Annotated in this window: 54 protein-coding genes (1 of these 54 running past the window's edge); 28 read left to right on the top strand and 26 right to left on the bottom strand. The window is 46.0% G+C overall.

The genetic code is table 11. From position 1 onward, the window contains the following. The 10 genes from C7460_RS07325 to C7460_RS07295 form a co-directional block, all read right to left on the bottom strand. On the bottom strand, window positions 1-1,933 hold the 5' portion of the coding sequence (locus tag C7460_RS07325) for a TonB-dependent receptor (protein ID WP_115867446.1). The gene continues 428 nt to the left of window position 1, outside the view; the window shows 1,933 of its 2,361 coding nt (coding positions 1-1,933); the start codon lies at window positions 1,931-1,933; its stop codon lies beyond the left edge, outside the window. Window positions 1,934-2,074: 141 nt separating this feature from the next. Continuing rightward, a complete protein-coding gene (locus C7460_RS07320; RefSeq protein WP_115867445.1) occupies window positions 2,075-2,419 on the bottom strand; it encodes a DUF6686 family protein in 345 nt (114 codons plus the stop codon). 79 nt (window positions 2,420-2,498) lie between these two features. Further along, window positions 2,499-2,657, bottom strand: coding sequence for a hypothetical protein (locus tag C7460_RS23680; RefSeq protein WP_170147922.1), 159 nt, complete (start codon window positions 2,655-2,657; stop codon window positions 2,499-2,501). 231 nt (window positions 2,658-2,888) lie between these two features. Then, entirely contained in the window at window positions 2,889-3,422 is a 534-nt protein-coding gene (locus C7460_RS07315; RefSeq protein ID WP_115867444.1) for a ferritin, read from the bottom strand. Between the two features lie 136 nt (window positions 3,423-3,558). Next, complete coding sequence (locus C7460_RS07310; RefSeq protein WP_115867443.1) at window positions 3,559-3,909, bottom strand: hypothetical protein; 351 nt, start codon at window positions 3,907-3,909, stop codon at window positions 3,559-3,561. Beyond that, window positions 3,906-4,055, bottom strand: coding sequence for a hypothetical protein (locus C7460_RS24030; RefSeq protein WP_221409475.1), 150 nt, complete (start codon window positions 4,053-4,055; stop codon window positions 3,906-3,908). Before C7460_RS24030 ends, C7460_RS07310 begins: the two co-directional genes overlap by 4 nt. 104 nt (window positions 4,056-4,159) lie before the next feature. Beyond that, window positions 4,160-4,303, bottom strand: a complete 144-nt coding sequence (locus C7460_RS23675) for a hypothetical protein (RefSeq protein ID WP_170147921.1) — start codon at window positions 4,301-4,303, stop codon at window positions 4,160-4,162. Then, window positions 4,303-6,267 (bottom strand): ferrous iron transport protein B, encoded by a 1,965-nt coding sequence (feoB, locus tag C7460_RS07305; protein WP_115867442.1) that lies wholly within the window; start codon window positions 6,265-6,267, stop codon window positions 4,303-4,305. The genes C7460_RS23675 and feoB overlap by 1 nt, the downstream gene beginning before the upstream one ends. A 29-nt stretch (window positions 6,268-6,296) precedes the next feature. Further along, on the bottom strand, window positions 6,297-6,518 hold the full coding sequence (locus tag C7460_RS07300) for a FeoA family protein (RefSeq protein ID WP_115867441.1): 222 nt from the start codon (window positions 6,516-6,518) through the stop codon (window positions 6,297-6,299). Window positions 6,519-6,583: 65 nt separating this feature from the next. Next, a complete protein-coding gene (locus C7460_RS07295; protein ID WP_115867440.1) occupies window positions 6,584-7,222 on the bottom strand; it encodes a response regulator transcription factor in 639 nt (212 codons plus the stop codon). Window positions 7,223-7,398: 176 nt separating this feature from the next. On the opposite strand from C7460_RS07295, the gene fumC reads away from it, so the two are divergent. From fumC to map, 3 genes are all read left to right on the top strand, one after another. Continuing rightward, entirely contained in the window at window positions 7,399-8,802 is a 1,404-nt protein-coding gene (fumC, locus tag C7460_RS07290; protein ID WP_115867439.1) for a class II fumarate hydratase, read from the top strand. A 76-nt stretch (window positions 8,803-8,878) separates the two neighbouring features. Next, the gene (locus C7460_RS07285) at window positions 8,879-9,487 is read left to right on the top strand and encodes an Ezrin/radixin/moesin family protein (protein WP_115867438.1); all 609 of its coding nucleotides are present in this window, start codon (window positions 8,879-8,881) and stop codon (window positions 9,485-9,487) included. Window positions 9,488-9,577: 90 nt separating this feature from the next. Continuing rightward, a complete protein-coding gene (gene map / locus C7460_RS07280) occupies window positions 9,578-10,369 on the top strand; it encodes a type I methionyl aminopeptidase (RefSeq protein WP_115867437.1) in 792 nt (263 codons plus the stop codon). Here the strand turns inward: map and C7460_RS07275 are convergent, their stop codons facing one another. Continuing rightward, window positions 10,370-10,759 carry a VOC family protein gene (locus C7460_RS07275; RefSeq protein ID WP_115867436.1) on the bottom strand — a complete coding sequence of 130 codons (390 nt, stop codon included), beginning with the start codon at window positions 10,757-10,759 and terminating at the stop codon, window positions 10,370-10,372. Between the two features lie 60 nt (window positions 10,760-10,819). Here C7460_RS07275 and C7460_RS07270 point away from each other — a divergent pair, with 60 nt between their 5' ends. The 3 genes from C7460_RS07270 (at window position 10,820) to C7460_RS07260 (ending at window position 14,138) form a co-directional block, all read left to right on the top strand. After that, window positions 10,820-12,613 carry a chloride channel protein gene (locus tag C7460_RS07270; protein WP_317127691.1) on the top strand — a complete coding sequence of 598 codons (1,794 nt, stop codon included), beginning with the start codon at window positions 10,820-10,822 and terminating at the stop codon, window positions 12,611-12,613. Window positions 12,614-13,029: 416 nt separating this feature from the next. Further along, on the top strand, window positions 13,030-13,503 hold the full coding sequence (locus C7460_RS07265; protein ID WP_115867434.1) for a TlpA family protein disulfide reductase: 474 nt from the start codon (window positions 13,030-13,032) through the stop codon (window positions 13,501-13,503). 8 nt (window positions 13,504-13,511) lie between these two features. Further along, window positions 13,512-14,138 carry a thioredoxin family protein gene (locus C7460_RS07260; RefSeq protein ID WP_115867588.1) on the top strand — a complete coding sequence of 209 codons (627 nt, stop codon included), beginning with the start codon at window positions 13,512-13,514 and terminating at the stop codon, window positions 14,136-14,138. A gap of 52 nt (window positions 14,139-14,190) precedes the next feature. Here C7460_RS07260 and C7460_RS07255 read toward each other — a convergent pair whose 3' ends face one another. From C7460_RS07255 to mazG, 3 genes are all read right to left on the bottom strand, one after another. Then, on the bottom strand, window positions 14,191-14,628 hold the full coding sequence (locus tag C7460_RS07255) for an SRPBCC family protein (protein WP_115867587.1): 438 nt from the start codon (window positions 14,626-14,628) through the stop codon (window positions 14,191-14,193). Window positions 14,629-14,736: 108 nt separating this feature from the next. After that, a complete protein-coding gene (locus C7460_RS07250) occupies window positions 14,737-15,156 on the bottom strand; it encodes a DUF1761 domain-containing protein (RefSeq protein WP_115867433.1) in 420 nt (139 codons plus the stop codon). Window positions 15,157-15,222: 66 nt separating this feature from the next. Next, complete coding sequence (gene mazG, locus C7460_RS07245; protein WP_115867432.1) at window positions 15,223-16,041, bottom strand: nucleoside triphosphate pyrophosphohydrolase; 819 nt, start codon at window positions 16,039-16,041, stop codon at window positions 15,223-15,225. 79 nt (window positions 16,042-16,120) lie between these two features. Between mazG and C7460_RS07240 the strand changes: the two genes are divergently transcribed. Together C7460_RS07240 and glmM are read left to right on the top strand one after the other, a co-directional pair. Continuing rightward, a complete protein-coding gene (locus C7460_RS07240; protein ID WP_115867431.1) occupies window positions 16,121-16,351 on the top strand; it encodes a hypothetical protein in 231 nt (76 codons plus the stop codon). Window positions 16,352-16,455: 104 nt separating this feature from the next. After that, entirely contained in the window at window positions 16,456-17,838 is a 1,383-nt protein-coding gene (gene glmM, locus C7460_RS07235) for a phosphoglucosamine mutase (RefSeq protein WP_115867430.1), read from the top strand. 63 nt (window positions 17,839-17,901) lie between these two features. Here the strand turns inward: glmM and C7460_RS07230 are convergent, their stop codons facing one another. Continuing rightward, on the bottom strand, window positions 17,902-18,516 hold the full coding sequence (locus C7460_RS07230) for an NUDIX hydrolase (protein WP_115867429.1): 615 nt from the start codon (window positions 18,514-18,516) through the stop codon (window positions 17,902-17,904). Window positions 18,517-18,607: 91 nt separating this feature from the next. On the opposite strand from C7460_RS07230, the gene C7460_RS07225 reads away from it, so the two are divergent. The 3 genes from C7460_RS07225 to C7460_RS07215 all read left to right on the top strand — a co-directional run bounded on the left by C7460_RS07225 (window position 18,608) and on the right by C7460_RS07215 (window position 23,413). Then, the gene (locus tag C7460_RS07225; protein ID WP_115867428.1) at window positions 18,608-19,744 is read left to right on the top strand and encodes a cysteine desulfurase family protein; all 1,137 of its coding nucleotides are present in this window, start codon (window positions 18,608-18,610) and stop codon (window positions 19,742-19,744) included. Further along, entirely contained in the window at window positions 19,737-21,896 is a 2,160-nt protein-coding gene (locus C7460_RS07220; RefSeq protein ID WP_115867427.1) for an N-acetylmuramoyl-L-alanine amidase, read from the top strand. The genes C7460_RS07225 and C7460_RS07220 overlap by 8 nt, the downstream gene beginning before the upstream one ends. A 302-nt stretch (window positions 21,897-22,198) precedes the next feature. Next, window positions 22,199-23,413, top strand: coding sequence for a serpin family protein (locus C7460_RS07215; protein ID WP_115867426.1), 1,215 nt, complete (start codon window positions 22,199-22,201; stop codon window positions 23,411-23,413). Between the two features lie 108 nt (window positions 23,414-23,521). Here C7460_RS07215 and hemH read toward each other — a convergent pair whose 3' ends face one another. The 3 genes from hemH to C7460_RS07200 form a co-directional block, all read right to left on the bottom strand. Then, entirely contained in the window at window positions 23,522-24,532 is a 1,011-nt protein-coding gene (hemH, locus tag C7460_RS07210; RefSeq protein WP_115867425.1) for a ferrochelatase, read from the bottom strand. Window positions 24,533-24,559: 27 nt separating this feature from the next. Next, entirely contained in the window at window positions 24,560-25,153 is a 594-nt protein-coding gene (locus C7460_RS07205; protein WP_115867424.1) for a YqaA family protein, read from the bottom strand. 79 nt (window positions 25,154-25,232) lie between these two features. Then, complete coding sequence (locus tag C7460_RS07200) at window positions 25,233-25,859, bottom strand: hypothetical protein (RefSeq protein WP_115867423.1); 627 nt, start codon at window positions 25,857-25,859, stop codon at window positions 25,233-25,235. A 171-nt stretch (window positions 25,860-26,030) separates the two neighbouring features. Here C7460_RS07200 and C7460_RS07195 point away from each other — a divergent pair, with 171 nt between their 5' ends. From C7460_RS07195 to C7460_RS07180, 4 genes are all read left to right on the top strand, one after another. Continuing rightward, entirely contained in the window at window positions 26,031-26,252 is a 222-nt protein-coding gene (locus C7460_RS07195) for a hypothetical protein (protein WP_115867422.1), read from the top strand. Between the two features lie 78 nt (window positions 26,253-26,330). Continuing rightward, window positions 26,331-28,034 (top strand): single-stranded-DNA-specific exonuclease RecJ, encoded by a 1,704-nt coding sequence (recJ, locus tag C7460_RS07190; protein ID WP_115867421.1) that lies wholly within the window; start codon window positions 26,331-26,333, stop codon window positions 28,032-28,034. A gap of 23 nt (window positions 28,035-28,057) precedes the next feature. Further along, a complete protein-coding gene (gene lptB, locus C7460_RS07185; protein WP_115867420.1) occupies window positions 28,058-28,801 on the top strand; it encodes an LPS export ABC transporter ATP-binding protein in 744 nt (247 codons plus the stop codon). A gap of 33 nt (window positions 28,802-28,834) precedes the next feature. Next, on the top strand, window positions 28,835-30,325 hold the full coding sequence (locus C7460_RS07180; protein WP_245986230.1) for a GH3 auxin-responsive promoter family protein: 1,491 nt from the start codon (window positions 28,835-28,837) through the stop codon (window positions 30,323-30,325). Between the two features lie 385 nt (window positions 30,326-30,710). On the opposite strand, the gene C7460_RS07175 is transcribed toward C7460_RS07180, so the two are convergent. Together C7460_RS07175 and C7460_RS07170 are read right to left on the bottom strand one after the other, a co-directional pair. After that, window positions 30,711-31,898, bottom strand: coding sequence for a PD40 domain-containing protein (locus tag C7460_RS07175; RefSeq protein WP_115867418.1), 1,188 nt, complete (start codon window positions 31,896-31,898; stop codon window positions 30,711-30,713). A gap of 228 nt (window positions 31,899-32,126) precedes the next feature. Beyond that, complete coding sequence (locus tag C7460_RS07170) at window positions 32,127-33,170, bottom strand: RluA family pseudouridine synthase (protein ID WP_115867417.1); 1,044 nt, start codon at window positions 33,168-33,170, stop codon at window positions 32,127-32,129. Between the two features lie 27 nt (window positions 33,171-33,197). Here C7460_RS07170 and C7460_RS07165 point away from each other — a divergent pair, with 27 nt between their 5' ends. The 3 genes from C7460_RS07165 to C7460_RS07155 are packed head-to-tail and all read left to right on the top strand — an operon-like array spanning window position 33,198 to window position 37,307. Beyond that, entirely contained in the window at window positions 33,198-34,100 is a 903-nt protein-coding gene (locus tag C7460_RS07165) for a 1-aminocyclopropane-1-carboxylate deaminase/D-cysteine desulfhydrase (protein WP_115867416.1), read from the top strand. A 23-nt stretch (window positions 34,101-34,123) separates the two neighbouring features. After that, a complete protein-coding gene (locus tag C7460_RS07160) occupies window positions 34,124-35,716 on the top strand; it encodes a hypothetical protein (RefSeq protein WP_115867415.1) in 1,593 nt (530 codons plus the stop codon). A gap of 34 nt (window positions 35,717-35,750) precedes the next feature. Next, entirely contained in the window at window positions 35,751-37,307 is a 1,557-nt protein-coding gene (locus C7460_RS07155) for a DUF5723 family protein (protein WP_115867414.1), read from the top strand. A gap of 5 nt (window positions 37,308-37,312) precedes the next feature. Here C7460_RS07155 and radA read toward each other — a convergent pair whose 3' ends face one another. The 3 genes from radA to C7460_RS23670 form a co-directional block, all read right to left on the bottom strand. Further along, window positions 37,313-38,686: a DNA repair protein RadA gene (gene radA / locus C7460_RS07150; protein ID WP_115867413.1), complete on the bottom strand. Its 1,374-nt coding sequence runs from the start codon at window positions 38,684-38,686 to the stop codon at window positions 37,313-37,315. Between the two features lie 32 nt (window positions 38,687-38,718). Beyond that, on the bottom strand, window positions 38,719-39,780 hold the full coding sequence (gene pheA / locus C7460_RS07145; RefSeq protein ID WP_115867412.1) for a prephenate dehydratase: 1,062 nt from the start codon (window positions 39,778-39,780) through the stop codon (window positions 38,719-38,721). Between the two features lie 185 nt (window positions 39,781-39,965). After that, window positions 39,966-40,136, bottom strand: a complete 171-nt coding sequence (locus C7460_RS23670; RefSeq protein ID WP_170147920.1) for a hypothetical protein — start codon at window positions 40,134-40,136, stop codon at window positions 39,966-39,968. Between the two features lie 85 nt (window positions 40,137-40,221). Between C7460_RS23670 and glyA the strand changes: the two genes are divergently transcribed. The 3 genes from glyA to rpiB are packed head-to-tail and all read left to right on the top strand — an operon-like array spanning window position 40,222 to window position 42,768. Beyond that, on the top strand, window positions 40,222-41,493 hold the full coding sequence (glyA, locus tag C7460_RS07140; RefSeq protein WP_115867411.1) for a serine hydroxymethyltransferase: 1,272 nt from the start codon (window positions 40,222-40,224) through the stop codon (window positions 41,491-41,493). Between the two features lie 5 nt (window positions 41,494-41,498). Continuing rightward, a complete protein-coding gene (gene tatC, locus C7460_RS07135) occupies window positions 41,499-42,341 on the top strand; it encodes a twin-arginine translocase subunit TatC (protein ID WP_115867410.1) in 843 nt (280 codons plus the stop codon). After that, complete coding sequence (gene rpiB, locus C7460_RS07130) at window positions 42,334-42,768, top strand: ribose 5-phosphate isomerase B (protein WP_115867409.1); 435 nt, start codon at window positions 42,334-42,336, stop codon at window positions 42,766-42,768. The genes tatC and rpiB overlap by 8 nt, the downstream gene beginning before the upstream one ends. Here the strand turns inward: rpiB and C7460_RS07125 are convergent. Beyond that, the gene (locus tag C7460_RS07125) at window positions 42,758-44,137 is read right to left on the bottom strand and encodes a DUF6427 family protein (protein WP_115867408.1); all 1,380 of its coding nucleotides are present in this window, start codon (window positions 44,135-44,137) and stop codon (window positions 42,758-42,760) included. The genes rpiB and C7460_RS07125 overlap by 11 nt on opposite strands. Before the next feature lie 173 nt (window positions 44,138-44,310). On the opposite strand from C7460_RS07125, the gene rbfA reads away from it, so the two are divergent. From rbfA to C7460_RS07100, 5 genes are all read left to right on the top strand, one after another. After that, window positions 44,311-44,691, top strand: a complete 381-nt coding sequence (rbfA, locus tag C7460_RS07120; protein WP_115867407.1) for a 30S ribosome-binding factor RbfA — start codon at window positions 44,311-44,313, stop codon at window positions 44,689-44,691. Further along, the gene (locus C7460_RS07115; protein WP_115867406.1) at window positions 44,688-45,914 is read left to right on the top strand and encodes an ABC transporter permease; all 1,227 of its coding nucleotides are present in this window, start codon (window positions 44,688-44,690) and stop codon (window positions 45,912-45,914) included. Before rbfA ends, C7460_RS07115 begins: the two co-directional genes overlap by 4 nt. Before the next feature lie 116 nt (window positions 45,915-46,030). Then, complete coding sequence (locus tag C7460_RS07110; RefSeq protein ID WP_115867405.1) at window positions 46,031-48,967, top strand: DEAD/DEAH box helicase; 2,937 nt, start codon at window positions 46,031-46,033, stop codon at window positions 48,965-48,967. A 103-nt stretch (window positions 48,968-49,070) separates the two neighbouring features. After that, a complete protein-coding gene (locus tag C7460_RS07105) occupies window positions 49,071-50,321 on the top strand; it encodes an aspartyl protease family protein (protein WP_115867404.1) in 1,251 nt (416 codons plus the stop codon). A 23-nt stretch (window positions 50,322-50,344) separates the two neighbouring features. Beyond that, window positions 50,345-51,472, top strand: a complete 1,128-nt coding sequence (locus C7460_RS07100) for an NAD(P)/FAD-dependent oxidoreductase (RefSeq protein WP_115867403.1) — start codon at window positions 50,345-50,347, stop codon at window positions 51,470-51,472. On the opposite strand, the gene C7460_RS07095 is transcribed toward C7460_RS07100, so the two are convergent. Continuing rightward, window positions 51,465-52,328: a UbiA family prenyltransferase gene (locus tag C7460_RS07095; protein ID WP_115867402.1), complete on the bottom strand. Its 864-nt coding sequence runs from the start codon at window positions 52,326-52,328 to the stop codon at window positions 51,465-51,467. The genes C7460_RS07100 and C7460_RS07095 overlap by 8 nt on opposite strands. A gap of 55 nt (window positions 52,329-52,383) precedes the next feature. On the opposite strand from C7460_RS07095, the gene C7460_RS07090 reads away from it, so the two are divergent. Further along, window positions 52,384-53,484 (top strand): type III polyketide synthase, encoded by a 1,101-nt coding sequence (locus tag C7460_RS07090; protein WP_115867401.1) that lies wholly within the window; start codon window positions 52,384-52,386, stop codon window positions 53,482-53,484. Next, window positions 53,481-54,176, top strand: a complete 696-nt coding sequence (locus C7460_RS07085) for a methyltransferase domain-containing protein (RefSeq protein WP_245986227.1) — start codon at window positions 53,481-53,483, stop codon at window positions 54,174-54,176. Before C7460_RS07090 ends, C7460_RS07085 begins: the two co-directional genes overlap by 4 nt. 54 nt (window positions 54,177-54,230) lie before the next feature. Here C7460_RS07085 and C7460_RS07080 read toward each other — a convergent pair. After that, window positions 54,231-57,671, bottom strand: a 3,441-nt coding sequence (locus C7460_RS07080) for a T9SS type A sorting domain-containing protein (protein WP_115867400.1), incomplete at its 5' end; no start/stop codon positions are given.

Genomic DNA, 57,671 nt, shown 5'->3' with positions numbered 1-57,671 from the left:
CACTTTTTAGCTGATAGCTCATACCCAGGTCTACTCCGGCAGAGCGCACTATACCATTGTTGATATGGCTGGCTTTGATCCCTTTTACCAGGGGTAAAATAAAGTCCTGCGCATCTCTTACGAATCCATTGACAGACAACATAAAGGGATTGGCTCCGGCACGAGAATAGATAAACCCAAGGTTGTAGTTGTTGCTTTGCTCGGGTAGCAACGAAGGGTTAGGGGTATAATTGAGCCCATCACCAAACAGCTCTATCAACTCAGGAAAGCGTGTGGCATTTTCGTAGCTGGCCTTTAGCTGCCACTCACGTAGCTGCAGAGTGGAGGTGACTCCATAGCCCATATACTGCTTAGTGGCTTCAAATGGCAACACCTCAGAGCCCTGATAGTTGGTTTCGAGGGAGGTTACCCGATACCGGTAATACTTGCTAAAAAAAGTGTTTTTTAGCTTCTGACTAAAAAAACTTTGGGTATAGCTAAAGCCAAATACCTGCTTGGCAACTGTGCTGGGATTGCTAAACTGGGTGTTGTTTTCTGCCTTAAAGCGATCACTTCCTTTCACATTGAGGTGGTTGAGGCTATAGTTGACCGCCACGTTATGATTGGCAGCCAGCGTATATTCAGTATTGAAATTGGCCAGGTAATTGTCCAGGTTTAGATTGAGTAAGGTTTTCCGATTTTCTACCTCACCTATGGCTGTGTTTTCGCGGAGTGTGCGCTCACCAAACCAGTCATACCTGTAGCTGCTGGTATCTATAGAAAGGCTATTTGATGCTACTTTGACCAGGTAGGCCCTAAGACTAAGCCGGTCATTTAGCAAGCCTGATTTTTTATAAGAAAGGTTGGTGATGATTTTTTCCTCCTGAGCGGCCACTTCACCATAGGGGATTTTGGCCTGACCTACGGCATTGGCAGGTTGCTGCAGTTCTTTGTAATTGTCCGAATACATAAGCCCCACCATCAGCTGGTCCGCAAATGATGTGCCTACAAATCCTACCTCAGCCCAGGCCATTTTGGAGGTATAGCCATCATGAAAGCGCTCCACCCACGTGGGTTCACCTTCCTCCTTGCCTGTTTCAAAATTCACCAGGTTTACGGGGACTTCATAGTTGTTGTCAGCCGTATTATAAAAGGACTTTAGTCGTACAGTAAATCCATTTTTGGCATTTCTATGCTGTCCATTTAGTGAAGCGATGTGCGTATTGAATGACCCTACCGAGTAGGAAGCGTCCAAAAATGAATTGACATTTTTGCTCGTTACTACATTGATAGCCCCACCAAGTGCATCAGAAGAAAGGTGGATAGGCACCACACCTTTGTAGACTTCTATTCGGTCTATCAGGTTTGCCGAAAAGTTGTTGAGAGACAGGGAAGAACCGAAGTAATCCATGGGCACTCCATCTAAAAATAAGCGCAGTTGATTGCCTGAAAGGCCATTAAGTGAAAGGGAAAAATTGGACCCAAGTCCCCCTGACTGACGGATGTTTACCCCAGAAATTTTCCCCAGTATGTCATTGGCATTGGTTGACAGGTTTTTAAACCCTTTGGAACTGACTACTTCTACTGCATAGGCTTGCTCTCGAATTTCAGTGGCTGCGGATTTCCCAACAATTTGTACCGCTGCCAGCTCCGTAGTTGATTCTTTGAGTGTAATTGGAGAGAGCTTTGTTGGTTGATCGACATCTACGGTTATCTCTTGACTTTGAAAACCAACTCCCGAAAGTATCAACTGCCACTGTCCTTTTTCTATATCGTCAAGTTGGAACTTGCCTTCATAATCTGATGAGGTGCCCATAGAGGTACCTTTCACCGTAATGGTTACCCCCGGAATCCCTTCTCCTGCTGGGTCCAGCACCTGACCAGTGAGCGAAAATTGAGCCATGGCCTCAGCAGCAACAATGAGCAGACTAATGGTGACAAGTACGTTTTTCATAGGGAATTGAAGTCGTTATTTAGATCATTTCTAAACAGCGATGCAAAAGTGAAACGACCGTGGCGATATGTCAATCGCTAGTTATCAGGGTTTTGGTCATCACTAGTGTTAGGTAGTTTCACTATTTCTAGGGATGGACCCCTAGTTATTCTTAGGGATATCAGGGGTCATGAGCGCCATGGCCTCACGAACCAGTAATGCATTACTAAGCAGTTGTATGATTGCATTTACTTCCTCAGGCAAAAGCAATAGCCCCACGCTGCTGGACTGGTTCTTTAGCAAAACCTTCAACCCATCTGGTGTCTGTCGATTAAAGTCTTCAGGCCTTAATGACTGCAACAAGCTTTGAAAGCTCACCAGCTCACCCGAAGAGAAAACCACCGAAGCTGAACCATGCACGAGTGAGTAGCATGCACAGCTTTTGCACCAATACACGATACTTTTAGAGGTAGATACCAATTCACACTGATCACCGATAGCACACATAATTTGGTAAAGTTTGTGCCTCACGGGGACGCCTATTGCGCCCCCTGAGGGCTTGCGGTTTAACTAAAATGAACTCCAATTAGCGAGCATTGGCCTTTTGAAGGTCTTTGAGTCTGTGGATTAGGTAGGGGCAATTACTCTTTTTTATTGCTTTGGTTAGCTCTAGCTGTTTTTGCTCGGCTGTGCCTTTCTGGTGAAGCTCTGAAAAAAACCGATCGAATGCTGAAATGTCCTGCATGGCCGTTATCAATTATTTACAGTACAAAAGTGAGGAGAATAATGCCTGCTGTCAATCGCCAGTTGTAGGGGAATTTTGATGGCTAAAGGTAGGGAGGGGTGACTAGGAGTAGTGAAAGCCCCGAAAGGGGCTCAGCTAAAAATTGTGTCCTGGTACGCAAAAAAGGAGGCAATAAAAAAAGGAGAACCGTTGCCAGCTCTCCTTTTTCTAAAATCTAATCTTTACTTGTAATCAGCCTTCGGCTGCATCGTATTTCACATCCAGGATGCGCTCTTCGATCATACCAAGCGCAATCTTGTCTTCACCGAGCACGTCAAACAGCTCCAGGCATCTACGCGACACATATTCCTCTTCGATTTGCTCCTGTACAAACCATCTTAGGAATTCTTCTGTAGCCAGATCACCTACCTTGCGGCAAAGGCGCACCATGTCGTGGATCGAATCAGTAACGGCGATTTCCATTTCCAATGCTTTTTCAAATACACTTCTCAGCTTTTCAAACTCATGCTGAGACTCTCCCACTGCAGGTGAGATAGCATCACACTCCATGTCTACCAGATACTTGAAAAACTTCATCTGATGCTCACGCTCCTGATCAGACTGCTTAAAGAAAAACTCCGCACAGTTGTCATAGCCGCGCACATCGCACCAGGCAGCCATTGCCAGGTAAGCCGCAGATGACTGGGCTTCCATTTGTACCTGTTTGTTGATAATATCTACTACCTCGTCTTTGAGTACTGAATGTCTTCTGAGTATGTCTTTCATTACTTTTTGCTTTTCAAATTATAGTGGCATCTCGCCAAAATGGGACTATCCGTCCCTACTTAGTAACCACAAAAGAAAAACAAAAGTTGATCACGGGCAGGATCAAAAGTCAATTTGTAATAAGTCTAAGTAAAGACTAGAAGGGTCTTCGAACCAACTGACGGTGAATCATGCTGTTGAGTTCCAGCATGGTAAAAGCGCCAGCAAACAGCTCTTTGAGCTCCAGCACGTCTTCTATGGTAAAAGCAAAGATGCGATCACAGTGTGGCATGTGTACGATCTCTACATCAGGAGTCTCAGAGTCAAGCAGCTTCACCAGGTCTATCTTCTGGACTTTACGTTTGAACGTAATGAGCTCACAGGCTCTAAAATGAATAGAATCTCCTTTGAATTGAAGGATATAGCGCTCCAGCTCATCGCACTGATGCAGTGAGCTATGACTTGTTTCGAATAAAAGTTGTTGTGAATCGCTAGTTACCTGACTCATATTTTAGGACACTTCTTACAATGACGACCTTTCTTCTTGTACTTTTTACAGCACTTCTTAAAGACGCATTCTCCCTGCTCCATAGCACTTTTACCATCCAATGGATGAAAAAACTGCTGCTCCTGATCTGATGTATCGTGAATCATTTATTTAGAATAATTCTTAATAGCAAAATTCGCTCTTTGCAAGCTAGGGTACAATAGCTACCTATAGGTAAAATTTATATCACTAGAACTAGTGAGTGAAAGCCCTAAGCGCGCTTACGAGCAACTTCGTTGGCCGCACACTTTTCACAGCCCGGCTGGTCAGTGCCGCGCACCAGATTGAAGATTTTGCGTCCTAGAAAAAATGCAGCTCCTATAGCGAGGGCCGCCACAAGAATGAATTGTATCATTAGCTGAGTAATTGATAAGTGATGAGGGCTGCTACATAGGCAAGCCCCGTCATGTATACTAGCTGTATAAATGGATATTTCCAGTTTTTAGTTTCACGCAGCACGATTGCCAGGGTACTCATACACTGCATGGCAAATGCATAGAAAATCATCAGTGACAATCCAGACGCCAGTGTATACACAGGCTCACCTGTCAGCCGGTTGGTTTCATTCCGCATGCGCTGAATGAGGGTTTCTTCTGAGTCAAAATCCTCGCCTATACTATATATAGTCGCCATAGAACCTACGAATACCTCACGTGCCGCAAAGGAGGTGATCAGAGCAATGCCTATCTGCCAGTTATACCCTAAAGGACGGATGGCCGGCTCTATAGCATGCCCTACTATACCTATATAGGAGTTGGCAAGTGCCACAGAGGATACTTCTTTCTCATAATCCGGCACCTCAGCTTCAGTAGTGGGTTTAGGTATTTGGCTGACAGCCTCTTCTATGCGGTCACCAGGACCATACGATGCCAGCACCCATAAGATGATCGAGATGCTAAATATGACTTTTCCTGCATCAAACACAAACAATCTCACCTTTTCCCAAAGGGTAATCACCAGGTTGTTCCAGCGGGGCATCTTGTAGAGTGGGAGCTCCATAACCAAAAAGCTCTTCTGCTGGCTTTTGACTATCCACTTGGATACCAGTGCTGCCAGCAGAGCCGCTACCAGACCGATCAGATATAGGCCCAGCAGTACAAGCCCTTTGAGGTTAAACGGACCAATGTATTGGTCTGGTACTACCAAAGCGATGAGTAGTGTATAGACCGGTAGTCTGGCTGAGCAGCTCATCAGTGGCGTCACCATGATGGTAATGAGTCGCTCTTTCCAATTGTCTATGGTACGTGTAGCCATGATGGCCGGTATGGCACAGGCTACACCTGAGATCAGCGGCACCACACTCCGGCCATTGAGCCCAAAAGGCCTCATAAACCGGTCGAGTATAAACACCACACGGCTCATGTATCCGGTCTCTTCCAGGATGAAGATAAATGCAAAAAGCAGTGTGATCTGTGGAATAAAAATCACCACACCTCCGAGCCCTGGTATAATCCCTTCTGCCAACAAGTCTGTAAAAACACCCGGAGGTAACGCATCCTGCACCCAGGCGCTTGCTGACAAAAACAGTGTGTCGATCAGATCCATAGGCCATTCGGCCCAGGCAAATATCGCCTGAAAGATCACAAGGAGCACTCCCAAAAAAACCAGATAACCAAACACCGGATGTGTCAAAAACTTGTCTACTTTTCGATGACGCTCTACAATGGAGCCACTCACCGGCTTTTGCTTCAGTACAAAAGTCAGCAGCTGACGTATCTTTTTATATCTGTTTTCTACTCGAGCCTTGCGCTCATCAACATTATCGATCAGAAATTGACCTTTGTCAAACTCCCCTCCTAAAAAGGGCTCGCTAGCAACAGGCGGTGCATCATGGATGACTTCTTCCATAAGCACCTCCATACCCTCTCCGGTCCGAGCGATAATCGGCACTATTTTGATACCGCCAAGTACTTCAGATAGCTTTTGTGTATCTATGACTAGTCCCTTTCGGTCTGCCACATCTGTCATATTGAGAGCCATAGTTACGGGCACTCCCAGATCCATTACCTGAGTAAACAGAAGAAGGTTACGCTCCAGGTTGGAGGCATCCACCACCACGAGTATGCGATCCGGATAGTCTGCATGATCAGGATTTCTGAGTATGTCATAAACGACCTCTTCATCCTGGGTTTTGGGGTAGAGCGAGTAGATACCCGGCAGGTCTATCAACTCATGGCTGACATTTTCATGTTTCAAATAGCCCACTTTTTTGTCCACCGTTACTCCGGGGAAATTGCCTACTTTCTGGTTGAGGCCAGTAAGCTGATTGAATACAGATGTCTTTCCTGAGTTGGGGTTGCCAACCAATGCTATCTTCATGGATGTGCGCTTGTATGGAACAAAATAGATCAAAGCTCTACTTCTACAAGGGAAGCTTCTTCACGTCGCAAAGAAAGGGTATAACCATCAAGGTCCACTGCGATTGGCCCACCAAACGGAGCACGAAATGCCACGTGAATGTCTTTACCCGGGTAGATTCCCATGTCCACGAGCTTTGAGGTCAGTCCATTTTGGACCAGACTTTTAACCTTTACCTTTTGATTAATTTCTAGTGAATCGAGCGTTATCATGCAGCTGCAAATGTAAAGAATGACCACCAGCAATGGCAATAGCTACTTCTGGTGAAAAAAATGGACTAGGCTTTGACCAAACCAGTCTCCAGCGCATATACAATGAGTTCCGTAGGAGATTTCAAATTGAGCTTCTTCAATATGTTCTTACGGTGTGAATTGATCGTATGCACACTTACGTTTAGCTCATCGGCTATTTGGGCTGTTTTGTGGCCCTTGGTAATGAGCTGAAGCACTTCATATTCTCGTGGAGAGAGATCTGTAGGCTCACAGTCCTCTGCCTTGTCCTGGCTGTCGTCTATGAGTAGGTCTAGTATGCGATTGCAGTAAAACCTACTATTTTTGGAGACAGATTCTATGGCGTTGAGGATCTCATTTTGGCTACACTTCTTTGTTACAATGCCCTTGATGCCCATGTCTATCAGCGGCTTTATGTGCTCTCGCTTGTCCTCATTGGTGATGATCAGCACATTGGTGGCATTGGCTTTGACTACCTGACCAAGCAAAGACTGTAGCACAGGATCTTTACTCTGATAGTCCATCAATAATACATCGGGGTGATTGGTCAGTACGTTTGTCATCAGCTCTTCCGCGCCATCTACTACACCTACCAACTCAAATTCGTCCCTTTCAGAAATCAGGTGTATCAGGCCCGCACGGGTAAGAAACTGGAAATCTGAAATCAGAACATTTATCTTTTTCATCAAATTTTGTTCGGGAATCCGGAATAATTTAGAATCATTCTAAACAACAAAGCTAAACCTAAAACACCAATTAGACAATTAGGTTTGATTTTGATGACTTTTTCCCCTGCATGTGAGTGTTTGAATTACTTTTGTGTCGTCACATTACATCTCAACATTCAAATATCAAAAGCAATATGGATTTCAGGATCGAGCGCGATACCATGGGGGAAGTAAAAGTACCCGCAGACAAATACTGGGGAGCACAGACTCAGCGATCACGAGAAAACTTTAAAATAGGGGGCAGCACCATGCAGATGCCTCTAGAGATCATCAAGGCCTTTGCCATCCTGAAAAAATCTGCAGCACAGACCAATCAGGAGCTAGGAGTACTTGATAAGCAAAAGTCTGACCTGATCGCTCAGGTGTGCGATGAAATCCTGGAGGGCAAACACGACGACCAATTTCCACTGGTAGTATGGCAAACAGGCTCTGGCACCCAGTCTAACATGAACTGCAATGAGGTAATCGCTAACCGCGCTCATGTACTCAATGGTGGCTCACTGACAGACGAAAAGAAATTTGTGCATCCAAACGATGATGTAAATAAAAGCCAGTCATCCAATGACACCTTCCCAACTGCCATGCACATAGCATCCTATAAGCTGTTGGTGTCCGAGACTATACCGAAAGTAAAAAAGCTTAGAGACACGCTCAAAGCTAAATCCGATGCATTCCAGGACGTAGTAAAAATCGGTCGCACGCACTTTATGGATGCTACGCCGCTCAGCCTGGGACAGGAATTTTCTGGCTACGTATCACAGCTAGACCATGGCCTCAAAGCCCTGGAAAACACCTTTGCTCACCTAAGCGAACTAGCTCTGGGGGGTACGGCAGTAGGTACAGGCCTAAACACACCTGCAGGCTATTCAGAGCTTGTTGCAAAGAAAATTGCAGACAATTCAGGACTTCCATTCATCACCGCTGAAAACAAGTTTGAAGCACTGGCTGCTCATGATGCCATGGTAGAAACCCATGGAGCCTTGAAACAATTGGCCGTAAGTCTGATGAAAATAGGAAATGACATCCGCATGCTGTGCTCAGGGCCGAGAAGTGGTATTGGTGAAATCACCATTCCGGAAAATGAGCCGGGATCATCTATCATGCCAGGAAAAGTAAACCCTACGCAATGTGAAGCATTAACTATGGTTTGTGCTCAGGTAGTGGGTAATGACGTGGCAGTAAGTGCCGGAGGCATGTATGGGCAGTTTGAGCTCAACGTATTTAAGCCAATGATGGTGTATAATGTGCTAACTTCTGCTCGTCTGATTGGCGATGCGTGTGAGTCATTTAATGACAACTGTGCCGTAGGCATAGAGCCTAACTATCCGGTGATCAAAGAAAAGCTGGAAAACTCTCTAATGCTAGTCACGGCCCTCAACACCCACATAGGCTACGAAAACGCAGCCAAAATTGCCAAGAAGGCACACAAAGAAGGCACTACGCTCCGCGAAGCTGCCATCGCCTTGGATTTACTCACAAGTGAGCAATTCGACGAATGGGTAAAACCCGAAGACATGATTGGGAGTTTGAAAAAGTAAATAATTGCTTTTTTTAAAGTTATTTTAGTACTTTAGTCCTGTGTAGTTAAATATTTATGAATCAATAGTTTAAAAAATGAAAAGATTTGTCACAGTAATCGTTCTAATCTTTTTCGCTGCAGTAGGCTTTGAAGCCACCGCGCAGATGTCAAAAAAAGAAAAAAAGGAATGGAAAAAGCGAATCAAAGCGCTTGAACCTGAGCAATATAAGACGCTGATCGAAGAAAATAAGTCACTAAAAAGTCAGGTGGCTAGTCTCAAAAATGAGCTAGCTGGAGTAGATGACAAAATAGCTGACAAGGATGATCAGATCGCTTCTTATCAAACTCAGGTAGCCAAGCTTCGTGATGAGCTTGCAGAAGCAAACTCTAAGCCTGCCGCTAAGCCAGCCGCTGCGCAACAGGGCAATATCAACGAAAACGTTGGGGTTGTTTTCAAAGTGCAGATTGGCGCTTACTCAAACAAAGACCTCAGCAAGTATGGCAAAAACGCCAAAAACTTCGCTCAGGAATCTGATGGCAAACTCAATAAATTCACTGTAGGTGCTTTCCGTGACTACTGGGAGGCAGATACCTTTAAAAAGTACTTGCGCGAAATGGGCGTGAAAGATGCCTTCATCGTTTCTTACAAAGACGGTAAGCGTGTAGACATCAAAGAGGTACTCGAAGGTGTGACAAAATCTTAAATCATATAGCCATATGGCATAAAAAACCCTCCGACTCCTCGGGGGGTTTTTTGTTTGTGTTAGTTTTGCACTTTCTCCAGTTTATAGTTCATGATTCATTACAAGTCCAAAGAAGAAATAGAGATCATGCGCGAAAGTGCGCTGATTGTTTCCAAAACCCTCGGCCTAATGGCGGAGCACATTCAGCCGGGTATCACTCCTCTACAACTCGATAAAATCGCTGAAGAATTTATTCGGGATCAAGGTGCAGAACCGGGATTTTTGGGCTTATATGACTATCCAAATACGATTATCACGTCTGTAAACGAACAGGTAGTTCATGGCTTACCGACCAACCGACCTTTAGAGGAAGGCGACATTGTAGGGTTGGATTGTGGGGCATTGAAAAATGGCTATTACGGAGACCATGCCTACACTTTCGCGGTGGGTGAAATCGCCGATGACATTAAACAACTCCTAAAAGTCACCAAAGAAAGCCTCTACAAGGGCATCGAACAGACAGTAGCTGGAAACCGAATTGGGGACATTGGGTATGCCATCCAGAACTATACCGAGAGCTTTGGATACGGAGTAGTGCGCGAGCTCGTAGGCCATGGCCTGGGCAAGAAAATGCACGAATCTCCAGAAGTACCCAACTATGGCAAACGCGGGCGCGGACCTAAACTGAAAGAAGGGCTCGTAATCGCCATTGAGCCGATGATCAATATGGGCACCCGCCGAGTGGTGCAGCTTTCGGATGGGTGGACCATCGTCACGGCAGATCGCCAGCCATCAGCCCATTTTGAGCATGACGTGGCTATCGTAGACGGCAAACCCGAAATCCTGTCCAGCTTCAAATACATAGAGGAAGCTTTGGAAAAAGTAGGTGGCCTTTTGGTATAGCTATTCCCATATCCCCGGAGGCACTATTTCTAACACGTGCCCATCGGGATCCTCAAAATAAAAGGACTTCAACGCCCCCTTCCAGGATTGCTCATGGGTGATCGCTACCCCGGAGTGTACCAGCTGGGCTTTCACAGCTTCATACTGATCTTGCGGAACTTCCAAAGCAATATGCAGCTTGCCGTGAGCATAGTGTGGGGGCAGATTTTGTTCCTGGCGAGTGACCTCCGCCAAAAAGCACAACAAGACCGAGCTACCACACCTAAAAAACACGTGCCGACCCTGAACCTCGGAAATCACCGGAAGGTTCAGAATACCTTCATAAAAAGTCCTGCTCGCTTTAATATCCGCTACATATAGACATGTCTCTTTGATTTGCGTAAATTCCATGCGTAATTTTTTGCTTTACATAAAGTTATGCTGAATCTGAAATTTTAACTTTGCCGCGTCGTGGCAGAAAAACACCAAAGGTTTTCCCGTTTGCTCATGCGCTTTCTGGTCTGGCGCCTAAAACACATCAGCGATAACAACTTTTTGCTGATCGTAGCCAGCGTGATCGGGCTTACTGCCGGGCTGGCAGCGGTCACCCTCAAAACGACCGTACATTACGTACAGCACCTCCTTCAGCAAAACCTGGACCTCACCAAGATAAACTACCTGTATATCGTATACCCTGCTGTAGGTATCATACTCACCATTATGGTACGGCAGTTTATAGTAAAAGATACTCCGGGCCATGGTATCACACGAATCCTGCGGGCCATTTCCAAAACATCCAGTAGGATCAGAAAGCGATACATGATGTCCAATATGCTGAAAAGTGCCATTACCGTAGGTTTTGGCGGGTCAGTAGGACTAGAGGCTCCCATTGTGGTCACGGGTTCTGCCATTGGCTCCAATTTTGGACAGTTTTTTCACCTGGATTATAAGAAACGAACACTGCTGATAGGCTGTGGGGCAGCAGGAGCCATCTCAGCAATATTCAACTCACCCATTGCAGGAGTTATTTTTGCCATAGAGGTAATACTCACTGAGGTGAAAATCAGCAAATTCATCCCTATCCTTATTGCATCAGTGAGTGGTCAGCTGGTATCCATCATCCTGTTAGGAGAGGATGTCCTGTTTTCATTCAAAATCGTAGACTCTTTCTCAGCCAATGATACACCCTATTACATTTTGCTGGGAATAGTCTCTGGACTCGCTTCATTGTACTTTATACGGGTGACATATTTCACTGAAGACCTGATCCACAAAATACAGCAGCCATATGGCAGGGCAGCCATAGGTGGACTTGCATTGGCATTGATCATATTTGTCTTTCCTCCCATCTATGGCGAAGGGTATGAATCCATCCTCAGTCTGCTCAAAGGCAATGAAGTGAAATTTTTTAGCGGAAGCTTCTTTTACCACATGGCCGAACAGCAATGGGTGATCGTCTCAGTACTGTTTGCCATCATCCTGGCCAAGCCCTTTGCTACCGCCCTTACCATAGGCTCAGGAGGCAGTGGAGGGGTATTTGCTCCATCACTTTTTATGGGTGGGGTCACCGGTTTTCTGTTCACCCGTGTAGTCCAAATCATTCTACCTTCCAGCTCTATCAGTGCCAGCAACTTTACCCTGGTGGGCATGTGTGGAGTGATGAGCGGCGTGCTGCATGCCCCGCTTACGGCCATATTCCTAATTGCAGAAATTACCGGGGGGTATATGCTGTTTGTGCCACTGATGATCGTATCAGCCATCAGCTTTACCACCATATCCTATTTCGAAAAACACAGCATCTACACTAAAAACCTAATAGAAAAGGGAGACCTCATACAGTACGACAGAGACCGTATAGTCCTGAGTCTGATCGACCTGAAAAAAATCATCGAAAAGGACTTGCTCACCATCCACCCGGATGCCACGCTGGGAGAGCTCGTAGATCTCGTAAAGAAGAGTAAGCGCAACATCTTCCCTGTGGTGAATGAGAAAAACGAACTGGAAGGCATCGTGACCCTGGACGATATCCGCGAGATGATGTTTGAGTCTGACAAAAGAGACAAACTCATCATCAAAACACTTATGAGTAAACCTCCGGCATTTGTTAGTCCCCAAGAAAAAATGCAATCGGTGATGAATAAATTTGAGTTAACACAAGCATGGAATCTGCCAGTAATAGATAACGGCAAGTACCTTGGATTTGTCTCTAAATCACGGATTTTCAACGCTTACAGAAAGAAACTAATCCGACAAACCAAAGAGTAACAGCACCATTCACTCGACTACTCAAATAAGCCAGTCTATTCAGCCAATCTAAAAAAATTCTGGCTTATCCACACCTGACACATTTAAGAGCAACGGCGTAAGTGACTGAATATCTGTTTGTTATTATCCTGATTTACACCCCTGTGGATAAAGTGGGTAAAATGTGAATAAATATCAGCAGGGCGATTTGGATCAAATTTATTCTCTTCGTAATATCCCACCCCAGTCAAATCCCAAATGATCATGTCTCAAAAGCTCCAAAAAAGCCATAACCTCTGGAACTATTTTTTGCTACTTTATCAGAATATTACCAACTAGCCTGAGAAAGCCGTGCCACTGCATTAGTTTTTCTTAGAAAAACACAATTTTTATTTTTTGTAAACCTATTCAACGCAATTACGTAAAGCTATTGAGTAATGAAAGCATTTTTTATAGCCATTATCCTGTGCATCGGTTTGTCCAGCCAGGCAGCAGCACAAGACGTAAAAGCCATCAAGCTACCCGAACTGGATAAGCTGATTTCCGAATCCTCTGACGAACTTCGAATCATCAACTTCTGGGCCTCATGGTGTGGACCCTGCATAAAAGAAATGCCACATTTTGATAAGCTGCATACCGAAAACAAAGCAGAGGTGTATTTTATCAGTCTCGACTTTCCACGACAACTCGAGAAAGTAGCAAAGCTCGTAGCAAAAAAAGAAATCAAAGCACCTACATATTTACTAGATGAAAAGGATGCTGACCAATACATTCAAAAGATTGACAACAATTGGAGTGGAGCCATTCCAGCCACCCTGTTTATAACTCCTTCTGGCAAACGCTATTTTTATGAAAGTGCCTTTACGGAAGAAGAGCTTAACGCTACGATCGAAAAGTTATCAACCAAATGACTAATTCTATGAAAAAATCAATGTTACTAATCACCGGCCTGCTTGTCACAGTGGCCGTGCTTTTCGTAAATGCTATGGAAAGTGAAAATGACGGATTGGAAGTAGGTGATGTTGCTACTGGTTTTGAATTACCTAATGTAGATGGCAAAATGGTCTCTCTGGACAGCTACAAAGACGCCAAAGGTTTTGTAGTGATATTTACATGCAATACCTGTCCTTATGCCAAGCTGTATGAGCAGCGAATCATTGAGTTGGACAAAAAATACAGCGGCAAAGGGTTTCCAGTGATCGCTATCAACCCCAATGATATCTCCAAACAACCGGGTGATGCCATGGAGAAAATGAAAGAACGGTCATCAGCTAAAGGATACACATTTCCCTACCTAAGAGATGACGAACAAAACGTAGCCAGAGCCTATGGAGCTACTAAAACTCCTCATGTATACGTACTGAACAAGGAAGGCAACAAACTACGCGTGGAGTACATCGGCGCTATAGACGATAGCCCCAGTGAAGAAGCTGATGTAAGTAAAACCTACGTAGAAGACGCTATCAACGCGCTTTTAGATGGCAAAAAACCTGCTGTGACAAGCAAAAGAGCTATTGGATGCACGATCAAATGGAAAGATGCATAGTATCCTAAAAGGTTGAAAAATTTCAAGAAGCCCGCTATCACCGCGGGCTTTTTTATTGTCGAAAGAAGCGTCTGTATATTGGCCTGCGATAGGCAAACTGCAGCATCAAAGCTGGGTACATCAGCAAATCTGTAAATAGAGTACCTGTTCGGTATTGAATATGATCAATGATCACCGAGCCTGAATCCTCCTGCTCCACGATGTGTTCATGCTCCCACCCACTGAGAAAAAAAGGAAGCTTTACACCTACATCCACAAAATACCAGCGGTCAGCTGTACGGGATTCTTCGGTGATTTCACTCGTCCAAACTTGCTTAAATAAGAGGAAATTGAGCTCCAGCGATACCACATCACCGGTTTCACAGCCATCAAACTGCTTCAGCTTTACCTGGGGAAAGGGAGGGTTCAATGCCAAAAATAGCTTCTGGTCAAAGCCATTGATTACAGCGGATATATTAGAATTGACTTTAGTTTTAAGCGTAAGTCGCATAGATTTAGGATTCCCCATGCAAGAAACCCTCTTGCGAATCAAAAGTTTTAACTCGAAAGAAAGAAAAGCCAGGCCAGCCGATAACCACACGGCTGGCACAGAGAAGAGTTATCTTGTTTTAGTCCACGCTCCCAACACCAGACCAGACACCGTCCAGCCTACTACCTGAAAGCCTCCTTCAATCCAGGCAAGAGGATAGGGATCTTGAGAAAACATGCCTGATGTAAGGTGAGGCAGTAAGTACAGCACAAAGCCCAGCAAAAAACCAAAAGTGAGCCCGGAAACTGCTGATCGTACATTCATGCGAACAAACATGTAGGCGATCAGGTACAATGGCAACAAGCTGGATAATACATTAGAAATCCAAACCCCTGCTCCAGGAGGATTTGCTTCAATAGTTTCCAAATCCAATCCGGTCATGGCCATCCACGGCTCGCCAAATATGGGCCCATACCATGAAAAACCCAGTACAAACATCCACACAAGGCATACAAGCACGGCAAGGTGATTAATCTTCAAATCGTTCATCGCTTTAAATAGTTAGGTTAAAAGTCTATGAAGTAAAATACGAATTTTTTTGAATTGAATTCCTCCTCAACCTTTGGTTTTAGCTTCCTCCCAGTACTGATCCATTTCGTCCAGAGTCATCTCGTCGAGTGATTTACCGTCTTTTTTGGATTCTAACTCCAGGTAATTAAATCGCTTGATAAACTTCTTGTTGGTTCGCTCCAGCGCCTCTTCGGGGTTGATGTCGATAAACCGAGAATAGTTGACTAGCGAAAACAGCAAGTCACCAAATTCATTCATGGCCTTTTCTTGATCCACTGGTCCTTTACTGATGTTAAATTCATTTTTAAACTCCTGCATTTCTTCCTCCACTTTTTCCCAAACCTGTTCTTTCTTTTCCCAGTCAAAACCTGCTCCACGGGCTTTTTCTTGAATGCGCATTGCTTTGACCATGGCAGGAAGTGATGCTGGCACACCACCAAGTACCGATTTATTACCCTTTTCTTTCAGCTTAATTTTCTCCCAGTTTTCCTTGACCGCCTCTTCATCATCTGCATGAACATCCCCATAGATGTGCGGATGTCTTGTGATGAGTTTATCACAGACTCCATTGAGAACATCTGCCACGTCAAATGCCCCTTTTTCGGAACCAATCCTTGCATAAAACACCATATGAAGCATTAAGTCTCCAAGTTCCTTTTTCACCTCATCCAGGTCACCTTCCAATATCGCATCGCCCAATTCATAAGTCTCCTCTATGGTGAGGTGGCGCAAGGTTTCCATCGTTTGTTTTTTATCCCATGGACAATTCTCGCGCAATTCATCCATGATCGTCAGCAAGCGGTCAAATGCATCGAGTTTTTGTGTCCTATTGGGGTCTGGTTTTGCTAATTGTCCGGGCTTCATGAAATGATTAATGATCTAAATGTGTTAAGGCAATACAAGAACACAAATATTCTTTAATTTTGTCGCAAATTGTAACCCCATGGCTACTGTATTACTAGGAATAGGATTTATCGCATTGTTTTTCGTACTGATGTCTGTAAGGCTCATCCTTAAGAAAAATGGCGAATTTAAAGGCACATGTGCTTCGCAAAGCCCTTTCTTAAATAAAGAAGGCGCAACCTGCGGGTACTGTGGCAAAACCATGACTGGTGACGAATCCTGTGGCAACCCCGACTCGGAAGTCAATAAAGTCATGGCAAAATTTAACTAAACCATTAGGTATAGACCACCCTGTTTTTATTTGATTAATCAAATGTCTAACCCGACAGGCACCGAGCTCATTTAGCGCTCACCTGTCCTTCAAATTCACTTGAATTGTCACTAATTAAATCAATTTCCGGACTGAGAGGTACGGTAGGAGGAAAAGTGGGCGAAACGCTCACTCCCATCGATGTTGCAAAATTCGCTGCTGGTTATGGCATGTGGATCAAAGAGCGTCATGAAGCCCCCAAGGTAGTCCTTGGTCGTGATGCTCGACCGTCAGGAAAAAGTTTCCGACAAATTGTGATCAACACACTGATCGCTCAAGGAATAGACGTAGTAGACCTTGGCCTGAGCACCACACCTACAGTAGAAATGGCCGTGGTAAATGAAAAGGCCCAAGGAGGAATTATCCTCACCGCCAGCCACAACCCATCCGGCTGGAATGCCTTAAAACTGCTCAACGAAAACGGAGAATTTATCTCTGCTGCAGATGGCAAAAAAGTCCTCGAATGGGCAGAATCCAAAGATATTCTCTTTGTAGATCCAAAGAAATTTGGCACGGTAACGGAGCGCGATGATTACATCGATTGGCACATCGACGAAATACTGAAACTGGATCTGATCAATATCAAAGCCATTCAGGCTCGTGGTTTCAAAGTGGCAATAGATGCCGTAAATAGCACCGGAGGAATAGCCGTACCCAGACTCCTCAAAAAGCTGGGTGTGCAGGTAACAGAGTTATACTGTGAGCCAAACGGAGTTTTTCCACACAATCCAGAACCTGTACCAGAAAATATTACTCATATCTGCAATGAAATAGCGGGTGGCAGCTACGATCTGGGCTTTGTGGTAGATCCTGATGTAGACCGTCTCGTCATGGTCTGTGAAGATGGTCAGCCATTTGGAGAAGAATACACGCTGGTATCAGTGGCTGATTATGTACTTGGCAAAAAGCCAGGCAACACGGTGTCTAACCTATCGTCTACGCGAGCCCTACGTGACGTGACTGAAAAACATGGAGGCACTTACGAAGCTGCAGCAGTAGGAGAGGTCAATGTGGTGACCAAAATGAAAGAAACCAATGCTGTTATCGGTGGAGAAGGTAATGGTGGCGTCATTTTACCAGAACTTCATTACGGTAGAGACGCACTCGTAGGCATTGCCTTATTCTTATCGCACCTGGCAGAGTTTGGCAAAAGTACCTCGATGCTCCGAGCCAAATACCCCAACTACTACATCTCTAAAAACAAGATAGAGCTAGACCCTGAGTTAGACCTGGATGCAGTCTTGGAAAACCTAAAGTCCAAGTATGCCAAAAACAAGTTTAGTACGATAGATGGCTTAAAAATAGAATTTGATACCGAGTGGGTACACTTGCGCAAGTCTAATACCGAGCCTATCATCCGGATTTATGCAGAGTCTGACAGCCAATCTACGGCAGATCACCTGGCTCAAAAACTGATGATGGATATCAAGGAACTGATTGCGAATTAAAGCAAACTAAATCCTCAAGAACAGCGAAAGCGTGATGGTAAAAGCATCACGCTTTTTTTATTTTCAATCGAAATCTAGCCCTTCCTTGTTTGCCAGCTCCACCAGCCTTCGCACCTGGTCCTCAGTATTTCTAGGTAAAGACAATTCCGGTAGGTCATCCACATCAAAAAAGTCTGCACCTAAAGTCTCATGACCTGGAACAAGAGCTCCACCCGTGATTTCACACAAAAAACTCAGCTTGTATACATATGCGGCCTCTGGTGGGTGGTCATGCATTTTCTTATCCCAAACACTCAGCAGACGGCTTACTTTTACTTCCAGTCCGCTCTCTTCAAATATCTCCTTGCGGATGTTCTCTGAGGGAGTATACCCGATATCACACCAGCCACCTGGCATGGCCCATTTGCCATCTACTTTTTCACGAATCATCAGCACCTTACCTTCTTGCATGACCAGGCCGCGCACATCTATCTTGGGCGTGGGGTAGGTGTCTAACTGATCAAAGAAAAACCTGACCTCTTTTTCATCCGATTCAGACCATTTGGCCAGTAAAGCATTGGATGTATCGCGTAGTTCTTCATAGCGCTCCACATCATAGGGGTTTTCAGTATAGGAAAGCCCCGTTTTTGCCATCGCCTGTACTCGTTTCAAAAATTCCAGCACTTCTTTTGAATCCATATTCTTTTGCTTTGTGTGTCAGCCGCCGCAATATGATTAATTTTGCCTGAAATAGAGAAAACCCATAACCCAATCCTATAACAATACGCCGATGAAAGTATACTTTGACAATGCAGCCACCACCCCGATCGACGAGGTTGTATTCGAAGAAATGAAACCTTACATGCTGGAGCATTTTGGCAACCCCTCATCTATTCATTCTCACGGCCGACAGGTACGAGCAGCCATAGAGCGCTCCAGAAAAAAGGTGGCAGACTTGCTCAACACTTCTCCATCTGAAATTTTCTTTACCTCAGGTGGTACGGAGGCAGACAATACGGCTATCCGGTGTGCCATAGAAGCCTACGGCATACAAAAAATCATCACCACGCCATTAGAACATCACGCAGTGCTCCACACCGTGCAGGCATTAGAAAAGCAAGGCAAAGAGGTGCACTACCTGGCTGTGGATGAAAAGGGCCAAATCGATATAAATGAAATAGAAGCTGAGCTCAAAAAAGAGCCCAACACACTGGTCACGCTCATGCACGCCAACAACGAGATTGGCACGCTCAATGACATCTATGCCATAGCGGAACTATGCCATGAGTACGGGGCCATTTTTCATTCGGATACAGTCCAGAGCATGGCACACTACCGTCACGATCTGCAAGAATTAAAAGCCAACTTCATCGTAGGTTCGGCACACAAGTTTCATGGCCCCAAGGGTATAGGGTTTTTGTATGTAAATCACGAAAAGCGCATTGCTCCTTTTATCCATGGTGGAGCACAAGAGCGCAACATGCGAGGTGGTACAGAAAATGTTTATGGCATCATAGGTCTGGCCAAAGCCCTGGAAATGGCTTACTCCGAAATGGACGAACACAGAAAGCAAATCGAATCTGTAAAGAGCTATATGATCGGTCGGCTTAAGGACCAAATCAATGGCATTGAGTTTAATGGCACGTCTGAAGACGTGGAAAACAGCCTGTATACTGTACTAAGCGCAAGCCTGCCCCCTAGTGATGATAACGACATGCTGCTATTCAACCTGGACATCAATGGCATTTCGGCATCTGGAGGGAGCGCCTGTAGTAGCGGGTCCAACATTGGCTCCCACGTGCTTACAGCCATTGGTTCTGACCCACAGCGTGGCGCCGTTCGGTTTTCTTTTAGTAGATTTAACACCAAACAAGAAGTAGACTATGTAGTTGACAAACTCAATGAAATCCTTACAGTAAGTGTTTAGACTTTTAATTTTTTTAGCTTTTTGTGGCCCATTTTTTTGCCAGGCACAAAGCCAGGCCCAGGTCACACGATGGAATACCGATCAGTCTGATTCTCGAAAAACCAATCACCCGGTCAGTGCGGTGGTGGTTCGCAGTGAATCTTATCAAGGCCTTTCGGTTACTTTGCAAATAGACGGTAGCTCGTATGAGATACCGTATGATCCGGATGCTCCAGAGTACTCGTACTTTATATCGTTGCCAGAGGTGATCTCCTTTCCGAGCAGCATTAGTCCCGAGGGCTTTGACATCACGCTCATTTATAGTGGGGAGGTCCCCAAAATCAAACCACGTAATCAGCGTGTAGCCAACGATTGCAACGATGCTCCACCTACCATTCCTCAGTCAGAATGGCGTGAAGGATTGCCAGAGCCAGATTACAATCGTGCATTCACCAACGTGCAGCACGTAATCGTGCATCATGCTGCCGGCTCCAATACCAACACCAACTATACGCAGGTAGTGCGTGATATTTACTTGTATCATACACAATCCAACGGCTGGTCAGATGTAGGGTACAATTACCTCATTGCTCAAAATGGCGACATCTACAATGGACGAGATCCTGGCGCCGGAGAGCAAGACAATGTTCGCGGGGCCCACTTTTGTGGAAAAAACAGCTATACGATGGGCATATGCCTCCTGGGCAATTATGAAACCGCTCAGCCGACAAGTTCAACATTAGAGTCTTTAGAACAACTCATTGCCTTTAAGCTGGAAAAAGAAGGACTGGATCCACTAGGTAGCAGCAGTCACCCAGCAGGACAGGTTGGACACATAGCCGGACACAGAGATGGATGTGCCACCGCATGTCCGGGTACTAATGTCTACAACAAGCTCGATGACGTACGCGTAGGAGTTCAGGAAAAAATGACACAGTGTGATACCATACTGCGTGTAAGTATAGCGCCAGAAAATGTGGAGCCGGGAGAGGAAGTAACATTTACCAACAAGTCCAATGGATTTGAAAGCTATAAATGGCTTCTGGAAGGGGCTGACCCATCAGAAGCCAATTGGACCACTGATGGAAAAGCCACCTATGCAGCTGAAGGCACCTTTGACCTTACACTAATCGGATACCGGGGAAGTGAAAGTGATACCATGCGACTAGAGGATGTAGTAACAGTGGTAGAAAAAGAGCTAAAGTTAACGGTGAGCAGCCAACAAGTGGTGGAGGGTGGTCAAATCACCTTTACCAACGCATCCTACGGGTACGATCGCTACAGCTGGAATCTGGAAGGCGCCGAGCCCAGCTCCACCAGTTGGTCTAGCTCAGGATCAGCCAATTACTACTACGCTGGCACCTACGATGTGCAGCTTACGGGCTTTTATGGTGATAGGAGCCACACCTATACGCTTACAGACTATATCACTGTGACAGAGCTCGATAAAGCGCTCAAGTTCTCAGTAAATGATCAGGAAACCTTCGAAGGGTATAAGGTGACTTTCACCAATGAGTCTTTTGGATATGACCGATATACCTGGAAACTGGAGGGGGCGGACCCACAAACTGCCGATTGGTCGGACAGTGGCATGGCTTCTTATGCCGAAAAGGGGTCTTACGATGTAGAATTGATTGGGCACTTGGGTAGCAGGCAGGATGTGCTACTTGAGGAAGACTTCATCAGTGTTTCTGTAAGAGAACTAGGGCTTCTGGTCAGTGACATCACATTGGATGCGGGTCAGGAGGTCACCTTTACCAATACTTCTGTAGGCTACGAGTCTTATCAGTGGTACCTCGAAGGAGGTGACCCTCAAAACCCTACCTGGGAAGACGTGGGCACAGCCACTTATCGCTATGGAGGTACATTTGATATCCAGCTCATCGGCACACACGGCACCACAAGTGACACCTTGGCTTACGAAGATTTCCTTTTAGTAAAATCGGATCTGATGCTCCTGCCCAACCTGGTATCTTCTGGTGGGGAAGTGGCACTTGCCACAGATCAGGAAATCAAAAAAGTCACGCTAATGGATGCCGGAGGGAAAGTGTATTTCTCCATCACATCGCCTTTGGCTGATAAAATTCAGTTGCCGGCGCTGGATAAAGGCATTTACTTTTTAGATGTGGAAACATCCCGAAAGAGGACCCGCAGTAAGCTGCTGGTAAAATGAGTTTCCTTCGTAGAACGTAAGCCATAACTCTAAAGAAATTACCGATGAAGGCTCTTTTGTGTTTAAGCAAAGGAGCCTTCATTATTTCCATTCAATTCTACTCTTGCCGTGACACTTTTAGATGCATCAAGCAAGGTCATCATTACAGAAATCACAAACACCAAGAACAAACCAGCCTGCCTCTGCTAAAGCCAGGGGGCTATCTTAGCTGAATACAACAGGCCCCAGCCCGCTAAGGTGAGGTTTCCAACCAAATGAACACTATAGCGTGTCCATAGGCAAGACCAATTACTCAAAATGGCATGCGTGACTTCCGTATTTTCCTTTTGTCAATCCTGATCGTGTCAGTTGCTTTTTCTTGCCAGCAAGAGGACACACCTACGCCAGCAGATCCTTTGGTAAGATCACTTTCCGCTACTGAGTCTGAGGTTGCCGCATCAGCCAACAACTTTACGTTTGACCTGATGACGCATATTGATGAGGAATTTCCAAATGAAAACTACTTCATCTCTTCTTTTAGCGTAAGCACAGCTCTCTCCATGACGCTAAATGGTGCTGCTCCGGCAAGTCAGGAAGGCTTCAAAGAAGTCTTGGGGCTGGAAGGAATGTCCACCGGAGAGCTGAACAGCGCCTATCAATCCCTTGTACAATACATCTATGGTCTCGATCCTTCGGTCACACTGGCGGTAGCCAACTCCAACTGGTACTCTCATCGTTTCACCATCAATGGGGACTTTGCCGACATACTGACAAAGTACTATCAGGCGGAGATTTTTGAACGTGACTTTGGGAATGAAGAGACTTTACCCGCTCTCAATGGCTGGGTGGAAACCAAAACTAACGGAAAGATCAAGAACATCCTCGACAGAATAAATCCTGATGATGTCATGTTCCTGATCAACACAATCTACTTCAAAGCAAACTGGAGCCAGCAGTTTGACCCGAAAGCCACACGGGATTTGCATTTCACATTAGAAAATGGCCAATCCGTGGAGGTACCCACTATGATGGCTGAAGTGAAGCATTGGAAATCATACGCATCTGAATGGAGCGCGCAGGTGATAGAGATACCCTACGGAAATGAAAACTATGCATTCACCATCATCATGCCCGATGACCCTTCAGAGATTAACGAACTGATATCTAAAATAAATGCTACCACACTCCATGAGGCCTTGGTAGATTCCACTACATTGGTGCGAGACTTGTATTTGCCGAAATTCAAACTTGATTTTAAAACAGACTTAAAGGAAACGCTTGTAAATATGGGCATGCCCATCACTGGATTGGACAACCTTTTTGAAGAGAATCCTCCTTTGGCGATCAGTAAAGTAATACACCAGTCATTTCTGGAAGTGAATGAAGAAGGATCGGAAGCCGCTGCAGCAACTGTTGTAGGTGTGGAGCTTACTGCTATGCCTGCTACCACTAATGTAAACCAGCCTTTTGTGTTTCTAATTCGGGAGAGAAACAGTGGAACCATCTTGTTTTCAGGTAAGCTAATAGACCCCAGGTAGTCAGAGGGTGTGGGCTATTTAAATCCTACTTCCATTCAACTTTTCGAATCTTGAGTATTGGCTAGCCAGCCAGAGACCCTCTACTTAAAGGCCGCAAGAGCAAGTTCACTAGCGCTCGCGAACCAGACCAGCCAGGCTTTCCACCCACAAGGGGTCGTCATTAAGGCTTTCTACCAGATCCCACTGCTCACCTCCAGCTTCGATAAACTCTTCTTTGTATTCCTGTCCCACTTCTATGGTGGTTTCCAAACAGTCAGATACGAAAGCAGGAGAAAAAGCCAAGACTTTCTTTTTTCCACTTTTGGCTAGCTCTTTCAACACATCTTCGGTGTAGGGCTGTATCCACGGATCTTTGCCCAGCCTTGACTGAAAGCAAACGGTGTATTTGTCTTCCGGTATTCCTAACTTATCCGCTACCAGCCTTGAAGTATGAAAACACTGTGCACGGTAGCAAAACTGGTTGCGTTCATGAAATTTATTACAGCATGCCCCAAGCTGACACTGATTACCCACAGAGCCCTTTTTGATTTGTCGCTCTGGTAAGCCATGGTAGCTAAACACAAAGTGATCGTAATCCGTCTTTTCCATCCACCTACGACCATTTTTGGCGATAACTTCCAAAAATTTATCATCTTCTAAAAACTGCGAAGTGAATCTGATTTCGGGAATAATCTGCCAGGTTTTGGTGATCTCCATCACTTTATCAATCACTGATCCTGTAGTAGCAGAGGCATATTGCGGGAACATTGGAATCACATGAATGCTGCTCACATTTGCTGCTTTTAGCTTATCCAACCCTGACTGGATGGAAGGACTTTGATAGCGCATGGCGTACTCTACCACATAATCAGCGCCAAGTAGCGCCCGCAAAGGATCGAGCAAGTCTTCGGTGTAATATTTTAGCGGAGAGCCTCTTTCTGTGAATAGTTTACGGTATTCGGCTGCTGATTTGGGTGCACGAAATGGGGCGATGATGAGATTGACCAGCATCCACCGCGGCACTGCCGGTATGTCAATCACGCGTTTGTCAGACAAAAACTCCCTCAAATACTTTCTTACATCCGCCACGCTGGTTGAATCTGGTGTTCCCAGGTTGACGAGCAATACTCCCTTCTTCATATGTGTATTTAATAGTCTACGAAAGGCCTATTGCAAGATATTGGCCTCCCAAATGATCGCCGCATATACTATAAACCGTAAGAATCGGGTAAGTGAAAAAAGTAAAAATCTCCGATAGGGATATTTTACTGTGCCCATCAGCATACAGATACCCGAAAACGGCAAAGGTGTAAGGGCTGCAACTATAACCAGAAACCCACCAAAACGGTTAAAGTGTTTTTCGAATTTTCCGAGATAATTTTTCTGGAGTGTGCGGTAAAGCTGCGTGGTACTAAAGTGGGAGCCAATGTAATAACCAATAATACCCGACATGTATGAAATCACCGCAAGACCAATGACATTCAGGATGTATTGAGAAAGGAGTTCATTGCGAAGCGCCCAGATCATAAAAAGCTCTGGAGGTATGATCCCAAAAATGGTTTCACTCGCAAAGAATATACTGAATATCAACGCTGGCTGGTCATACAGCGGCCCCAGCAGACCTTGCATGGTAAAGTTGTAGTTGGCCTTTAGGTAGAAATATCCACCTACAATCACAGCAAGCCAAATGACTCCTTTCAGAAAATTACGTAAGAAAAACCTGGTGCGCTCTATAGCTTCCCTTTGCTCATCTGGCTGCATAAATACTGCTCAATATTAATCCTTAGACCCTTGCAAAAACGTCGAAATTACGGCATTTGTTGGACTCAGAGCCGCAAAACTAAGATTTTTCCACAATTTGTTCTTCCACTGACACGTCTGATGTAAACTGTACCTGCCAGAAGGGGTCTCTAAGCTCAGTATATCGCCCATAAAACTGTGTAAGCATCACCTTCACGGCATAGTTTAGACGATTGAGAGCGTCACGATGATAGTCCAACCTGTTTTGGGGATGATGAATAAAAAATTTGATAATCGGGAAGGTGGCTGTACGCAAAGTACCAAGAGCCTTTTTGACATCTGCCTGCTCCTCCTCCAGAGCCTTAGCCGCCCGGTGAGTGGCCTCACCAATACCTGATAACAATGCCGCATACAGGAGGAGCGTAGCCTGTCCTTTCTCACGATAAAGCTCCGTCAGCTCTTCACAGTGAGATGCCAGAATCCGCAGTGCAGGCAGGCTCTGACTTGCTTCAGTGAATACATTGGGCTGCCAAAGTATTTCCCTAAAGGTAAAAACAGAAGGCAAAAGCTCCGTATCATACTTGGCATCCGAACGCAACGCATGAAGCGTATCCAGCGCCACATCCTTCACTCGAAGCTCACCAGCTACTAACTCTAACGTCCATCCCTGTTCACTAGCGGCGATGAGTTCGGTAAAATTCCATATTTCACTTAAAGCAATACGCATCACTGACGGAGTAATCTAACCCTAAGCACGGTATTTTGTCAAATTTTGAAAGGCTTTTAGCCAAAATACTCACCCCATACTGCATACACGCAATCATAACATTTACATAACTTTCTGATTTACAAGTTTTTTATGTAGTTTTAGTAAGCTTGCCTAATACACCATAGCGTTATGACTCGAAAAGCCTCACCTATTTACTACGAAGGTCATAAGATCGTGCGAATTTCTGACCTTCCTTTTTCGCAGGCGTCACTCTTCAGCGGGTGGGTGCAGCCTTCGAGCCTCCTCCACTTTGACGCTCCCGGTGACCAGGACTGTGTGCGGTACGAAGACTATGACTACTGGTTTACCAATCATTTTTGTGCAGAACAAAATCTGGATGAAATGATTTAATTTCATTTCGAGGCAATCATGTGCTGATAGTTTTAACCATTCTTTAAATATTTGCATCGGATTTTCTAATTTCCCCAAATGGAAAAGAGATGGGTGCTGCGTGATATTCCTAACAAAGAAAAACTAGACGAACTCTCTCGTTCGCTCAACATCAATAAGCAGCTGGCCACACTGCTTTTGCAGCGTGGAGTATCCACTTTTGATGAAGCCAAAACCTTTTTTCGTCCTTCACTAGACCACCTCCACGACCCTTTTCTCATGCTGGACATGGACCGGGCCGTAAACCGGCTTTGTGAAGCCATCTTCTCCAATGAAAAAATTCTGATCTATGGTGACTATGATGTGGATGGCACTACCTCCGTTTCACTTATGTATGGCTTTCTCAAAGCCTTTTCTGATCAGCTCGTATATTACATCCCTGACCGATACACCGAAGGTTATGGTATATCCACCAAAGGAATAGAACATGCTCATGCGCAAGGCATCCAGCTGATCATCAGCCTGGACTGTGGCATCCGAGCGGTGGACAAAGCAGCACTGGCTAAGTCCTACGGCATAGACCTGATCATTTGTGACCACCACCTCCCCGGTGAGGAGCTGCCAGATGCCTACGCCATCCTCGACCCGAAGCGCCCCGGAGACAATTATCCATTTAAAGAGCTATCAGGCTGTGGTGTAGGGTTTAAACTCTTGCAAGGGTTTTGTGAACAAAACTCCATAGATCAGGAGCAACTTTTTGTACATCTGGATCTGGTCTGTGTAAGCATTGCCTCAGACATAGTACCTATCGTGGGAGAAAATCGGGTGTTAGCTTATTACGGGTTAAAAAAACTAAACCACTCACCATGCCCTGGCCTCAAAGCACTGATAGATGTAAGCAGCCTGCGAGGCGAACTAGACATCACTAGCATAGTATTTTACTTAGGCCCCAGAATCAATGCCACCGGCCGGCTGACACATGCACACGACTCAGTAAAGCTGCTCACAGCTGAGGATGCATCCGAAACGGAAGTCTTCGCTCAAGTATTGCATGCTAAAAACGCCCAACGCAAAGATTTTGACAAAACCATCACAGAAGAAGCACTGGAAATGGTGAGCACCAACACCGAGATGAAAGATGCCCGAAGTACGGTGCTTTTCAAAAACGACTGGCACAAAGGTGTAATAGGCATCGTGGCCTCTCGTTGTATTGAAAAATATTACCGCCCCACGATCATTCTCACAGAGTCTGAGCAGAAGGCTACCGGCAGTGCCCGATCAGTAGAAGGGTTTGACATACATGCAGCGATCTCTCAGTGTGAAGATTTACTCCTCCAGTTTGGGGGCCACACGCATGCGGCTGGTCTCACTTTGCCTTTAGAGAACGTTCCTGCATTTCAGCAAAAATTTGAAGAAGTGGTGGCTACCACTATATCTCCAGAACTATTGGTTCCCAGGCTTGAGGTAGACCTGGAGGTAGCACTGAGTTTTGCCAATTATAAAAACTACATGATCCTCAAACAAATGGCGCCTTTTGGGCCTCAAAACCTAACTCCGGTGCTGGTAGCTCGTAAAGTAAAACTAAAATCTCCCCCAAGAGTCATAAAAGAGACACACCTCAAAATGGACTTGTGTGAGGATGGCAACGACTTTACCTATCCCGCCATAGGTTTTGGTCTGGCCGAAAAACTGCCAGTCATTCAATCATCAGAATATTTTGATGTGGCTTTCCAACTAGAAGAAAATGAATACCGTGGGCACAAAAGCCTACAGCTGAATATTAAGGATGTGAAAATTGCTTAATACATTGCAAGGTCAAAGAAATTATGGAGCTACGAGCAGATACATTAATCAAGAAATACAAAAAGCGAAAGGTGGTCAACGAAGTATCCGTCTCTGTAAATCAGGGAGAGATCGTAGGGCTACTGGGGCCAAATGGTGCAGGCAAAACCACAACGTTTTACATGATCGTGGGGCTGATCAAACCCAACAGTGGGCACATCTACCTCGACAAGGAGGACATCACAGATCTGGCCATGTATCGCCGTGCCAAAAAAGGCATCGGTTATCTGGCACAAGAAGCCTCCGTATTTCGCAAGCTCTCCGTAGAAGACAACATACTGGCAGTACTGGAAATGACCAAGCTCTCTAAAGCCGAGCAGCGTGAAAAAATGGAATCCTTGCTGGAGGAGTTTAGCCTCACGCATGTGCGCAAAAACCTGGGTATGGTACTATCTGGTGGTGAGCGCCGACGTACGGAAATTGCCCGGGCTTTGGCAGTGGACCCGAAATTTGTGCTGCTAGATGAGCCTTTTGCAGGGGTAGACCCTATTGCCGTAGAAGAAATCCAAACCATCGTATCCAAGCTTAAGAAAAAGAACATAGGCATACTTATCACCGACCACAACGTAGACGAAACCCTGTCCATCACAGACCGAGCCTATCTGATGTTTGAGGGCAACCTCCTCAAAGCAGGTACTCCTGAGGAGCTGGCTGCCGATGAACAGGTCCGTAGAGTATATTTAGGTAAAAACTTTGAGCTGAGAAGGGTTAAGAGCGAGGAAGACTAAATGGAGATATTCAATTCAATACTTACCTGGGTCATGAAAAAACGGATTCATGACATGGAGCTGTTCATTAAATACCCACATGATGTACAGGAGGAACTCCGCAGAGGCCTCTTGTCACGGGCAGCTCGCACGGAGTATGGTCGCAAGTATGGGTTCGAAGACCTTCGCAACAGGGAAGAATTTCGCAATCGCGTACCGATCGTCACCTACGAAGACCTGTACCCCTATATAGAGCGTCTGATGGCTGGTGAGCAAAACCTTCTTTGGCCCACAGAAGTACGTTGGTTTGCCAAATCGTCCGGAACTACGAATGCACGGAGCAAGTTCATTCCTGTTTCCAATGAAGCCCTGGAAGATTGCCACTACAAAGGTGGCAAGGACCTGCTCTCTATCTATGTAAACAATTACCCCGACACTAAGATGTTTACGGGTAAAAACCTGGTAATTGGTGGTAGCCAGCAGGTCAATCAGTTTGATAAAAATGCCAAGAGCTACTACGGTGATGTCTCTGCAGTACTCATCAAAAACTTACCCTTTTGGGCCCAAATGGTCCGCACTCCATCTCTGGATATCGCACTCATGGATGAGTGGGAGGAAAAGATCGAAAAGATGGCTCAGTATACCATCAATGAAAATGTAACGTCCATCTCCGGGGTTCCTACCTGGACCATCGTGCTCCTAGAGCGTATCCTCGAAATACGCAACACCAGCTCCATTTTGGATGTATGGCCTAATCTGGAAGCTTTTATCCATGGAGCGGTGGCATTTACTCCCTACGAAAAGCTCTTCAACAGCCTCATCCCCTCATCAAACATGAGGTATATGGAAACCTACAATGCCTCGGAGGGATTTTTTGGCATACAAGACCAAACCGACTCAAAAGAAATGCTGCTCATGCTAGACTATGGCATCTACTATGAGTTTATCCCCATGGATGAGTGGAACAATGAACACCCGAAAACTGTAGGTCTGGATGAGGTAGAGCTGGGAAAAAACTATGCGATAATCATCTCCACCAATGCTGGTCTTTGGAGGTACAAAATTGGCGACACCATCAGGTTTACCTCATTAGACCCCTATCGCATTAAAATCAGTGGGCGTACCAAGCACTTCATCAATGCATTTGGGGAAGAGTTGATCATAGAAAACGCCGAAGAAGCTATAGCCGAGGCCTGTGAACAAACCGATGCAGAGATGGAAAACTTCACTGCGGGGCCTAAGTATCTGGAGGCAGGTAGCAAGGGATGCCATGAGTGGGTCATAGAGTTTAACAAAGCGCCTGAAAACCAGACACAGTTTACTGAAATACTGGATGCCAAACTGCGGACGCTCAACTCCGACTATGATGCCAAACGGCAAAATGACATGGCATTGTCGTTACCGATCATCCATTTTGTACAGAAAGGCACGTTTTATAGCTGGATGAAAAAAAGAGGGAAACTAGGTGGCCAAAACAAAGTACCACGCCTGGCCAACAACCGTGAATACCTGGACGACCTTTTGGAAATGATCGTGTCGGCTTAGTAGGGCGTCCTTGATAAATACTTTTTAGTAAAAAATGCCTTTCTATGAACTCTGAGGGGCATTTCAATCTCGTATATTGTATGCGAAAACCTCAAAAAGGTGTGATTTTTAGCATTTTTGAGGTTTTTTGAGTGGCCTTGAAGAAAATGCGTGAAGAATTTTGATCGTGAGGTCGATTAGAAAAACATACTGTTTGATGTCCGACGAAGGAGGACGAGTTTATGTTTTTCCGGCCTCAGGATCAAAATTTAGCAAATTTCTTCACAGCGTGGACGGCCAGTCCTTGATCTTTTTCCTTAGGTTTTGGATCAAGCCAAAAAGTTAAGAGCGCGGACGGCTAGTCCCGTCCGGCTTGAGGACTTAAAAGGAATAAACAAGTGAGCCCTTAGTACTCCACTACAAACAGGTCCATTTCGCCAAGTGATTCTATTCGGTCTGAGCTGATCAGCGCCTGGCCTTCTTTTACCGGGCGGTAACTAAACTCATTGTCTGGAGTATTGATGGGCATGCCCAGGTTTATGGGATCTCCCCAGGCATTATTATCCACATCAAAAACAGACACATAGATGTCATACTTACCTACGCCTCCTTCTCGGTCCGAGCTAAAGTACAGCCTGCTTCTATCATCAGACAAATAAGGAAAATCTTCATTATAGCCCGTATTGATTTGATTAGAAATGCTCACTGGCACCATCCACTCTCCGGTACTTCGGAGCTTAAAAGACTCATACAAGTTTAGATTGCCCGTAGCATCCGGTGCCGAAAATATCACCCGGGTACGATGTGCGTTGATGTAAAGATGCCTGGCATCAGTCAGATCTGGCCCATCCACTGGTGTAGAGTTTTCACCAGCTTCTATTAGTGCTTTCAGCTGCTGCTCTTCCGGGTCCAGATATACTACTGCCTGGTTGCGCACTTCCACCAAATTAGCATGCTGCAGGGTCACATTTGTTGCCAACCACTCTTTAGGAGCCGACCAACCTTCTCCTGTCATATTAGCCTGATAGAGACGGTACTGACCTTCCTCTGCCCGATCTGATGCAAATACCAACTGCATGCCGTCACCAATCACATCTCCAAGAGCTTCACAATGAATGGTATTTACCGGGCTTTGCAGCGGCAAAATGTTTACAGACTTTGACCACTTTTGGAGATGATTGTAAATGCCCCGTACCTCTTGCACCTGTTGATTAAAGCCCGCTCTTCCTGTAGCTAACTGCAGGTACTCACCGAATGCCTCTTGCGCCTCACTTTGATTCATTCTTCTCAAATAAATCTTCCCCAACCAATAATAGTATTTAGGATTTTCGGCCTGCTCATTTTGGTACTTGATGTACCGTGACAAAGGCGAATTGCGGTAGCGCTTGCTCAATAAAGAACAAGCCTCCACTTGGTACTTGACCTCTGGTAGGTGGCGTATATACCGGAATGCTTCCAGTGCCTCATCATATTTTCCGCGCTCCATATAGCGCATAGCATCCTGATATACTTTTTCGTCATCTTGTGCCTGACTCGATAACGAACTCCCCAATACCAATAATGCTATTAGACTCCGTTTTACTTTCCCGTACATATCTGATCTTCAGCTGGATTTGTCATAAAAGTTAACAAAAAGGCCACTGAAATCATAATATTACGGTCACACCAGGTTTACGCAATTCACAACAATGAATGCTTTTTAATGGAGTATTTCCAACAATGCAATACTATAAATACAAATAATTCAATACCAGCTTTCGAATAATTCTATTTACTCGTGAGATTGTAAATAACCGAATTTTAACAAAAAAGTATAAAGACGTCACTCTTCTTCTTCAGGGCGATGGTGTGTTACGTACCCGCGCCATTTTTCCAGTACCGAGGAAAAATCTTCTGGCAATTCGGAATCAAACTTCATTGACTTACCCGTGACAGGATGAATAAACCCGAGGGTTTTGGCATGCAGCGCCTGACGTGGCATCAGCTTGAAGCAGTTTTGAACGAATTGTTTGTATTTAGTAAATACCGTCCCTTTGCGGATTTGATCACCACCATAAGTAGCATCGCTAAACAAGGGATGGCCGAGGTACTTCATGTGAGCTCGTATCTGGTGGGTGCGGCCTGTTTCTAGCTGGCATTTGACCAAACTCACGTAGTGCATGTCCTCGAGTGTTTCATAGTGCGTGATGGCATGCTTGCCAAAATCACCTTCAGGAAATGCTGCGGTAATACGTCGGTCTTTCAGGCTACGTCCCACATGCACATCTATAGTACCGCTAGGCGGCTCCGGTGCCCCCCATACCAGGGCGTAATAAGTACGCTCTATGCTGTGATCAAAAAACTGCTTGGCCAGACCGTTCATAGCGGCTTCTGACTTGGCGATGACCAACAGGCCAGAAGTATCCTTATCTATACGGTGTACCAGTCCTGGTCTCCCTTCATTTCCTTCCATTTCAGGAAGATTTTGAAAATGATACGCCAGGCCATTGACAAGCGTACCCGACCAGTTTTGATATGCCGGGTGTACCACCATACCTGCTGGTTTATTTACCACTAGCAGATCCGGGTCTTCATAGACTATGTTTAGCGGTATATCCTCCGGCACTACTTCATCTTCACGGGGAGGTTCTGTGAGGTAGATATGAATATCATCTCCCGGGTGCACCTTATAATTAGGCTTCACCTGATCGCCGTTTACTTTTACAAAGCCTTCCTTAATGCCCGCCTGTATTTTATTGCGTGTTACATTGGGAAGACGGTCCATCAAAAACTTATCTATTCGCAACAACTGCTGCTTGGGGTCTACCACTATGTGATGATGCTCAAACAACTCATCGTCCTGTAATTCTTCCTGTTGATCACTCATGGCCGCAAATTTACCTAACTTCGAGCTATGGCTGGTCTACCGTCTCCACTAGATCATATCTCCGTTCCACTTTTTAACCAGAAAGGCGTAGAGGTCTGGGTGAAAAGAGAAGACCTCATACACCCTGAGATCATGGGCAATAAGTGGCGCAAGCTCAAATACAACTTGCAGCACTATCACCACCATGACTACAGCGGCCTGGTCACATTTGGGGGTGCATACTCCAATCACATAGCAGCCACAGCAGCTGCCTGTCACGAGCAAAACATCCCCTGCATAGGCATCATTAGAGGCGAGGAGCTAAATAGCAATAGTAATCCTACTTTGCGTTTCGCTCATCAAAAAGGCATGCAGCTCGAATTTGTCAACAGATCCTTGTTTAGACAATACAGAGATGGCGAAAGCCTTCCCGCTCAGTTGGCAAATTACTATCGGGTACCAGAAGGAGGCACTAACGCACTAGCCCTGGCAGGCTGCAAAGAAATGCTCACAGAACTCGATGAGACATTTGACTATATCGCGTGCCCAATAGGGACAGCTGGCACCTTCGCTGGCATTCTTTCAGGAGTATCCCCGCATACCACCTTGCTGGGCTTTTCATCGCTAAAAGGAGACTTCATTCACCAGCAAGTTCGGGATATTCTCGCTACATACGGTATTGAAAATCAGTCTTATAGAATTTTTGATAATTACCATTTTGGGGGTTATGCCAAGACTTCCGCGGCCCTTATTTCATTTATTAATCGAACAAAACAGGAAACTGGTCTACAATTAGAACCAATATATACGGGAAAAATGTTTTTTGCCGTTTGGGATTTAATCGCCAAAGGTTACTTTAAAGCTGGTTCGAAAATCATGCTTGTTCATACCGGCGGCCTTCAGGGGATCGCAGGATTCCTCGAAAAACACAAAAAAAAGATTTTGCTTTAAGTGAATTTATCGATCTTTAAACCGTGAAAAAGTCACTATCCGCCCTATTTCTGATTACACTATTGGGTTGCAACATCGGCGACCTGGACATAGACAACCTCAAAGGCCCTACACTCAACTCACGTGTGGCTGTACCAATAGGTGAGGTCACCTACACTATGCGCGAGCTCCTGGACGAACTTGGAGACGAACAGCTGGGCCTACAAGAAGACAGTGCCTCCTTGCTTCAAATATCTTACTTTGATACTGCTACGTTTAGTGCGGCCGGTGATATTATTTCCATCAATGACGTCTCCAACTCTGCAAGTATCGATATCCCCGCCATACCTGCGAGCCTGGATAGTAGACAAGAAGTCATCGACACGGTATTTACCTTCGTGTACCCGGCAAGTGAAAATGAAGATCTGGACTCGATCTTTTACAACGAGGGAAACCTGCTACTCAATATTAACTCCAATGTGAGTAGCGAATTGGCCTACAGCCTGGACATCTCCAATACTCGCCTGGTCAGTAGTGGAGATCCGGTGAATTTTACAGGCAACCTGAGCTCATTTGGTAGTGAGTCGCAAAGTCAGACACTAGCAGGGCACAAAACAGATTTACTCTTCGAAAACGGAACAAACACCTTTCAGGTAGCTGCCCGTTTTACGATCTTTTTGTCACCAGGTGCCAGTACGTCACCGGGAGAGAGTATTTCCATGACCATAACCTATGCAGACCAGTCTTTTAACCTCTTGTATGGAAAGTTTGGCCAGGATACACTTGACGTAGGAGACGAAGAGTTAGACATTGGGTTTTTTAAAGACCTGGGTGATAAAGGACTAAAATTTGGCAACCCACGTATCAAGTTCAATTTTGACAATACATTTGGTTTACCACTAGGCGTACTGTTTAACCGCATGTATGGAGTAGACAGCACCTCCAGAGGCTATGACACCACTTTCCTAACAGGAGATGTCGCTGAAAGGCCCCAGCTTATTGCAGGGTCTGTTGCTCCTGGTGTAGACGCCACATCTACCATATTGCTAGACCGTAACAATTCGTCGCTTCAGGATTTTCTCGCTGGATCACCACAGTCGCTTGGATTTGACCTGCGTGCCATTGCTAACCCCGAGGACGGCAGTGTCAGCAACTTTGTGATGGATAGCAGCAGGATCACTACCTTCATAGAAATCACACTACCCATGGAGCTGGCACTAGACGATGCTGTACAGAATGTAAGTTTTGACCTGGGGTCTGGGCTCAAATTTGACGAAGCAGACTCGGTAACCATTCGAATCGTCTCAGAAAATGAGCTGCCACTCTCAGCTGATGTGCTACTGAGCATCGTGGATGAAAATGATAGCACGCTATATACTGCCCAAGAAGCCCAGGTATTGCAGGCACCTTTTCTAGACCAAAGCGGAGGCCTCGATCGAGTACGCCAGCTCACCACCGATATCCCCGTCTCAAAACAAGGAATTGAGGCTTTGGGCAATGGCAAAAAAATGAAACTTGCATTGATCATGAATACGCCTAAAGGCGCTGGAACGAATGATTTCTTTGTGAAAATACTCGCAGACTATGCACTCAATGTTAAAGTAGCCGTAGTAGGAAAACTGGCCATAGACCTGTAGGTATTTCGAATGATAATATGACCTGTCACCGACCATGAACAGTAAAAAAATCACATTCAAACTCCTGATGGGGTGTTTGGTGCTGCTGATATCCACTGCAGGGAGCGCCCAAACCAGCCTTTCGTTTCACCACCTGGGCAATGCTACCTTTCAAAATACCAACCTCAACCCAGCACTAATGCCTGAAGGCAAGTTTTTTCTGGGCCTACCCGTGATCTCAGGCGTCCACCTCAACTTCAACAATAAATTTGACTATAGTGATGTAGTCGTAAAGTCAGAATCAGAGTCGCAAATAAGTCTAAATTCATTTCTGGGTAGCCTTCAACAAAACAACATGACGCATGTATCATCTACGATATCACTGCTACACGTAGGCTTCAGGACGCCCTCAGGACTTACATTTTCGTTTTTTGCCAATGACCGCATCGAAGCAGATTTTCTATATAAGAAAAAAATGATGCAGATGGTGATAGAAGGCAATGGCAGTGTACTCAACGAGACGATAGACTTGAGCAAAACGAAGGTTTCGGCCACCTATTTTAGAGAATTGGGCATCAGTGCAGGCGCTACGATCCCACGGCTAGACATGACCTTAGCTGCTCGGCTCAAGTACATTCAGGGGATTGCCAATGCCAGTACTTCGCGTGATGCCAATGCCACATTCCGCACAGATGACATAGACTACTCTCTGCAACTAGAGCTACAAAATGCTACGCTAAACACGGCGGGTTTTGATGCGGTACAGGAAAACCCGGCCTACGCCATTGCCAATTCCAATGTGGGTGGGGCACTGGACCTGGGCATGAACTGGAACATGAATCGATACTACACCATCTCGGCATCCATCGTGGACCTGGGAATGATCTCCTGGAAAGAAGGTGTAAAAAACCACCATTTACGAGATACCTCCATGGTATATGGAGGCCTGGACCTCAAAGATCCTGAAAACCTGGAGCAAACCATCAAAGACACGCTGATCAACAAACTCAAGAACCGACGGGAGAAAAATCAGGATCCATACACTACATTTCTAAATCCTAAAGCCTATGTGAGCTGGGCCTATCATACGCCTACAGCAGGAGACCTGGTAGCCACCGCGGGTACACGGTATGTGCGCGGACAAATGAAATTTATGTTTGGCGCAGGTTACAGACATAAAATTGGCAAGGCGTTTATTGGCAGTGTAAATGTCACTAAACTCCCCCAACAGTTTTTGAATCTGGGTGCGGCTATAGCTGTGAATGGTGGTCCTACTCAGCTATACCTGGCTGCTGATCAGCTCGTAAACTTTGATGCTACCAAGTTCAAATCGTTTGACTTTCGCATCGGGCTAAACATCCAAATAGGTAAAAAGGTAGAAGAAATGGAATCTTCCTTTGCCGTAGGTGCCAATAAACGAAAAAGAGACCGCTCCAGATCATCTTCGCAGAGTTTCTTAGGTAATAAAGTGCGAGTAAAAGGCAAAGAGGGCATTTACACCATCATTACCAAACAGGGACGGAGAAAGCGCAAAGATTTTCTGCGCAAGAGCGACCCAATCCCTAAAGAAGGCAACGAGTTTAGAATGCCTTCACCTCCTCAAGACAAGTAACTTATTTAGTTGAAAAGCTCTTCGAAGGCTTCAGCCAAACGGCTGTAAGCCTTCACCTCGATATCAAACTTACTTAAGTCAAGGCCTTTGACGTTGTGCTTAGACACATAGATTTGGGCAAACCCAAGCTTCGCTGCTTCGGTGATTCGCGATTCAATACGATTTACCGCTCTGATTTCCCCTCCAAGGCCTACTTCTGCAGAAAAGCAAATAGAGCTAGGGATAGGGACGTCATCAAATGAAGAATAGATCGATGCACATATGGATAAATCCAACGCAGGGTCCACTACTTTGAGGCCTCCAGCCAGGTTTAGGAAAATGTCTTGTGTGCTCAGCCGTACACCGAGGCGTTTTTCCAGCACAGCCAGCAGCATGTTGAGGCGTTTCACATCAAATCCCGTGGTGCTTCGCTGAGGTGTGCCATAAGTAGCCGTGCTCACCAGAGACTGCACCTCTATCAGCAGTGGCCTGTTGCCCTCCAGGGTAGCACCTATGCCTACACCACTGAGAAATCCTTCGCGTGGTGAAATAAGTACTTCGGAAGGATTGGTCACTTCGCGCAAGCCAGCCTCTCGCATTTCATAGATACCCAGCTCAGAGGTAGAACCAAACCGGTTTTTGGAAGTCCGGAGGATGCGATAAGACAAATGTCTGTCGCCTTCAAACTGCAGCACCGTATCCACCATGTGCTCCAGTACTTTTGGGCCTGCAATGGCTCCATCTTTATTTACATGACCTATCAAAAACACTGGAACATTGGTCTGCTTGGCATATTTCATCAGCTTGCCAGTGCACTCGCGTACCTGAGAGATGGAACCTACAGACGCCTCTATTGCTTCGGTATGCAATGTCTGAATGGAATCAATGATTAGCAGATCCGGTTTGAGCTGCGCTGCCTGAGTCATGATGTTGGCCAGCGATGTTTCTGCCAGCAAAAAGCAATTTTCGGCGGTGATGCCTATACGCTCCGCCCGCATGCGAATCTGGTCCAGGCTCTCCTCACCTGAGGCATAGAGCGTTTTTACCTGCGGCATGCGAATGGCCATTTGTAACAGCAAAGTGGATTTGCCAATACCGGGCTCACCGCCTATCAGCACGAGAGAACCGGGCACGATACCTCCTCCAAGGGTGCGGTCCAGCTCGGCATTGCCTGTGCGCAAGCGCCGCTGCTCATCAAACTCCAACTCCTGAATTTTCTTTGGCTTATTGCGTACAGTAGACTCCTCCTGCCAAACTTCCTTTTCTGACTGGCCGGAGGATTTGGTGACCACCTCCTCCACGTAGGTATTCCATTCATTGCATGACGGACACTTTCCAATCCATTTAGGCGAATTAGCACCGCAGTTTTGGCAATAGTATGTCGTTTTGGTTTTAGCCAAAGGGATGATCTTTTTGGGTCAGAAAAATTGGATTAGCACAACTGCACGTAGCTGCCGAGCCAGGTGATGTTGTCTTTGTATGGCTTGATGGTATTCTGGATCTTCGGATCGTTGAAGTGACCCTCGAATTCCACAAAGAAAACATACTTAAAGGTCGTTCCCTCTTTTGCAGGGCGGCTTTCTACCTTGCAGAGGTTGATTCCTGCATTTTGAAACTGCTGCAAAAACCTTACAAGTGACCCGGGCTCATCCGGTAGGTTGGCTATCACAGACGTCTTGTCCTGATCACTCATCTGGTTGACAAAGTTTTGGCTGATGATCAAAAACCGTGTCTGATTGTCTGCAGAGTCTTGTATGTTGTTGTAAAGAATAGGCAACTCATACTGGCGCGCAGCAATAGGCGCACAGATGGCTGCTGCACCCTCTTCTTCACGGGCTATTTTACATGCTCGGCTCGTAGAGCTTACCGGTACTAGTTTTACAGGATGCTTAAAGTAGTCATTGAGAAAGTTTTTACACTGTCGAAAGGCGATATCTCTGGAGTAAACCGTAGTGACTTTTTCCAGATCATCCTCTTTAGACGCAAAAGCAAAATGAATGGGCAGCACGATTTCTGCTGCAATGGTAAGCTTGTGAAGCGCTAGAAAATCGATCGTTTCTTGTACGGTACCTTCCTGGTTGTTTTCGATGGGCACCACGCCAAATCGTGCACGCGAAGTTTTCACTGCTTCAAAAACCGAGGAAATAGAATCCAATGGGATGTAATCACTCATGGCTCCATATCGGCTTTCGGCTGCCTGATGGGTAAAACTTCCCTCAGGCCCCAAATAAGCAATGCGCTCCGGCAGCTCGTAGTTTCGGCTGACCGCAAAGATCTCAAAAAAGATAGCCTCTATAGCCGCACGATTGAGGATGCCGTTGCTATTTGCCTCTAGCCGGTCCACTATGGCCTTTTCACGCTCAGGGCGATATATAGCCGAATTGTCATTTCTTTTAAGCTCGCCTACCTGCTTCACGTATTCCATACGTTGGTTTAGCAGCTTTATAAGCTCATCATCTACCGCATCTATTTGCTTTCTCAGTTGGTCTAGCATTCTCTTCTACTTAAAGTTGAAAGCTAAATTAAGTCAACCCGCTAAGAATTGCGAAGAAATACGGCTCACAGGCAAAAACTCCGATGAAAATATGGTTTGATGGCTAGCATAAAACCAAAGGTAGTTCGCTAAATACAAGCTGGGCTTGCGTGGAGGGTAAACTATTCAGAAGGGCATTTCTCTGATCACAGATCGACGGGCATTTCTATCCACCCTGGGTTTCCGTCCCCTTCCTGATCTTGCGCTCTGAGCAACAGGGCATCCATAAAATTGCGATTGGTAATGTGGGGGGCATCCACTAATTTTGCCGCCTGATTAGGCAAACATGAACCCTGGTTTTCCTGATCATAGTTCATCAATAAGAATAACCAAAAGTTAGGTCTGTGCAGCCAGTGGAACCCCGATTCGGTTCGTGACCGCCAAAAGCAAACACTACACACAATGAAAAGAGACGAGAAACTATTTGCGCTCATCGAGCAGGAGAAAAAAAGACAAATCGAAGGTATCGAGCTGATAGCCTCTGAAAACTTTGCCTCTCCGCAGGTGATGGAGGCCGCCGGCAGTGTGCTGACAAACAAATATGCCGAAGGTCTGCCAGGCAAGCGCTACTATGGTGGCTGTGAAGTAGTGGATGAGGTAGAGCAGCTGGCAATAGACCGTGCCAAAGAACTCTTTGGAGCTACCTGGGCCAACGTACAGCCTCACTCTGGTGCACAAGCCAATGCGGCAGTCTTTCTTGCATGTCTGCAACCTGGCGATCCTATTCTTGGGTTTGACCTTTCGCATGGAGGGCACCTTTCGCACGGATCTCCTGTAAACCTTTCAGGAAAATATTACCAGCCTAACTTTTACGGGGTAGAAAAAGAAACTGGCCTTATCGACATGGATAAGGTAGAGGCAAAAGCCAAAGAGGTAAATCCTAAGCTAATCATCTGTGGTGCTTCGGCATACTCGCGCGATTGGGACTATGAGCGCTTTAGAGCTATCGCTGATGAAGTAGGGGCAGTATTGCTTGCGGACATCTCGCACCCTTCAGGGCTCATCGCACGTGGCTTGCTCAACGACCCACTGGACTACTGCCACATCGTGACCACCACCACCCACAAAACCTTAAGAGGCCCTCGTGGAGGACTGATTTTGGTAAGAGACGATATCGAAAACCCTTTTGGCATCACTACCGCCAAAGGTACAGTGCGTAAGATGAGCTCCATTCTGGACTCTGGCGTATTCCCAGGAACACAAGGTGGGCCGCTTGAGCATATCATCGCGGCTAAGGCGGTAGCATTTGGTGAGGCGCTTTCTGACGAGTACATGACCTACATCATGCAGGTACAGAAAAATGCCAAAGCCATGGCGGAAGCTTTCATACAGAAAGGATACGACCTGATCTCTGGTGGTACTGATAACCACCTCATGCTCATCGACCTCAGGTCTAAAGGGCTCACAGGAAAAGATGCCGAAAACTCACTGATCAAAGCAGACATCACTGTAAATAAAAACATGGTGCCTTTCGATGATAAGTCTCCATTTGTAACATCAGGAATGCGTGTAGGTACAGCAGCCATCACTACTCGAGGCACCAAAGAGGCAGACATGGTAAAAATTGTAGACTTTATCGATGAAGTGCTGTCTAACCATGAGGATGAAGCCAAGCTGGCCGAAGTGAAAAAAGCGATCAACAGCTGGATGACTAATTTCCCGCTTTACTCATAAACTGAATGCCACTCGATCAGATAGAGGATGAAGTAGAAATGACCTTTTTGGACCACCTGGAAGAGCTCCGGTGGCATCTGATTAGGTCATTGATTGCTATTATGATTTTTGCAGTTGGGGCTTTTGTAGCGAAGACTTTGGTATTTCATACCATCATTCTTGGCCCCAGCCGTGTGGATTTCTGGACTTACGATATGCTCTGTAAGCTTTCAGAAATGCTCAAATCTCCAGCACTATGCATCGAAAAGCTTCCGTTCATAATTCAGAGCCGAAAAATGACCGGGCAGTTTTCCATGCACGTCACTTCATCTTTCGTGATCGGTATTATCTGTGCATTCCCATATGCTTTTTGGGAAGTCTGGCGATTTATCAAACCGGGACTTTACCCTCGTGAACGCAAAGCAGCACGTGGAGCTACGTTTTACGTGAGCTTGCTTTTCATTATGGGTGTTATGTTCGGCTACTTCATCGTCACGCCCATTTCTATCAACTTTTTATCCAACTACCAGCTAGACCCAACGATCCTCAACGAGTTTGATATCATCTCGTATGTCTCTACGGTGATCACACTGGTGCTTGCCTGTGGCATCTTGTTTCAGTTGCCCATAGTGGTGTTTTTCCTTACCAAAGCAGGACTCATCACTCCGGAACTTTTGAAAACCTATAGACGTCATGCTATTGTAGTGATCCTGATATTAGGAGCGATGTTGACACCTCCGGATCCATTTAGTCAGATACTTATAGCCATACCTCTATTGGGACTGTATCAGGTGAGTATTCTAATCTCCCGAAGGGTGATCAACAGGGCTGCGCGAGAAACCACAGAAATTGTAAAAACTGATGAGTAAAAAAATAGCCGTAGGTGGCGATCACGCTGGATTCCACCTCAAAGAACAAATTGTAAAAATGCTGGAAGCTGAAGGCCACGAAGTGAAAGATTTCGGGCCATACAGCACTGATTCTGCGGACTACCCAGACTTTGTACATCCGCTATGTGAAGCTATAGAAAGTGGAGACTATGAGTTCGGAGTTCTAATCTGTGGCTCCGGACAGGGAGTGACCATCACGGCCAACAAGCATCAAAAAATCAGAGCGGCACTGTGCTGGGACACAGACCTGGCAGAAGCCACCCGTCAGCATAACAACTCCAACGTGATCTGCCTGGCAGCCCGCTGGACGGCACCTGCTTTGGCTGAGTCTATGGTAAAAACCTTCGTAGCTACAGCGTTTGAAGGTGGGCGCCACCAACGCCGAGTAGACAAGATCAGTTGCTAACCTGTACGTATTGTCCTTCACCCACTGGGCGATACCGCTTGGCCAATGTAGGAAATCGATAGAAAATGCGGTCCATCACACCCCACTCGTCCACGATCACTTCGGGGTGCGAATGGTCCAGCGCCTTGTAGAGCTCAGACGCCTCATCATAGTAGTCAAGACCGGAGAGTTTTTGTTTGCCAATAAATGGGTCTAAAAAGGGGCCTGCCAGCTCCTGGCCATAGTACTGCCTCAGGTCTAACCCTATTCCCATAATGCGGCTACTTTCCTCATGAGGCAACTCCTCATCCACTCGCAGATCTTCTAGCTCAGGGTGATGCAACCACCAAAAAGGATAAGCCAATAAAGCCACCACGATCAAATACGGCATAAGGGCCTTCCATATACGCTTTTGAAGCCCAAGCAGGTAATACACCAAAAAAAAGGTAACTGAAGGCACCAGAAACACAAGGTCGGCAGTAGACACCTCCCGAGTGATAGCGGTCACCATAATTCCTCCAAGGAAAAACAATATCATCACCTGCTGCATCTTCTGCTGAAAATTGGTGAATCGCTGCGTAACGAATACAGAAACCCCCAACAAAGCCGCAGCTACGAGTAGTCCACCTACTTTTAGCAATAACACATAGTTGATATAAAAAACTTTAGGCTTAATGAGGCCGGCTACAAAAAAGTCGAAAAGGAAGTCATCCGCTGCATTGAACCAAAAGAAATAGCACCAGACCAAAACCACGGGAATCAGTGCTCCATAGATCAGCAACAACAAGCGACGAAGAACTGCCGAAGAGAAAAACACGAAACTTAGCAAAAACACAAAAAAGAACACCGACGCGGGCAAATAAAACAACGAAGCTGTGCCCAGGTAGAGACCGGAAATCAGAAAAAGTTCGTCGGTTACTACATTATCTATTCTTCTAAAAATCTGGTTGAGCGACAGCAAAACAAACGTAAGCGCCATCAGCTGAGGTGAAAGTGCCAGAAAATCCCCCGTAGAAGACATGACCACAACGTACAAAAATGCCGCAACGTAGTGGTTTTCATCATAGGCTTTGTTGCGCAGGAGGGTGCTATTAAAGATCCCTGCCTGAAGGATAATAACCAGTGTGCTGAGCAAAATATGCGGCCACCTGTTTTGGCCAAACAGGATATCCAGCCACTTATAGACCATTACAGCCAGTGGGCCTGTACTATCGAAAAGCTCCTGATACATGGTAAAACCATCACCCAGACGCTGCCCTACCAGTAGCCACTTGAGCTCAGGCAGAGAAAGCGGAAGACCAACAGCCACCCAAATAACGCGGACACTCACTAAAATGAGGAAAACGAAAATGAGCCGATAGGGATCGTTTATGCGAAAAAACTGTAGCAAAGTATCTGGAAAACGCTTAAAGTTCGGTTCGAAATTAACAAATATTATTCACGCCATTGCAGTCCTATTGTGATGAGGGCAAATAGTGTATCCAATTGCTGATTGGTTCGTTGGATTGAAAGAAAGCGAAAAGGGAGTAGCCCGCTAATAGCTAATTCACGATATTTGCAACAATGACACAGAGTAAACGACAAATCAAGTTTGGTAAGCAAATCCAAAAAGACTTAAGTGAGATCTTTCAAAAAGACCCCAGACACTTTTTTGGCAATAGCCTGGTGACTGTCACTGGAGTAGAAATGTCTCCAGATCTGAGTTTTGCGAAAACTTATCTGAGTGTGTTTCCTATAAAAGACGCAGAAGAAGTTTTTTATCGACTGGACGATCGAAAAAGCGAGGTTCGAAAGCTTTTGGGTAACAAAATAGGAAAGCAGGTACGCATCATCCCTGAGCTGGCGTTTTTCCATGATGATACAGAGGAGCGTGCCTCCCACATGGACCGGCTCATTGATAGCCTTGACATTCCACCTGCAGAAGAAAACGACGAAGACGAGTGAACCTTGCCTATTTCATTGCGAAGCGTTACTTCTTATCGAAGAAGAAGAAGAGTTTCATCAATGTAATCTCAATCATCTCTATGCTTGTGGTAGCCATAGGCACCATGGCACTTATCATTGTCCTGTCGGTTTTCAATGGACTCGAAGACCTGCTTAGAAATCTCTATGGCTCCGTAGATGCCAATCTGGTGGTACAACCATCTGAGGGCAAATCTTTCGAGTTTTCGGACTCGTTGCGCACGGTTCTGGAAAACAAAGAAGGCATCGCCAGCCTCACCGAAGTACTGGAAGACAATGCCCTGCTGCGATACAACGGGGCACAGCGCGTAGCTACCGTACGAGGCATGAGCAACTCTTTCATAGCAGAAGGCCGCCTGGAAAACTACCTGGTATTTGGCGACCTGAAACTCATGGAAGACAATGTGCCTTACGCGATTGTGGGGCGCGGTGTACAATATGACCTTAGCATCAATCCCAAAAACGATTTTTACACCATCCAGATGTATTTTCCCGGGGAAGTGAAGCCTGGCATGCTCAACCCCGAAAAAATGTACAGGATCAAAAACATCCTTCCAGGAGGGGTCTTTGCCGTGGAGAAGTCCTATGATGAAAACTTCGTGTATGTACCCATAGCGTTCGCCGAAGAACTTTTTGGCAAATACAACAGAAGGAGCTCTCTAGAACTACAACTCCAGGACGGTATCCACCTACAATCACTTAAAGCAGACTTACAGAACTTACTGGGCCCGGAGTTCAAAGTGCTCTCCAATGCTGAAATCCACGGAGACCTCTATCGTGTCCTTGGCTGGGAAAAGTTTTTTGTGTTTCTCACCTTTTCCATCATCATTGCCATCGCCTCTATCAACATCTTTTTTAGCCTCAATATGCTGGCCATCGATAAGCAAAAAGATGTAGCCATTCTCACAGCTCAGGGAGCCACCCGCGGACTCATTCGCAACATCTTTCTATTAGAAGGATGTATCGTGGCATTTACCGGAGCATTTACCGGATTGCTACTCGGGCTCGGTGTAAGCTTCCTTCAGCAGGAGTTTGGGCTGGTAACCATGGGCATGCAAACAGCCATCATGGACGCTTATCCTGTGAAAGTGGAGTGGATGGATGTGTTGTTTACCGTTTTGTGCCTGATCGTGATCACCATCATCACGGCCATACAGCCCGCTATCAATGCTTCTAGAAACATTCAGGTGAAAGAACTCCAGTAGGATTCTTACAGCTACCGGATTAGCAAGTTGATAAAAGATAGCAATCTCTTCACGTCTGCTTTGGGAATTTTACCCGTATTTTTATTAGCTTCGAAATTTGTCCGGTTTCGAAAGTTATGAAAGTATCAGCTGATCAGCCATTTCAAATCGTCTATTCGCTCTTTGAGCATGAATACCTGGGGTACCTTTTCGAGTCCTTCGTGGTGAAGGTCAACGACAAAGGCAACCTCACCTATATGCATCAAAACATCTCATCCAAAAACGCTCAGGAGTTTGATAAGGGCCTGGACGAACGAGATTACGAACTCATCAAGCAGATGGACCAGATGCAACAGAAGGCGGTATTCAATCATTTTCAGAAAAAGAAAATGAAGCCTAATGAATTCTTCCTTAAAGTATTTGACAAAAAAACCGGTGATAAACTCCTACAGGAAGAAATAGACCGCTATCTGGAGCGCCGCAGAAGTAAGATACTTTCCCTTATCCATGGCAAAATGCTCTTTGAAATGGGCAAGGATGGAGAGCCTACCTGGAAGCAAATAACCATTTCTGAAGAAAAGGCATCCGTGCTGTTTCATTTCCGAAGAAACGAAGAGAATACGCACTATTTCCCTACCATCAAGCTGAAGGACGAAAAGGTGCACTTTTACCAAAATGACTCTTACCTCCTCTGCAAAGATCCTGCATGGATGGTGGTGGATGACACGCTTTTTACCTTTGAGCAAGAAGTCAATGGCAAAAAGCTCAAGCCTTTTTTCAATAAGAAATTTATTCTCATTCCTAAGAATGTAGAGGAGACCTACTACAAAAAATTTGTAGCACCTCTTATAGCGTCGTTCGACGTGTATGCCAAAGGGTTTGAGATCAAGTCTGAAAGTCACGAACCAAAGCCCGTGTTGACCTTTTCGGAGCTGGCCAGCGCTGGTCAGACCACTGGTTCACTGTTTGGAGACACCAACAACACGAATGGAAACGGAAGCGCAGACATGTCAAAAATTCTGTTTGAGCTGAGCTTCAAATATGGAACCTACTCCTACAAAGCCGACAAACTGAAAAATGTAAGTGTCTCTGTGGAACGGCACGAAGACGACTATGTGTTTCATCGCATCCGCAGGAACTCTGTGCAGGAGAAAAATTTCATAGAGACCCTGTCTAATACAGGGCTCCAGCTGAAAAGCTCCAGGTCTACGCTCAATAAGACCAACGCACTGTCGTGGCTAAACGACAACCTGGATACGCTCCGCGAACAAGGCTTTATCATCAATCAGCAGGACAGTGGTGAGAAAAAGTATTTTGTAGGACCTACCAAGATCGACCTGGAAATCATGGAAAGCATCGACTGGTTTGACATCAAAGCCGTCATCCAGTTTGGTGATTACCAGATCCCTTTTACCACGATTCGTAAACACATGCTCAACAAAACCAGGGAGTTTAAGCTCCCCAATGGAGAGTATGCTGTAATACCAGATCGGTGGGCCACAGAGTACGGTGATCTATTTGCCTTTGCCAATGAGGACGATGACAAACTGAAGCTTAACAAAATCCACGTATCGCTAGTCAAAGACCTGAAAGACAGCAACAACGCCCGCGTAGAAATGACGCGTAAGCTCGAAAAACTGATGGATTTTGATGAAATAGAAGATGCTCCTTTTCCTGATAAATTTAACGGCACACTGAGGCCTTATCAGCAGGCAGGATACAACTGGTTGGAGTTTTTAAATGAATACGGTTTTGGCGGATGCCTGGCAGATGACATGGGTCTGGGTAAGACGGTACAAACCCTGAGCCTGCTACAGGCAGAAAAAGAAAAAGACAATGGCTCCACCAGTTTGCTGGTGATGCCCACCTCCCTGATCTACAACTGGGAAATGGAAGCTGGCAAGTTTACCCCAGACCTAAAAATACTGAACTATACCGGCACCAATCGAAACAAAGATCACGAGCAATTTGCTCAATACGACCTGGTGATTACCAGCTATGGCATCACACGGATAGACACTGAGATTCTGAATCAGTTTTATTTCAACTACATCATTCTGGATGAATCGCAGGCCATCAAAAACCCTGACTCGATCATCTCCAAAGCTGTACGCGCCTTGAAGTCTCGCCGTAAGCTCATCCTTACAGGTACACCTATAGAAAATAGTACCATGGACCTGTGGTCACAAATGTCTTTTGTAAATCCAGGGTTGCTAGGTACCTCCAAATTTTTCAAACAGGAGTATCAGATACCTATCGAAAAGAAAAAAGATGAGGCCAAAACTCGCAGACTCAATGCGCTCATAAAGCCTTTTATCCTCCGAAGAGAAAAGACTCAGGTGGCCAAAGACCTACCTGAAAAAGTGGAAAACATTCATTTTTCGGATCTCTCTGAAAGCCAGCGTGCGTACTACGATCGAGAAAAAGAAAACTACCGCGGCAAAATCCTGGACCTGATCGAAACCGAAGGCATACAAAAATCTCAAATGATGCTCTTGCAGGGATTGACCCGATTGCGCCAAATAGCCAACCACCCAGCCATGGTGGAAGAAAACTATGATGGTGACTCAGGTAAGTTTGAAGATGTCTGCCACATGATCTCTAAAGCACTAGGCAAAGACCATAAAATACTGATCTTTAGCCAGTTTGTAAAGCACCTGAAGATTGTAGAGAAGTATCTAAAAGACGAAAACATTACTTACTCTTACCTGGATGGTTCGGTAAAAGACCGCCAGGCAGAAGTGGAGAAGTTTCAAAATGATGATAAAGTCCGAGTGTTTCTCATCTCACTAAAAGCGGGAGGCGTAGGACTCAACCTCACCGAAGCAGATTATGTGTTCTTACTGGACCCATGGTGGAACCCGGCCATCGAAGCGCAGGCCGTAGATCGGGCGCACCGAATCGGACAGAAAAACACTGTCTTTACTTACAAGTTTATCGCCAGAGACACTGTGGAAGAGAAGATATTGAAGCTGCAGGAATCCAAGCTCAAGCTCGCTAAAAACCTGATCACGATTGAGGAAAGCTTTGTGAAGAGCCTAAGCAAAGAAGATATTACCAAACTCTTCGATTAAGCTTATCGAACTCCGCAAAATCCTGTATCTTCAGCTAGAAGCCCTGTGATGATTTTTTCATGGCTCAGTATAGGGGCTCTTGCTTTTATATTGTTTGGAATATATGCTGAAGAAGTTTCGTTGGTATTGGTTGATATGTTGGGGTACAGTACTCAGTCTGGCTCTTTCTTATACAGCTCATGCCCAGGGTTCCATAGGATTTGTACTGCCTCCAGACCGCAAGATGGTAGAGGTACCTTTTGAGGAATACAGCAACCTGATTGTAGTCCCTGTTACCATTAATAATTTCCTGACGTTAAAGTTTATACTCGACACTGGCGCAGAGTCGGCGATCCTTACCGAAAAGCTATTTGGAGATATCCTGGGCCTCCAGTATGTACGAGACATCACCATACAAGCCCCAGGTGTGCAAGACTCTTTGCAGGCATATGTGGCCACAGGACTTCACCTGGCCTTACCCGGGGGGATACAAGGCCGCAGCATCAACATGCTGGTACTCAAACATGATTACCTGGAGCTCAACAAAAACCTGGGTGAAGAAATCTACGGAATCCTCGGCTATGACCTGTTCAATCGCTTTGTGGTGAATGTGGACTATGACGACAAAGTGATTCGCTTTTATCGTCCGGAGCACTACAAGCCCAAAAGATCCGCACAGGAAATTCCACTGGAAGTGACCAACACCAAGCCTTTCGTGCAGATGACCGTCAGTCAGAAAGACCGGACGGACAGTGTAAAACTTATGGTGGACACAGGAGCAAGCCATGCCCTTCTTTTGGATGTGCGCAATATGAACGATATCGCATTTCCTGAAAAATTGCTCACCTCACGACTAGGTCAAGGACTTGGGGGAGAAATCCCCGGTTTTTTGGGTCGCATGAGCGAATGCAGTATTGGGGGCTATGAATTCGATGAAGTGCTATCGAGCATTCCCATAGATGGTGCCTACATCAAAGCCATCAAACGAGGCTCCCGCCACGGCACCATAGGCGGTGACCTGCTCACACGCTTCAATGTCACATTTGACTACCCAAACCAAAAGCTCTACCTCAAACGCAGCAACCGCTTCCATGATGAATTTGACTTTGACATGAGCGGAATCACACTCGGAGCTGTAGGCAAAAAACTGGACTCTCTGGTAGTCCGCAGGATACAGGACGAAACACCTGCGGCAGATGCAGGCATCCTCCCCGGTGATGTGGTGTTAAAAGTAAATGGACTCAACCTGCGCAATGCTACCATGGGCGAAATCACCGACCTGCTGCGCAAAAAAGATGGCTTCAAAGTAAGGATTGTCATCTGGCGAGAAGGAAAAAAAGAAAAGAAAGTCTTTAGGCTCCGAAGAATGATCTAATATAGCATCAGAATCTGGTGCCAATGAAAGACGTCATAGTTGTCGGAGGAGGACTCTCTGGGCTGGTAAGTAGTATATTGCTTGCCAGGGCCGGTCTTCGTGTCACGCTATATGAAAAAAACAGCTACCCGTTTCATCGGGTATGTGGTGAGTACATTTCCAACGAAGTGATCCCCTTTCTAGAAAATCATGACCTGTTTCCCAGCCACCTGGCACCAAGCTCTATCGATCAGCTTACCATCTCGTCGGCCTCCGGCCGATCTTTTAGTCATCCATTAGATCTTGGAGGGTTTGGCATAAGCCGGTATGCATACGATGCCTGGCTGGCAGGTGAAGCTAGAAAATCAGGAGTGCAGCTACACGAAAACTGCAAAGTGCGCGGAGTTCGCTTTCTACAAGATGAGAGACTGTTTGAAGTAGAATCCGCACACCACGGCACCCATCATGCATCGTTGGTAATCCTGGCCCATGGCAAAAGATCGATCCTGGACCAACACCTCCAGCGCCCATTTTTGGCCAACAGGTCTCCCTATGTGGGCATCAAATATCATGTAAAAACGGACTTTCCGGCCAATACCATAGCGCTACATAATTTTACTGGTGGATATTGTGGTATAAGTAAAATAGAAGGCGAACGCTATAACATCTGCTACCTGGCCGAGCGCAAGCTTCTTCGCAAATACGGTGATATTCCTGAGATGGAAAAAAATGTGCTGTACCAAAACCCAATGCTCCGAGAGTTATTTGAAAACAGCGAATTTTTGCTAGACAATCCTCAAGTGATTAATGAAATTTCGTTTTCGATCAAATCGCCGGTTGAGGGTAATTTTCTTTTCGCTGGTGATGCTTCGGGAATGATTACGCCACTTTGTGGCAATGGTATGGCCATGGGAATTCATGCTGCTAAACTACTGACAGAGACTATTCTGAATCACCGGAGCGAAAACAAGCTTTTGCTGGAAGACATACTCAGGAGCTATGAGCAACAATGGAAAGCACACTTTGGACTCAGGCTTAAAATTGGTAGAACTATCCAAAATGGCCTTTTTGGCAAACCCTTTCCCTCCGAACTGGCCGTAGTGCTAGGCAAAACGATCAAGCCACTCACGCGAGCTCTCATTCGCCAAACCCATGGTGAGCCCTTCAGCTAAAAATCAACCACAGAAAGAAGGCATTGAGGCAGCAACTACTAATCAGGTTTAGCCGCATGGTATGGGTATAGTCTGCCTTTTGGGCGTCTTTCAGGACTTTGGCAAACCAAGTTGTAAAATAAATGAGCACTGGCAACAGGGCCGCTACAAAAACAAAGCCACTATATGCTACAAAACAGGTGCTGAGATAGGCATAAAAAAGCGCTACAGAAAGCGTAAAGAAAGCAGCTGTAAACACAAACGTGCCACGAATACCCAACTTTAGACTCAGCGTAATATCTCCCCGGCTTTTGTCTTCGGCATGCTGATAGATCTGTGTCATTGGGTAAGACCCAAAAAGCAGGAGCGTGCTTAATCCACCTGCCAAATGCGTAGAAACATCTTCAAAAACTGAAAATCCTGAGCCTTGCAAGGCCATTACTGACATCATCAGTGTAAAATAACCCTGAAATACCCCAGCCACTATCCATCCCAAGACTGGACGTTTTTTGAGCCGAACCATTGGGTGGCTGTACGCCTTGCTCATCATTCCATAGATCAAAAGCATCAACGCCAGCTGCCAGGAAAACACCAGCCAGCCAATAGCAATGGCCAGCAAGTCCATAATCCATGACACATAAAAAAGCTCTGGACTTACTTTTGGGGGGTTCTTCAAGCCACCAATACTGCCTTCATCTTTATCAAAATAACTATTGTAACCATTGCTAGCCGGGTAGAGTAAAAGATGAAGGATGACGAACAACCAGACGAATTGGCTCCAGCTAAAAGGCACTGCCACAGCAGCCGCAAATAAAAAAACCGGAAGCAGGAAAAACGAAAAGGGAAATCTCAAATGTAAGAATGTCGACTTTTTCATGGCTTTGGTAAAACCTCTTGACTAAAACTGGTTATAATTACTTACTAACGACGCTATGCCTTCATACATTACCTCTATACATACGGCAGTACCGGATCACCGCATCAGTCAGCAAGCGATTCGTGAATTTATGATCCGCCATCTGGCTACCAGCGAAGATGACCGAAAACGCATAGAATTGCTCTACCGAGCCAGCGGCATTCAGTATAGACATTCGGTTCTTGTTGATTTCGACAGACCCCCAGAAGATTTTACTTTTTTCCCGAAAAATCATGACCTGGAGCCTTTTCCAAAGGTAAGCGATCGGATGCAGCTCTATCAGCGAGAGGCCATAAAGTTATGTGAAAAAGCTGCTTCATCATGCCTGCGAGCTACAACTCCCACATCCATTACCCATTTGATTACAGTGAGCTGTACGGGAATGTATGCACCCGGCATAGACATAGAGCTCGTTGAGCGCTTAGGGATGCATACCAATGTGCAGCGCACTTCGGTCAATTTTATGGGTTGCTATGCGGCGTTCAATGCATTGAAAGTGGCCAATGAGATCGCTCAAAACCAACCAGACAGCAAAATCCTGATAGTAGCCGTAGAACTGTGTAGCATTCACCTCCTCAAAGAAACGGATGAAGATAGCCTGCTATCTGGAGCGCTTTTTGGCGATGGAGCTGCCGCTGTACTCGTAGAAGGTCGACCAGGTCGTGGCCTATCCTTTCAGCTGGATAGCTTTTACGCTGACCTGGCACCCGAAGGCAAAGACATGATGGCCTGGCACATCAGTGATTTTGGATTTCAAATGAAACTCACACACGAAGTACCAGAGGTAATCAAAAAAGGAATCGGTGAATTGACGGGCAAACTGCTCTCTACACTCCAAAAATCCATTGCTGATATAGATCACTTCGCTATACACCCTGGTGGTAAGCGCATACTCGAAGTGATCGAAGAAGAGTTGGGGATAGACAAAGCCGCCAATTCACCTGCCTACGACATCCTCAAAAACTATGGCAACATGTCGTCACCCACTGTTTTGTTTGTGCTACATCGGATCATGCAACAACTGGACCGGCAACACGCAGGCCAGCATGTACTGAGTTTTGCCTTTGGCCCCGGCCTAACCATGGAAAGCATGCTCCTAAAAATTGTACACCCATGAACCTGAAGTATCGCGCCTCGGAAGAAGAAATCATGGACGACCTGAACCTATCAGGGCAAGTCATTGATCAAACTTTGCGAGAGCTCGACTACATCAACCGAACACTTGGAGGCAATGCGATCAGCCTTTCTGCTTTTAAGAAATTGCTGAAAGGCAACGAAATCCAATCTGTGGCAGACCTGGGATGCGGAGGTGCTGACATCCTGATAGAAATGGCCAAAATCGCAAGGAAACAATACCGCAAGGTGAAGTTTACCGGAATTGATGCCAATCCACATATTGTGAATTATGCCCAGGGCCACACAAAATCATGGCCAGAAATCGAGGTGCAGTGTCACAATATTTTTAGTGAAGACTTCCAGCAGCAGCATTTTGACATCATCCACTGCTGCCTGTTTTTACATCATTTTACTCATGGAGAGCTCGTCCAGCTTTTCCGCTCATTTAGTCATCAGGCACGAGTGGCCATAGTAGTCAATGATCTGCACCGACACCTTTTGGCTTACCATTCCATCCGGCTACTTACCCGGTTTTTTTCTAAGTCCTACATGGTACGAAACGATGCTGCCCTGAGCGTAGCCCGTGGGTTTAAAAAGCATGAGCTAAAAGCTATTTTGCATGAAGCCGAAATTCAAAACTACGAACTGAAATGGCGTTGGGCATTTCGGTGGCAGCTCGTGATCACTCTGTAATTGGTGAGGCCCTACCTCCTTGGGGAGAGGCAGGGCCATGAATCACCGCTACACCTAACGCTTTCTAATCATCAGTTTGTACCTGGCAGGCTGCAAAAAGCCTGCGTTTGTTATCTGAATAAAATAGAGCCCTTCGGCAAAACCTTCAATATTGAGTGTTTGTGGGACACTCAGATCCATGGTTACGCTTTTAAGGCGAATGCCAGAGAGGTCAAACAACTCTACCGTGGACATCCCCACCAGCTGTTCTCCATTGAGTGTCAGGTGCTCATCGGCCGGGTTGGGATACAGGATTACCTCCATAGATCGTCCGGACCGAATAGCCAACGCATTGATTCGATCTACTTTGATGCCATCTTCAGTGACGGTAGCCTGTAGTTCGATGCTATTATTTGGTGAGCCGGCCTCACCTATTTCAAACTCTACAAAGGAATTTGGATCCATCGGAATACCCGGATATTCGATGTTGAAGCGATACTTTCCTGGCGGTATAAAGTCGAACTTAAAGCGGCCCTCGTCATCAGATTCTACATACGCAATCAACTCATATTCGCCATCCTCCTGGTCTGAGCGTCCTCGTCGTACAAACCTTCGCATGGAACATCCGGCACGTTTCACTTTTCTTCTGGCAGCAATTCGTCCATCGTTTGTACCCGTTTCATCTCCAAAATCCGACTCTATGGTTCCAGCCACCGTACCCGACCCATCATCTGGTGTCAATGGCGGAGGAATCACAAACATCTCCATGCTTTCTGCCGCATCCTCTGTAAAAAGTAACAGACTGGCCTCCTCCCACAAGTAGGTATTCTCATAGTAGGTAGGAAGGTATTTTTCCTTATCTCCCCGCACAGCGATCAGGTATTCGCCTAGCAACAGGTCTTTGAAAACCACTTTTCCATTAACCACCGGCAAACCATCAGGATCACTCAATCCTGCGCTCGTTTTTGGGATACTGTCATATGCCCTGCCGGGGCCGCGATTGCGAAGGGCAAAGGCCGCTCCATCGAGAAGGGGAGCATCATCAGCGGTGATAGTAAATGTCAGATTGGCTGTAGCCCAAAGCTGAATGGGGTCGTGCACGAGTGTAAGCCCTGGCAATGCAGCGTTAGTTGCCTCACCGCGATAGATGCCCATCCGGTCATAGTTTAGATCGGTGACCATCAAAGTCTCATTAGATTGACCTTCGATTACTTCTGACACCTTTTCATGGGTTTTCAACGAATCCACATACCAGGTATAAGAGGTATTTTCACCACCTACTGGCAACGTAAATATGTACGATGCGCCTATTTTTAGTGCAATACTATCCGATGCTACGATCGCAGCTTGGGGGCTGTATTCGGACGGTTCACCAAAAAGAGCGGCATTCTTTTCCAGGTCACCGAAATCCAAGTTATTTTCTCCTACCGCCAATGTGGTCAACGGAAGACCGGTGAGGGTAGGTAGCTCAGAAACTTCATTGGAGCTCAGGTCCAAAACGCTCAGCGCATCCATTGTAAGGATATCAACCGGCAGTGCTCCTTCGAGCCCCTTTTCTGCCAATCGGATTTCCGTGATTCTTTCTTCTGAAACGGTCAATTCTTCTCGTTCGGCCAGCGGTAGGTTGATCCAGTTTTCTGCTACGGTCCAGTTTTCACCGCCCATTTGCTCATAGAGGGTTTTCACTACTAGTGAATCTTGCTCCAATGGCGTATACTGCGCCAATATGCCGGTATATCCAACACGTGAAGTAAGGTTGCCTGCAGTATCTTCGGCCGTAAGGTAAAAGTCATAGTTGGCCTGGCGTATAAACTCCCCTGATCCCGCCAGTTCCATTTCTCCCGACTCGTATGCATATTGAGCAATGGCTACCTGACCTTCCAGTGGAGTAGAGCCATCTGCAGCAGCCCGAATGGCAGCTGCCTCGGGTTGGGCTGATCCTGCACTTAGCGCCACTAACGAAATTGTTGCAGGCTCATTGAGCACCACTGTCATGTCAAATGCTTCTCCTATGATCGTTGGGCGTATCACGGAAGTAAATACTGCTGCTGTACGATCTGGTTCAGGAATTATTGAGAAAAGAGCTGAGGTATCACCAATCGTTCTGGTGGTATTGACCACTGCAAGTAGCACTTCATTACTCACCTGGTCAGGCACCGTATAAGTGGCCGAGTTGTTCGGATAATTGCCAAAAGTAACGGTACTTCCTATGGACTCAAAGTTGGCCCCTCCATCGAAACTAATCTGAAAGCTGAGTCCATCCGAATCTGGGATATTTAGCCGTTCCCATGCAATCTGCTGGGATGATCCAACCTCCCATTGATCTCCACCCGTGGGGCTGGTAAGTGTCACAGTGCGCTCTACTTGCTGAAGGGTAAATACGTTCGCTGAAGAATCCGCAATTCCTTGCGTAGTGTTGGTGACCTTCACCAAAGCTTCAGTGCTGGCTGCTCCATCTGCTTCCCAGGTCATTTGATTTCCAGCATAAATATTGTTTGGCCCAGTGCTAATGACTTCATAGCTGATGCCCGCATCTCTACTCAGCGCTATCTCCAGAACATCCGAGCTCAAGAAGCCAGATGTCTCCCAGGAAATTTGATAACTCTCCCCTATGTTCCATACTTCCCCTCCATTAGGTGATGTGACATTTACTGCCGGAGCCGCCTCAATACTAAAATTGGCATCACTCGCATCGGCAACATTCTGAGTGGTGTTGGCTATCTCTATGCGAGCAGTAGAAGTCACCTGGTCTGGAACCGTCCAGCTGTAAGTGCCGCTATACGTCCCAAAGGTACCATCGGCCAATATGCTATACGTCGTGCCCCCATCGGTACTCAAGCGAATCTCGATCAGGTCGGTATCGGGTATACCCGCACTCGTCCACGTGATGTTGGTGCTTTCGCCTACTGTAAACGACTCCCCTCCATTTGGAGCGGATAGGGTCAAAGATGTACCACTCACGATACTAAAATTGGCATCACTCGCATCTGCTACATTTTGTGTAGTGTTCGCAACCTCTATGCGTGCGGTGGCTGTCACCTGGTCTGGTACCGTCCAGCTGTAAGTGCCGCTATACGTCCCAAAGGTGCCGTCTGCTAAAATGCTGTACGTACTGCCTCCATCGGTACTCAGGCGAATCTCGATCAGGTCGGTATCGGGTATGCCCGCACTCGTCCACGTGATGTTGGTGCTTTCGCCTACCGTAAATGACTCCCCTCCATTTGGAGCGGATAGGGTCAAAGATGTACCACTCACGATACTAAAATTGGCATCACTCGCATCTGCTACATTTTGTGTAGTGTTCGCAACCTCTATGCGTGCGGTGGCTGTCACCTGGTCTGGTACCGTCCAGCTGTAAGTGCCCCCATACGTCCCAAAGGTGCCGTCTGCTAAAATGCTGTACGTGCTGCCTCCATCGGTACTCAGGCGAATCTCGATCAGGTCGGTATCGGGTATACCCGCACTCGTCCACGTGATGTTGGTGCTTTCGCCTACTGTAAACGACTCTCCTCCATT

This window comes from Marinoscillum furvescens DSM 4134 (assembly GCF_003386095.1).
Taxonomy (GTDB): Bacteria; Bacteroidota; Bacteroidia; order Cytophagales; family Cyclobacteriaceae; genus Marinoscillum; species Marinoscillum furvescens.
Note: the sequence above shows the minus strand (reverse complement) of the source record. Positions and strands in the feature narration are given on the sequence as shown.

Excerpts from the sequence above, each read along its gene's own strand:
- C7460_RS07320 (WP_115867445.1), bottom strand. The coding sequence starts at position 2,419 with ATGTGTGCTATCGGTGATCAGTGTGAATTGGTATCTACCTCTAAAAGT.
- C7460_RS23680 (WP_170147922.1), bottom strand. The coding sequence starts at position 2,657 with ATGCAGGACATTTCAGCATTCGATCGGTTTTTTTCAGAGCTTCACCAG.
- C7460_RS07315 (WP_115867444.1), bottom strand. The coding sequence starts at position 3,422 with ATGAAAGACATACTCAGAAGACATTCAGTACTCAAAGACGAGGTAGTA.
- C7460_RS07310 (WP_115867443.1), bottom strand. The coding sequence starts at position 3,909 with ATGAGTCAGGTAACTAGCGATTCACAACAACTTTTATTCGAAACAAGT.
- C7460_RS24030 (WP_221409475.1), bottom strand. The coding sequence starts at position 4,055 with ATGATTCACGATACATCAGATCAGGAGCAGCAGTTTTTTCATCCATTG.
- C7460_RS23675 (WP_170147921.1), bottom strand. The coding sequence starts at position 4,303 with ATGATACAATTCATTCTTGTGGCGGCCCTCGCTATAGGAGCTGCATTT.
- feoB (WP_115867442.1), bottom strand. The coding sequence starts at position 6,267 with ATGAAGATAGCATTGGTTGGCAACCCCAACTCAGGAAAGACATCTGTA.
- C7460_RS07300 (WP_115867441.1), bottom strand. The coding sequence starts at position 6,518 with ATGATAACGCTCGATTCACTAGAAATTAATCAAAAGGTAAAGGTTAAA.
- C7460_RS07295 (WP_115867440.1), bottom strand. The coding sequence starts at position 7,222 with ATGAAAAAGATAAATGTTCTGATTTCAGATTTCCAGTTTCTTACCCGT.
- fumC (WP_115867439.1), top strand. The coding sequence starts at position 7,399 with ATGGATTTCAGGATCGAGCGCGATACCATGGGGGAAGTAAAAGTACCC.
- C7460_RS07285 (WP_115867438.1), top strand. The coding sequence starts at position 8,879 with ATGAAAAGATTTGTCACAGTAATCGTTCTAATCTTTTTCGCTGCAGTA.
- map (WP_115867437.1), top strand. The coding sequence starts at position 9,578 with ATGATTCATTACAAGTCCAAAGAAGAAATAGAGATCATGCGCGAAAGT.
- C7460_RS07275 (WP_115867436.1), bottom strand. The coding sequence starts at position 10,759 with ATGGAATTTACGCAAATCAAAGAGACATGTCTATATGTAGCGGATATT.
- C7460_RS07265 (WP_115867434.1), top strand. The coding sequence starts at position 13,030 with ATGAAAGCATTTTTTATAGCCATTATCCTGTGCATCGGTTTGTCCAGC.
- C7460_RS07260 (WP_115867588.1), top strand. The coding sequence starts at position 13,512 with ATGAAAAAATCAATGTTACTAATCACCGGCCTGCTTGTCACAGTGGCC.
- C7460_RS07255 (WP_115867587.1), bottom strand. The coding sequence starts at position 14,628 with ATGCGACTTACGCTTAAAACTAAAGTCAATTCTAATATATCCGCTGTA.
- C7460_RS07250 (WP_115867433.1), bottom strand. The coding sequence starts at position 15,156 with ATGAACGATTTGAAGATTAATCACCTTGCCGTGCTTGTATGCCTTGTG.
- mazG (WP_115867432.1), bottom strand. The coding sequence starts at position 16,041 with ATGAAGCCCGGACAATTAGCAAAACCAGACCCCAATAGGACACAAAAA.
- C7460_RS07240 (WP_115867431.1), top strand. The coding sequence starts at position 16,121 with ATGGCTACTGTATTACTAGGAATAGGATTTATCGCATTGTTTTTCGTA.
- C7460_RS07230 (WP_115867429.1), bottom strand. The coding sequence starts at position 18,516 with ATGGATTCAAAAGAAGTGCTGGAATTTTTGAAACGAGTACAGGCGATG.
- C7460_RS07225 (WP_115867428.1), top strand. The coding sequence starts at position 18,608 with ATGAAAGTATACTTTGACAATGCAGCCACCACCCCGATCGACGAGGTT.
- C7460_RS07215 (WP_115867426.1), top strand. The coding sequence starts at position 22,199 with ATGCGTGACTTCCGTATTTTCCTTTTGTCAATCCTGATCGTGTCAGTT.
- hemH (WP_115867425.1), bottom strand. The coding sequence starts at position 24,532 with ATGAAGAAGGGAGTATTGCTCGTCAACCTGGGAACACCAGATTCAACC.
- C7460_RS07205 (WP_115867424.1), bottom strand. The coding sequence starts at position 25,153 with ATGCAGCCAGATGAGCAAAGGGAAGCTATAGAGCGCACCAGGTTTTTC.
- C7460_RS07200 (WP_115867423.1), bottom strand. The coding sequence starts at position 25,859 with ATGCGTATTGCTTTAAGTGAAATATGGAATTTTACCGAACTCATCGCC.
- C7460_RS07195 (WP_115867422.1), top strand. The coding sequence starts at position 26,031 with ATGACTCGAAAAGCCTCACCTATTTACTACGAAGGTCATAAGATCGTG.
- recJ (WP_115867421.1), top strand. The coding sequence starts at position 26,331 with ATGGAAAAGAGATGGGTGCTGCGTGATATTCCTAACAAAGAAAAACTA.
- lptB (WP_115867420.1), top strand. The coding sequence starts at position 28,058 with ATGGAGCTACGAGCAGATACATTAATCAAGAAATACAAAAAGCGAAAG.
- C7460_RS07180 (WP_245986230.1), top strand. The coding sequence starts at position 28,835 with ATGAAAAAACGGATTCATGACATGGAGCTGTTCATTAAATACCCACAT.
- C7460_RS07175 (WP_115867418.1), bottom strand. The coding sequence starts at position 31,898 with ATGTACGGGAAAGTAAAACGGAGTCTAATAGCATTATTGGTATTGGGG.
- C7460_RS07170 (WP_115867417.1), bottom strand. The coding sequence starts at position 33,170 with ATGAGTGATCAACAGGAAGAATTACAGGACGATGAGTTGTTTGAGCAT.
- C7460_RS07165 (WP_115867416.1), top strand. The coding sequence starts at position 33,198 with ATGGCTGGTCTACCGTCTCCACTAGATCATATCTCCGTTCCACTTTTT.
- C7460_RS07155 (WP_115867414.1), top strand. The coding sequence starts at position 35,751 with ATGAACAGTAAAAAAATCACATTCAAACTCCTGATGGGGTGTTTGGTG.
- pheA (WP_115867412.1), bottom strand. The coding sequence starts at position 39,780 with ATGCTAGACCAACTGAGAAAGCAAATAGATGCGGTAGATGATGAGCTT.
- C7460_RS23670 (WP_170147920.1), bottom strand. The coding sequence starts at position 40,136 with ATGAACTATGATCAGGAAAACCAGGGTTCATGTTTGCCTAATCAGGCG.
- glyA (WP_115867411.1), top strand. The coding sequence starts at position 40,222 with ATGAAAAGAGACGAGAAACTATTTGCGCTCATCGAGCAGGAGAAAAAA.
- tatC (WP_115867410.1), top strand. The coding sequence starts at position 41,499 with ATGCCACTCGATCAGATAGAGGATGAAGTAGAAATGACCTTTTTGGAC.
- rpiB (WP_115867409.1), top strand. The coding sequence starts at position 42,334 with ATGAGTAAAAAAATAGCCGTAGGTGGCGATCACGCTGGATTCCACCTC.
- rbfA (WP_115867407.1), top strand. The coding sequence starts at position 44,311 with ATGACACAGAGTAAACGACAAATCAAGTTTGGTAAGCAAATCCAAAAA.
- C7460_RS07110 (WP_115867405.1), top strand. The coding sequence starts at position 46,031 with ATGAAAGTATCAGCTGATCAGCCATTTCAAATCGTCTATTCGCTCTTT.
- C7460_RS07105 (WP_115867404.1), top strand. The coding sequence starts at position 49,071 with ATGCTGAAGAAGTTTCGTTGGTATTGGTTGATATGTTGGGGTACAGTA.
- C7460_RS07100 (WP_115867403.1), top strand. The coding sequence starts at position 50,345 with ATGAAAGACGTCATAGTTGTCGGAGGAGGACTCTCTGGGCTGGTAAGT.
- C7460_RS07095 (WP_115867402.1), bottom strand. The coding sequence starts at position 52,328 with ATGAAAAAGTCGACATTCTTACATTTGAGATTTCCCTTTTCGTTTTTC.
- C7460_RS07090 (WP_115867401.1), top strand. The coding sequence starts at position 52,384 with ATGCCTTCATACATTACCTCTATACATACGGCAGTACCGGATCACCGC.
- C7460_RS07085 (WP_245986227.1), top strand. The coding sequence starts at position 53,481 with ATGAACCTGAAGTATCGCGCCTCGGAAGAAGAAATCATGGACGACCTG.